This window comes from Capnocytophaga sp. oral taxon 329 str. F0087, from assembly GCF_000213295.2.
Lineage (GTDB): Bacteria > Bacteroidota > Bacteroidia > Flavobacteriales > Flavobacteriaceae > Capnocytophaga > Capnocytophaga leadbetteri_A.
Genome location: NZ_KN389991.1, coordinates 3,374 through 46,406 on the forward strand (window position 1 = coordinate 3,374; position 43,033 = coordinate 46,406).

A 43,033-nucleotide genomic window follows, 5' to 3' on the forward strand; every position below is an offset into this window, starting at 1 on the left:
TTTTAGTATTGGCAAATTGACTAATTGCCAAATCGACTAATTGAAATACTCGCTGTAGCCTACAGCTTTTCCGATGAGGGTAGTAGAAGTGCAATCAGTGATTTTTACCATTACGAAATCGCCGATTTTGTAGTCTTCCTTGGGGAATACAACCACAGTATTCTGACTGTTGCGCCCCATCCATTCTTGGTCTGACTTCTTAGAATTACCCTCTATGAGTACCTCTACGGTATTGCCTACCTGTGCTTGGGTGCGATAGAGGCTGTGTGCCTGCTGTAGGTCGATGATTTCGGTTAAACGACGTTTCTTCACTTCCTCAGGTACATCATCTACTATCTTGCGCGCCGCTAAAGTACCAGGTCGCTCGGAGTAGGCAAACATAAACCCAAAATCGTATTTTACATACTCCATTAGCGAAAGAGTATCGCGGTGGTCTTCTTCTGTTTCAGTAGGGAAACCGGTAATCATATCTTGAGAGATAGCACAATCCGGTATGCGCTGGCGTATGCCGTCTATTAGCGCGAAATACTCTTCGCGGGTATGCATACGGTTCATCGCCTTGAGTATGCGATTGCTGCCGCTCTGTACAGGCAGGTGTATGTATTTGCAGATGTTGTGATGCTTCGCCATAGTGTCAATAACCTCAAAAGTCATATCTTGAGGGTTAGAGGTAGAGAAGCGAATGCGCATCTTGGGATAAGCGGTGGCTACCATATCGAGTAGCTTGGCAAAGTTGATGGCTGTAGCCTGCTGCATTTCGGTAGCCTTGCTAAAATCTTTTTTCAGTCCGCCGCCATACCACAAGTAGCTATCTACGTTTTGCCCCAGTAGGGTAACTTCTTTAAAACCACGCGCTTGTAGGTCGCCTATTTCATTGATGATAGAGAAAGGGTCACGACTGCGCTCACGTCCGCGAGTGAAAGGCACGATGCAGAAAGTACACATATTATCGCAACCGCGTGTGATAGATACAAAGGCAGTAACCCCATTGCTGTTGAGGCGTATAGGAGCAATGTCGGCATAGGTTTCGTCTTTAGAGAGGATAACATTTACCGCCTCGCGACCGCCTTCTACTTCCTCCAAAAGGTTAGGCAGGTCTTTATAAGCATCGGGTCCTACGACCATATCTACTATTTTTTCTTCTTCGAGGAAAGCGTGTTTTACCCTTTCGGCCATACAACCCAACACGCCCACTTTCATAGCCGGTTTTTTGCGTTTATACACATTGAACTGCTCTAAACGCTTGCGGATAGTCTGCTCGGCTTTATCGCGAACTGAGCAGGTGTTGATAAGTACTAAGTCGGCATCATCTACGCTATCGGTGGTGTTGTAGCCCACTTTCGAAAGGATAGAAGCCACTATTTCGCTGTCAGAAAAGTTCATCTGGCAGCCATAGCTTTCGATATATAATTTCTTGGTATTGGTGCTGTCGGCGGTAAGTACAAGGCTTTGTCCTTGCTTGCTTTCGTCTATTTCTTTTGCCATAAAAGGTTTAGTTACTAATTTTGAGGGTGCAAAGATACAAAACTATTGATAATTAGCAATTAACAAATGTTACTTTAGAAAAGGGGTTCTCCGTTGAGGTCGGTGGTCAGGGCACCGGTCATAAAATCGAAGAAGGGACGCATAGCCTTTAGGCTGCTGATGGCTTTGGCTGTGAAGTCGGGGGAGAGGACTTCCGCAGGGGTGAAATCGTGTTTGAGGAGGAACTGCTTTTTGCGTAGATAGTCGAGCATTGGGTCGTCTTTCTCGAAGCCTTTAGGGGCAGTTTTTACCTCATCGCCCCATAGTTTGCCGCCAAATTGGGCTACTACCTCTGGGTGTTGCATTATTTGGGCAAAAGTGTCGCCATCTAATGAAATCTCTTGGCGGATACGCAGCAAGTCTTCTTTGTTAGGATTGAAGAAGCCTCCGCCTACAAAACTCTCTTCGGGACTGATATGGATGTAATAACCACCGCGGTAATGAGGTTGTTTGCGTTGGAAATAGCAACCGAAGTGGGTTTTGTAGGGAGTTTTGTCTTTAGAGAAACGCAAATCGCGGTAGATGCGGTATATTTTCATAGGCGAAAGCGTGTCGTGTAGGGCTATTTCGTTATAAATAGTCTCGCATACGGTATTAACGGCTGCTTTAGCTGCCTCGTAGTCGTTTTTGTGAGCGTCAAACCATTCTTTGTGGTTATTTTTAGCGAGCTCAGTAAGGAAGTTGAAAACAATATTATTCATATAAAGGTTTTTTGTTTTTGCAAAAATAGTAATATTTTGGAAAGGAGAGATGTTTTTTAGTAAGATAATTTGGTATTTATTTTTTTTGTAGTTATTGCATTATTCGTAATGTTTTGGTGTTTTTGTTGCTGATTTGATAATGCTATTTTTTGAGTCTTTCTATATTGTTCCTATATTCTTTCTGTATCCATTCTGTATTGAAGATATAATTGCATTATTTTCAATGTTAATCCGAGATTTAATAATTTTAGCAAAGATGCTATAAAAAAAATGATTGAGAGTGTTTTAGTTATAGATTTTTTTTATAAATCTATAGTTTTATTTGCAAAAGAGAGCGTTTTTATTTATTTTTGTCCTCTGAATAACGTAACTTGTTAATTATGAAATATTATATTCTATTTTTCTTTGGTAGTTTTTTGTGGGCTACCTATGCACAAGAATTGCCCTTGTTAGACCGTCTTTCAGCAATCAAGAACGGCGATAGAGAATTTTATGCTATCGATGGTTATATCATTACCAATGAGGATTTGAAACTTCCTTTTGATGAAAAAGGCTTTAAGAAAGCCTACCGAAAATTGAAAATTAATGCGCAAGACGCGCAGCCTAACCCTCGCATACACACTGATAACTATTTGGTTAATAGAGATAAAGAGGAGTATGTAGAGTCTCTTTATTTTGTGAAAAGTCCAGCGAATACTATTTCCCTTGTTTGGTTTTCAAAACTGAGAGACAGAGAGGTTGAGGTAGAAGAATCCTTAGTAAACCTCATTGTTGAAAATAAAATCCCTCAGGAATTATTTGCCCCTACCGATGCCAGAAGTATTGATTTTGCAGGACGAAAAATCTCAATTTTAGACGACTGTTATTTCACGGGTATCAACATAGTGCAATGTCCGTACAACGGCGAAATGAATTGGGGAGTATATCGCACTTTGGAAGACGCTCAACAAGCTGTAGCCGACCAGTTTGCAGCCAACAAACAACGCAAAATGTTGAAACCTATAGAAGAGGAAGAAGTTGAGGTACTTTTTGAAGAGGTACCCACCAAAGCTAAGAGAGTAGTGTTTGACATCAAGGGAGTTGCGTCAGCTTTAGCAGGGATGTCGGGCGCTAAAACACTTACGGTGTACTATGTAGCCCAAGTGGTGCGCAATCGCCCTATTGCTTGTGTGATGAGCTTTTGGAATAATGATAATATCAAAAATACAGGTTTACCTCTGCTTTTAAGTCGTGTAATGCAATTGAAATAAAGGTTAATTTGCTTATTTAAGTTTCGCAAGTTGTTCTAAGCAGCTTCAGATAAGGGATTCAAATTAATCCATTTCATAAGTTGCTTATTTTCAGATATTATTTTTGTTATTAGTTCTTCAAAAGGTATCTCAAGAATCTCTGCTAAATCAAGAACTAATTCTTTGATAATAAGTAATATACGTTCATCTAAGGTAGGCGTATCTTTTCAATATTCCTCCAATAGTCTGATATTCAAGCTCTTTTTTGGCTAACGAGAGTAAGCTGTATTCTAACATCACAATTGATGTAGAGGCTGTCTGAGCATCAAAGTCTACAGATTGACACTTACCTAAACCTAAGTATTGTTTGGCTTCTTTAAAAAAGATTTCTGTTGTCCAACGTATAGCATATATCTCAAAGGCTCTGTATCATACTGCGACAAGTATTTGGTTATGTGGAAAAAGTGTTGGAACTTTGCGGCGTAGAAGTAACAGAAACGTAACAGAAAAATAACGGAAAAAGTAATAGATACTATGGATACATCTTTAAAAGAGGAACAAAGACTGCTGAAGAAAGCTCAGCGCAAGCTGCGTATGGAGCAGAGTAGAAGCTATAGGGCTATGAAAACGGCTACTAAGGTGATGGACGACTATTATTTAGACCCTATACTGGGTTTGGTACCGGTGGTGGGCGACGTTGTGCCGCAGCTGTTTAATGCTTCGTTTTTCTATATTTCGATTTTTAAGATTAGATCGTATGCCCTTACAATGACGCTCTTGCGCAATGTGTTTATAGATATTTTTGTAGGGCTGATTCCTTATGCGGGGATTGTGCTTGATATATTCTATAAATCTTACCGAGAAAATACGATTTTGATAGAGGGCTTTGTGAATGATGACCCGAATATCGTTAAAAAAGTGAAGCGAAGGGCGGTCTCTACTACTATATGGCTCGTGGTTTTAGGAATGGCTATTTATTATCTGATTGTGTTCTTATGGTCGGTGGTAACCCATCTTTATCAGTGGATAATGAGTTATGTGTGATAACCTCTCTAATCGGGGAATTGCAGTTTTAGCTGTATATATTGTGGGGTAGGAGGGACGGTCTTGTCGGGGTCGTTGTTGAGGTGCGACAATGAAATACCCAATAGACGCACGGAGTCGGATAGGCGGTCTTGGTATAGCAATTCGCTGATGTACAGCATTATTTCTTCCTTTGAGCTGATATAATCCTTTAGGGTTTTGCTGCGCGTTTGTATGCTAAAATCGCTGTACTTTATCTTTATAGTGAGGGTTTTGCCGGCTACCTTTTGCTGTGCTAAACGCATCGCTACCTCGCTGGCTATGCTATCTAACTCTTTTAGCATATAGATTTCGCTGGTGAGGTTTTCGGCAAAAGTCTGTTCTGCCCCTACTGACTTGCGTATTCTGAAAGGCTGTACCTCGCCGTTGTGAATGCCGCGCGCCAGCTGGTAGTAATGCTTGCCGCTATTGCCGAAATTTCTTTCGAGGAATGCCAATGACTTCTGGCGTAGGTCTTTGCCTGTGAAAACACCTAAAGCATACATCTTTTCGGCTGTTACCTTGCCAATGCCATAAAACTTCTTGACATTAAGCGCGTCTAAAAAATCTTGTATTTCGTCTTGGGTGACGGTTTTCTGTCCGTTGGGCTTATTGACATCGCTGGCTATTTTGGCAATAAACTTATTGATGGAGATACCTGCGGAAGCAGTGAGTCCTGTTTCAGCAAAAATGGCTTGCCTTATCTCTTGGGCGATGAGAGTAGCTGAGGGGTTGCCCACTTTGTTATGGGTGACGTCTAAATACGCCTCGTCTAACGAAAGGGGCTCTACTAAGTCGGTATAACGATGGAAGATACTGCGAATGTGTCTTGATATTTCTTTGTACCGCTCGAAGCGTGGGGGTACAAAGATGAGGTGGGGACAGCGTTTGCGCGCTAATACACCGCTCATAGCGCTATGCACCCCATACTGACGCGCCTCGTAGCTGGCCGTTGCGACCACTCCGCGCGCTTCGCCTCCGCCTACCGCAATGGCTTTGCCACGCAAATAGGGGAAGTCGAGTTGCTCTACTGAAGCGTAGAAGGCGTCCATATCGATATGTATGATTTTTCGCGTCAAAAAAAAGAAAAGAAATTAGATTATCTCGAACATTTTGCCAGGTAGGGGGTGTACGTAGCCTTTGAGTTCCATTTGAAAAAGGAGGTTAGAGAGCTGGTACACGGGTATTTGGCAGGCAAGCGATAGACTGTCTAAAGACATCTTGCCGTTTTTCTTCAATTGCTCTATTACCGGCACTTCTTCGGGGGTGTAGGTAGGAAATAGTTCCTGTTGTACTTCCTTTGGCGGGGTGTTGTGCCAGCCCAAAGTATTGATGAGGTCTTGTGCTGATAGCAATATGTTGCCTTTGCCGCTGTGTATCAGTTCGTTGCAACCTATACTATAGGGGTCGGTTACCCTACCAGGGACGGCGAAGACCTCGCGCCCATAAGAAGAAGCTATATCGGTAGTGACTAAGCTGCCGCCTTTCTTACCCGACTCAATTACTATAGTAGCCTGCGATAGCCCTGCAATAATGCGGTTGCGGCTTAGGAAGTTCTTGCGGTCGAAAGCACTCAAATAGCCAAAGTCGGTGATGAAACCGCCGTTTTCGGTCATTGCCTCTACATACTTGCTGTGGGCAGGCGGATAGATGAAATTGAGTCCGTGTGCTAAACAAGCTACCGTTTGTAGGTGGTGCTTCATAGCTGCCTTGTGAGCAGTGATATCAATACCATAAGCAAAGCCGCTGACCACTACCACTCCTAAGGGAGCTAACTCTTCGATGAGCTTTTCGCAAAAAGCATTGCCATAAGGGGTGCTATTGCGAGTGCCTACGATACTGATGATGCGTTTGTTAGACAGCTGTATGTTTCCCTTTTGGTAAAAGAGAATAGGGCTGTCGGGGCATTGCTTCAGTAGGGTAGGGTACTGAGGGTCAGTATAGGCAATCACCTGTATGTGATGCTGCTCGGCAAAAGTGAGTTCAGCCTCAGCTTCGTGCAGATAAGTGGCACTATGCAGGACGTTATCAGCTATTTTAGAGCCTATGCCGATGAGTTTTTCGAGTTTTTCTCTGCTTTGAGCAAAGATGCGTTGAGCACTGCCAAAGTGCGTGAGTAGCTTTCGGGCAGTGATGTCGCCTACTAAAGGGATTTTCTTCAGCGCAATAAGATAGAGCAAATCGTCGTTCATAATGCAGTTTCAAAAAATGGTAATGCGATGCAAAAATACGAAAATAATTAGAAAATTAGCAAATTAGTAGATTAGTCAATTAGGAAATTAGCCAATGAGATGTTACAAATATAACATTTGTTTATTCCTTTGATACAATTGGGGTTATGGTTTTTGTTTCTTTGAAAAAAGGTACTATTTTTGCCCCTGTTTTTGAAATTACTAAACATTTTATCATAATGACAGCAAATAAAAAATCGTTATTGCAAACCCTCAAAACTTTTTCGCCTAACTTCTGGGTGGCGAGTTTCCTACAGCTGATGGAGCGTTGGGGCTTTTATGGTATTTTTACCCTTTTGCCTTTGTACTTGGTAGCTTCGACTGATGAGGGAGGTCTTGGACTTTCGCACTCTGAAAAAGGAAGTATCATAGGCAACGTGACGGCTATACAATACTTTTTGCCGCTGGTGTTTGGGGTGATTGCTGACCGTATAGGGTATAAACTTTCACTGACTATCTCGTGCCTTATTATGGCAGTAGGTTACTACCTAATGGGTGAGGTTAATACCTATTGGTCGATGTATATGGTTTTCCTTTTTGCCGCTATAGGAGGGGGCTTTTTTAAACCCGTTATCAACGGAACTGTAGCTCGGAATACAGATGATACTACCAGCACTTTGGGCTTTGGTATCTTCTATATGATGGTGAATATAGGAGGCTTTATAGGTCCGGCTATGTCGTCATCATTACGCACTATGTTAGGCTGGCGCATTATCTTTGTACAGGCAGCTGTGGTGATGATTATCAACCTATTGGTGGTGCTGTTCTTCTACAAAGAACCTAAAATGGCACAGCGCGATAGCAAGCCTCTTCTTACTGAAATAAAAGAATCGGTATTGCACATTATAGAAGCATTGCGCGATAGTCGTTTGACTATATTGCTTATACTAATGGTCGGCTTTTGGACGATGTTTAATCAGCTTTTCTACACCTTGCCTAACTTTATACAAGATTGGGTAGACTCTTCGGCAATGAGTCAGTGGATAAATCAGCACTTGCCATTTTTGGGCACTATGCTGACTGAAAACGGACAGGTAAAAGCTGAATGGTTTGTGAATATAGACTCGCTGATGATTATCTTCTTTCAGGTAGTGGTGTCTTACTTCGTGACTAAGATGACGCACGTGAGCGCAATGATACGCGGTACTATTATCGGTACTATAGGGGTTACGCTTACCTTTATGTTTAACAATGTGTGGTTTACTATTATCGGTACGATGATTTTCTCAGTAGGTGAGATGGCTGCAAGCCCTACGCTTTCGGCTTTTATCGCACAGATTACTCCTAAAGGCAAGGAAGCCCTTTACCAAGGTACCTATTTCCTTCCGGTAGCTATGGGTAACTATCTTGCAGGGCTTATTTCTGGTGATTTGTATGAGAAATGGTCGGATAAGTACGCTTTTCTACAAGCAGAAATGGCTAATAGACAAATAGCTATGCCTGAAGGATTGACCAGAAATGAATATTTTGCGCTTGCAGAACAGAAATTAGGGCTTTCGCAGTCGCAAATTACTGAAATGCTATGGCAGACCTATACTCCAGAAAAGATGTGGTACCTTATTTTCGGTATCGGAGTCTTTGCAGCCGTATCTTTATACTTATACAATAAAATAATGGTTAAGAAAATAACCAATTAGTAAATTAGTAGCTTATGATATTAGTAATTCTTGATATTCAAGGAAAACTATCGCAGATAGTGCAGCAATCGGAAGAGGTGCTACGCAATAGTCGCATTGTGATTGAAGGCTGCAAAACACTTGATATTCCGCTTATTTGGGTGGAACAAATGCCTGATAAATTAGGGGCTACTCATCCGCAGATAGCTGAGGTACTCGTAGGTGAAACCCCTATTACTAAGTCCTCTTTTTCGGCATATGGCGAAGAAGCATTCGTTAGTAGATTAGGGCAATATGATAGCAAGCACGTGGTGCTTATTGGTATAGAGACGCATATATGTATCTACCAAACCGCTATCGACCTATTGGCAGCAGGCTATAAAGTGACTGTTATCGCTGATGCGGTATCCTCTCGTACAGAGAGCAATAAGCAAATAGGCCTCGGTATGCTACGCGATGCTGGCGCACAACTGCTCAGCACTGAAGCGTTGCTCTTCTCGGTATTGCGTACTGCTGCTCACCCTAAATTTAAAGAAATAGCCAAGTTGGTGAAGTAGGCGATTTGACAATTTGTCGATTTGATAATTAGCCGATTAGTAAATGATATATTTTCATTTGCTAATCGGCTAATTTTTTTATTGATAAAATTGGTTAGTTTACTAATTGTAGAGAGTCTTTGGTCATTAGGTAGAGACCGTCTTCTTTGAGACGATAGGTAGCTTTGTTATAAGGACTATAGTAGCTTTTGGCATTCCTTATATACTTGCCAACAGGTAGGTACAGCTGGTAGTTTACGGTCTGACCACGATAGGTGTTGCCCTTAATGATTTCGTAATAGTCGGGTATGGCGATGTGGTTATCTTTAATTTCTAAGGGGATACGGATATTCTTAGCGTTTTGGGCGGCTTGACTACCTGTTCTGCCCCTAGCGGTTTGTCGGCACAGCAAGTAAGGTTCGGTTTCGTTAGTGGGCAAGATGTCGCGTAGGTAAGACTCGTATTGCACTAAGAGAGTGTCGGCATCGACAGTTAGGACTAAACTATTGTCGTACTTACTTTTGATGCTGATGTGTAGCGTGTCGGAAGTAGTAGGAACACTTATTTTGCGCTCGAAATTGTTCTCAATAAAAAACTCTTTAGCGGTACTGCCTACACTGATGCTTAAGCCTATAAGTGCTGCAATGAAGGCTATAAAAGTAAGGATAGCCCATACACGTGTGCCTCGGAAACGCTTGTAGCTGAGTCTGACTACTACGAGGATAAGCAATGAAAGCGGTACTAATAGCAGCAAGAATACGCTGCTATAGAGCGCAAAACGCTCGATAGGGCTACTTATCATAAAAGGTAGGTAATCGTCGAGGAGCAAGAGCGAGAGCCCACTGGCAGAGGTAAGCCCAAATATGCCCATAATTACTGCTATAAGGGAGAAAAGCAAAGGCAGGGCTAATATAACAAGGATAACGGTAAGCAGTAGCGAACCGCGTTTTGGGTTGCTCTTAGGTACAGCCGAAGTCGATGCTGCGGTAGGGTTGCTGTTGGGTTCGGCTGAAGGTGCTACCGTTTCAGGCTTGAGTAGGAGCGTTAGCACTAAGTAAGCTACAATGAGTGCAATACTTATCCCTACATAGACAGGAAGGCAAACGAGGATAAGCAATAGGTAGATAAGGCGCAACCAAGTGCTGCTGGCTGAGGTGTATTGCGCAAGTCCGCCGATAACCCCCCATAATATTTTGTCGCTATAACTCTTGTGCCATTCGGTAGAGGTGGTGCTACTACTCTTGTAGCTAGCAAGCGAATCGAGGGTAACAGCAGCCCCCTGCATCTCTAACTTCTGTGCGGTAGTAAGGGCAGCAGGTACAATTATCCAAAATAAAATATATAAGGCTAGCATAGCCCAACTGATGGAATTGAAAGGGAATAACCACCTGTTGCCAGTCATAGGGGAGAACCACCCCCAGTCGCCAAGCATAAAGAAAATGGTAAAAAGCACTGCAAAGGCGATGCGCAACATAGTAGGACTAATGTTGAAATAATGAGCCATACCAGATAGTACGCCTCCTATTTTGCAGTCGTCGATGTCGCGGTATAGCGGTTTGTTAGTTGAAAAGGCTTTTGCAGTGGCTTCAGTAGCTGCATTAGTAGCCTTGTCGGCTTCTTCATCTTCTACATATTGTTCGGGTTTTCCGAGTACTTCTATTAGGTATAGCACATCTTGGTGCATAATGACTTCGCGGTTGGCAGTGCGGTCTTTGAGGAGTTCGGCCATACGTTGTTCTACATCAAAGATGATTTCGTCGTGGTCAGAGTTGTGCTGTAAGTGTTGGCGCACCTCAGTGAGGTATTGGCTGAGTGCGGTATAGGCATTCTCTTCGATAAGGAAAGAAAAGCCGCCTAAGCTGATGTTTTTGGTTTTGTCCATAGTTTCTTAAATTATTTTGTCGATCATAGTTTGTAATTCGCGCCAAGCTTTTAGGGTTTCGCTTAAGAAAAGTTTGCCGCTGTCGGTTAGTACGTAGTATTTTCGGGGTGGCCCTGCAGAGGATTCTTTCCACTGGTAATCGAGCAATCCGCTGTTTTTCAGTCGGGTGAGCAGCGGGTAGAGGGTGCCTTCGACAACAATCATATCGGCGTTTTTCATCGTTTCGATAAGGTCGGAAACGTAGGCTTCTTTGCTTTTATCAATGACGGAAAGAATACACATTTCTAAGATGCCTTTTCGCATTTGGGTCTTAATCTTTTCGGTGTTGATTTCTTCCATAGTAAAAGTGATTAATAAATTCGGTGCAAATATAGGTAAAAAATAGTATTATGCAATACATAGTACTGTTAAAATTTTAGTTCTATGTAAAGGATATTTTGTAAGTATTTGGTAATTAGCGGAGTAGAGAGGTGAAAAGTTTAAAATAAAATACAGATGTCACGCCCTAAAATATGAAGAAGACTGAAGGATGACCGAAGGATGACCGAAGGAAAGTCGGCGAGCTGGCGCAGCCGAGTATGTGGCGAAGGAAAGTCGGCGAGCTGGCGCAGCCGAGTATGTGACGAAGGATAAGCGAACCTACTCGATAATTAGCAAATTTGTTAATTAACTAATTATTTAGTACCTTTGCGTCTTAAAAATAATGAAATTTATGGAACAAACATTAGCAGCGGGGCACCCTGTGCATACCTATATGCTTGAGGCTGAGCTTATTTACAGCCTGATGGACGAACTACTTAGCATCGACCCTCATACCGATTATCAGAAATTCTACAATGTGTTCAATCACTTGAGTACCGTAGAAAAACACTTTGCTCGCAAAGAAAATCAGCTTTTTCCTTTCTTGGAAATGCGCGGATGGACAAACCCTTCGCAAAATATGTGGTCTTTTCACGATACGATACGCGATATCTTCCGCTTAGTGCGTAAAAACTTGGAAGATAAGGATTTAGACGCCGCCCAAACTAACGTGCGCTATATAGAGGACAACCTTGGCAGATTGCTGAATGTGGAGGCGAACATTCTCTTCCCTAACGCACTGAACCTGCTGACAGAAGAGGATTGGATAAAGATGCGCGAGGGCGAAGAGGAAATCGGCTGGATGCTGAAAGAGACCCCCGCTCCTTATCCTAACAAAGAGCAAGAGGGCGAGGCTCCTGCCTACGTACACCCCTCGATGGATACTACTCGCCGTACCGACGTTACTTTTGACGAGAATGCCGCCCACTATGACGAGGGTTATATGACCATAGAACAGGTAAACTTATTGCTAAAAACACTGCCTGTCGATATTACTTTTGTAGATGAGCACGACCGTGTGATTTTCTACAATCGCGGTGAGGAACGGGTATTCCCTCGCAGTGCGGGTATCATAGGCAGAGAGGTGAAATTCTGTCACCCGCCCAAGAGCGTAGGTACAGTGCTTAAGATAGTAGAAAACTTCCGTGCAGGCACCCAGAATGAAGCAAATTTTTGGTTTAACTATCGCGGTAGGTTGATATACGTTCGTTATTTTGCGGTACGCGATAAGGATAAGAACTATAAGGGGGTGATAGAGATGTCGCAGGATATTACGGATATCAAGACGATAGAAGGAGAGAGAAGACTATTAGAATGGGATAAGTAATGAAAGATTTATTTGGTCAGGCGATATTAGATTATCAGCAAGGGGCGTATACCGAAGATATTAAAACAGAGACAACCCTTTCAGAAGAAGATGTGTTGCCGCTACCGTATCTTTTTAGGTCGTTTGCAGAGATGCCCCCGCTTGAACAACAGGCATTACAGTTGGCACGCGGTAGGGTGTTAGAGGTAGGTTGCGGTGCGGGTTCGCACGGGCTCTATCTACAAAACGAGCGCGGCTTAGAGGTGTGCAGTATAGACCTATCGGCTAAGGCTATAGAAGCGTGTAGATTGCGCGGCTTGCACAACGCCCAAGTGCAGAATGTGCTTGACCTGAAAGGGCAGTACGACACTATACTGCTGCTGATGAACGGAGCGGGTATGTGCGGTAGGCTGAAGAAAATGGGCGCTTTTTACGCTCACCTAAAAACACTCTTAGCCCCTAATGGGCAGATACTTACTGATTCGTCGGACATTATTTATATGTTTGACCAAAATCCTGATGGGAGCTATGATGTGCCCCTTTTGTTTGACTATTACGGCGAAGTGGATTACGTAGTGAAATACAAAGGAGAAAAAGAACCTCCGTTTGAGTGGCTATACGTAGATTATAACACGCTGCAAAATGTGGCGCACGCTGTAGGGCTGCAATGTGAGTTGGTAGCGGAAGGGGAGCATTTTGACTATTTGGCGAAATTGACTAATTAGCAAATTAGAGAATTATCAAATTTGCGAATTTGGCATATGATTTGTACTTTTGCCGCCTGAAATAAGAAACACTTTTAATTAAACAGTGATGAACAAGAAATCATTTTTATTGGTTGCCTTAGCAACCTCATTATTGGTAAGCTGTGGTTCTACTAAAGGTCTTGAGAAAGCACCTACCACTTTTACCCCTGTCGATACTAAATATACTGATGACCAGCTGAAAGGCTGGCCTCACCAAGGATTTAAGGCAGGATACCCAGGTATTAACCTTGACGAAGCTTATGCTTTGCTAAAAGGGCTTAAACCTACCCAAGTGACCGTTGGGATTATAGATTCGGGTGTTGATATCAATCACGAAGATTTGAAAGATATCATTTGGACTAACACCAAAGAAATACCTAACAATGGTATAGATGACGACAAAAACGGTTACGTAGATGACGTACACGGGTGGAACTTTTTGGGTAATATATCGCAAACGAATACTGAAATGACCCGTGTGTACCGCAGTAAAGACACTAAAAGCCCTGAGTATGCCGCTGCTAAAAAAGCCTACGAAAATGAAATGATAAAGGCTAAAAAGCTAAAAGAAGCCTATGAACAACTTATGGAAATGGTGGAAATAGCTGATGAACCTGTTAGAAAAATAGTAGGTAAAGAGGTATATAGCACAGAGGATATAGAAAAAGCTACTGAAGGAAAGACTTATGATGACCGCACTACCCAAATAATAGCCTTTATGAAGGATATTTTAAAAGGCGGTATTACTTCAGAAGAACTTAAGAAAGAACTACCTGAAGCATTAGAACATTTTGACACTCAGCTAAAATATCATCTTAACGAGAAATTTGACCCTAGAAAGGAAATACTTAAAGATGATGAGAACGATTTTAGTACTAAATATTACGGTAATAACAACGTAGTAGGACCTAATGTGAAAGATGCCCTACACGGAACACACGTAGCGGGTATAGTAGCTGCTGTACGCAACAATGGTATAGGTATGGACGGGGTAGCTAATAGCGTGCTTATTATGCCTGTACGCGCAGTACCTGAAGGCGATGAGTATGACAAAGATATCGCTCTTGCTATACGCTATGCGGTAGATAATGGTGCTAAAGTAATTAACACTAGCTTTGGTAAAGCTTTTTCGCCTCACAAAGAATGGGTGTATGACGCTATAAAATACGCGGCTTCTAAAGATGTGCTTATCGTAAATGCGGCTGGTAATGATTCGCAGGATATTGACGTGAAAGACACTTATCCTAATGACGAAGTGAACAAGAAAGAGTTTGCTAACAACTTCTTAACCGTAGGGGCTCTTAACTACGAGTACAACAAGGATTTGGTAGCCTCATTCTCTAACTACGGCAAACACAATGTAGACGTGTTTGCACCAGGGGTGAAGATTTATTCGACTGTACCTGAAAGCAAGTATAAGTTTTTGCAAGGTACCTCAATGGCATCGCCAGAGGTAGCAGGTGTAGCTGCTTTATTGCGTTCGTACTTCCCTACACTTACCGCTGCACAAGTGAAGAAAATATTGATGCAATCAGGTGTGAAAGTAGATATGAACGTATGGGTAGGTGAGGAGAACGAGAAAGGCAAACGCAAAGAGATGAAATTCTCTAACCTATCGACTACAGGTACTATTGTAAATGCTAAGAATGCGGTGATTCTTGCAGCTAAAGCAGCAAAGGTTAAATTAGCCAATTAGTAGATTTGGCGATTTGTCGATTAGTAGAATAATATAAAACCGAACGAGGAGACTTGTTCGGTTTTTTTGTTTTTCAAGTAAGTTATTTTGTATAATTCAAAATAATATTATACTTTTGTGCGCTGAAAACTTAAGTGTAATTTTTATGAAAAGATTCATTTTACCTGTTATGGTATTATATGCTGCGATTAGTATGGCACAGAATGAGTATCCTACTTCGGAAAAGGATACTATATCACTCGATGAAATAGTGATTACGGCTAACCGCATCAAAGAAAAGAAAACAGATGCAGTGGCTAATGTAACTGTTATCGACAAGAAAAAACTACAGCAGTTTATCAAAATAGCCCCTGATATGTCGCACTTGATAGGGATGGTAGAGCCTGCTATGTCGCTTTCGAGTAATACGACTAATAACCGCTATCAGAACCTACGTGGTCGGGCATTGCTTGTGCTTATTGATGGGATACCTCAGTCTACCCCACTGCGTGCTACTGACCGCGATATTCGTTCGATAGACCCTGCAGCCGTAGAACGTATTGAGATAATAAAAGGTGCTACTTCTATCTATGGCAATGGTGCTATAGGAGGTATAATGAATATTGTAACTAAAAAAACGCCTGAAAATACTACTTTTGGCGGACAAACTTCAGTAGGAGCTTCAGCAAGAGATTCTTTTAAAGAAAACAGAGGATTTGGTTATCGCTTCAATCAGCAGTTTTATGGCAATTACAAAGGATTTTCGTATTTATTAGATGGTGCATTAAACCAAACAGGGTCGGCTATTGATGGTACAGGTGAATATATTTCGCCTCGCTATGGTTTAGGAGATGTGCGTACCTATAACGGACTGCTAAAACTCGGTTATCAGTTTGATAAAGACAATAAAGTAGAAGCGATGTATAACTTCTATCAGAGTTTGCAACATACCCCTTTGGTAGCTTCAGGAGGTAAATATTTACAACGCCCACGTATAGGGGTGTATGGGGCTAAAGACCCAGCGGCAGAAGATGAGGGAATGCGTTATAACCACAATGCTTATGTGAAATTCAACTCTAACAATATCTTCAAACACACTGATTTAGAGCTGAGCGCTTTTACCCAACACCAATATACTGTTTTTGATTTTCGCAAGCACAACCCTAGTGCGCCTGCACGTTGGGAAGAAACTAGCGGGCAAGCAACTGTAAAAGGGGCGAAATACGGTATTCGCACTCAGCTGATTTCTAAGGTTCTTTTTAGTAATGATATTTTTACCCAATTACTCTACGGAGCCGATATGCTAATTGATAAAACGAGTCAGCCGCTAGTAGATGGGCGTTATTGGTTGCCAGAGCTTACCTCGTATAACTCAGCTCCTTTCTTGCAAACCAAAACTACTTTTTATCGTTATTACGTGCTTAAAGCAGGGGTACGCTATGATTATATAGATGTATCAGTACCTAACTACGAGGTGCTTAGAGGGCGTAGAACAGACCCTCGTGTATATGTAAAAGGGGGTGATCTCACTTATAACAACCTTTCGCCTAACATAGGGCTTGCTTATAATCAGTACAAGTATTTTCAACCATTTATTTCTTACTCGCAAGGGTTTTCTATTTTTGATTTAGGTCGCACACTGCGTGCAGCCAAAGCTAATGTACTGTCTAAAATCAATACTGAGCCTGTTAAGACAGATAATTATGAAGTAGGTGCTTATGCAGAGCTGACTAAATACGTACACCTAAGTGGGTCTTATTTTTATACTTACTCGAAACTCGGTAGTGACCTGAAAGAGGAAGGAGGTTTTTGGGTAGTAGATAGAAGTCCGCAAAAAGTATATGGTTTTGAAGTAAATGCAGATATTTACCCTACAAAGTGGCTTACCCTTGGAGGAAGTTTTATTTCTTTTGAAGGGAAGAAAAAAACTACTGAAGACGGAGATTGGGACGGCTATATGAGCGGTATCTCTATTCCTGCCCCTAAAGCAAGTGCTTATGTGCGAGTAACCCCTACAGAGAGCAGTTACCTGCAAGTGAATTACCTACATACGGGCAGTAGAGACCGTTTTGCCCCTAATAATAGGGGAGTGTATACCGAAGGAGAGGGTATTGTTTTTCCTATAGATTTATTCTCGTTTAGTGCAGGCTATACTTTTAATAAGCACTTTTCCTTAGGCTTAGGAGTTGAAAACCTTGCTGATAAAGTGTATTACACTCCCGCTTCGATGTTAGTAGCTCGCGATGCTGAATATGCAAGAGGAAACGGTAGGTACTTTAATCTGAATCTTACCTATCGCTATTAAAAAAAAGTCCGAAAAGCAATTTAAAGCTTTTCGGACTTTTTTCTTATTAACCCTTTTTAAAAATCATTATTTGCCAGCAGCGTATAGGGCTGCTACTTTTTCCCAGTTGATAACGTTGAAAAACGCTTCGATATAGTCGGGACGGCGGTTTTGATAGTGTAGGTAATAGGCGTGTTCCCATACGTCTAAGCCTAATATTGGCTGTCCGCTGCAGCCTGTACCAGGCATTAGCGGATTGTCTTGATTAGGTGTAGAGCATACCTCTACTTTGCCGCCTTTATGCACACATAGCCAAGCCCAGCCAGAACCGAAACGAGTAGCTGCAGCCTTGCTGAAAGCCTCTTTGAAACCCTCGAAACTACCAAAAGCCTCGTCGATAGCCTTAGCTAACTCGCCTGTAGGTTTGCCACCCCCATTAGAACTCATTACTTCCCAGAAAAGGTTGTGGTTATAGTACCCGCCCGCATTGTTGCGTAGGGCTGCGTTATTCATATCGAGGTTTTGTAGTATTTCTTCTATAGATTTTCCTTCAACCCCAGCAGGCGCAAGGGCTGCGTTGAGGTTAGTAGTATAAGCATTATGGTGCTTAGTATGGTGTATTTCCATAGTACGAGCATCGATATAAGGCTCAAGCGCCTGATAAGCATACGGTAATTTAGGTAATGTAAATGCCATAATTTTATTGGATTTTGTTTAATAATATGCAAAGATAGTTTATGTCTTCTTATTTAGCAAGGGTTTATCATTGTTTTTATCTATAAATAAATAATTATCGCTTATGAATACTTGCTGCTAAAAAAATATTTTTTATTTTTGCCGAGAAAACCAAACATTCATTTTTATGAAAAAATACGTATTGACATTCTTATGTCCGTTATGGCTTTTTGCTCAAACTCCGAAACCTGCAGCAACGGCTGAAAAACCCAATGTAATTATAGTTATCGCTGATGATTTGGGCTATGGCGACCTGAGTTGCTATGGCGAGAAGACCATTCATACCCCTGCGGTAGATGCGCTGGCTAAGCAAGGCTTGCGCTTCACTAACGCTCATACCACAGCGGCTACTTGTACCCCTTCGCGCTATTCGTTGCTGACAGGGCTTTACAACTGGCGACGTAACGATACGGGTATAGCCGATGGCGATGCTGCTATGGTGATACGCCCTGAGCAGACTACTATAGCAGACCTGTTTAAAACAGCGGGCTACACCACGGGGGCTATCGGCAAATGGCACTTAGGTTTAGGTGCTGAAAAAGGAGGGCAAGACTGGAATGGGTTTATCACCCCAGGGGCATCGGATATAGGTTTTGACTACTCTTACCTGATGGCTGCCACTGCTGACCGCGTACCTTGTGTGTGGATAGAAAATCAGCGGGTAGCGAATTATGACCCTTCAGCACCTATCAGCGTGAGCTATCGCGCGCCTTTTGAGGGAGAACCTACTGGTAAGAATAACCCTGAACTACTCACTAAACTGAAACCATCGCCCAATCACGGACACAATCAGGCTATTGTAAATGGAATTTCGCGTATAGGCTATATGAAAGGAGGCGGTAAAGCCCTCTGGACTGATGAGTTTATAGCCGATACTATAGTAGCTAAAACAGTGCAATACATAAACAAACACAAGAAAGAACCTTTCTTTTTGTACGTAGGTACTAACGATGTGCACGTACCGCGCTACCCTAATCGGCGTTTTGCTGGCAAAAGTGGTATGGGCTATAGAGGCGATGTGATTTTGCAATTCGATTGGACAATAGGCGAGATAGTCAAAGCCCTTAAAGATAATAAGATTTTTGACAATACACTCCTTATCGTTTGCAGCGATAATGGCCCAGTGATAGATGACGGCTATCAAGACCAAGCAGAAGCGCTTTTAGGCAAGCATCGCCCTTGGGGTAAATTTCACAATCACGGGGGTAAGTACAGCAATTACGAAGCGGGTACACGTGTGCCTTTTATCGTTAGTTATCCTAAAAAAGTGAAGCGTGGGGTTAGCGATGCGGCTTTCTCGCAAATAGACCTCTTTGCTTCGCTGGCTGCTTTTATAGGCAAGCCTGTGCCGGCAGGAGCCGCAACCGACAGCGCTGACTACCTCAATACCTTATTAGGTAAAGACAAAAAAGGACGCCTTTACATAGTAGCATCAGGAGGCTCTCTTTCTATCACCGTAGGGCGTTGGAAATACGTAGCGCCTAACAACTACAATGCTTATCACCCACTGACCCGCACTGATTTGGGCAACTACCCCGAAGAGCGTTTGTACGACCTACAAGAAGACCCTATGGAGCTTGCCAATGTGGCTAAAGACTACCCAGATGTAGTAGCAACCCTTAAAGCCTTGCTAGACAAAGAGAAAAACAAATAATATCAACCTTATATGAAAAGAATTATTACCGCACTTGCGCTACTGCTTGCTGTTCCGCTAATGGCACAGACCAAGCACCCTAATGTGATATTTGTGCTTGCTGATGATTTGGGCTATGGAGACATAGAACCCTACGGGCAGCAGATTATCAAAACCCCTCATCTTAGTCAGTTAGCTAATGAGGGAATGAAGTTTACTCAGTTTTACACCGGTACGGCTGTGTGTGCCCCTTCGCGCGCTTCGTTTATGACGGGGCAAACCACAGGGGAAACCCATATTAGGGGAAACAGAGAGGTAAGAGAGCCTATAGATGGGCAAGCACCTATCTTAGCTGGCGCTCCCTCTATTGCCCAACTTTTTAAACAAGCGGGTTATCGCACGGGTTGTTTTGGTAAGTGGGGCTTAGGTACGCCCGACTCTGAAGGCAATCCGCTAAAACAAGGGTTTGATACTTTCTTTGGCTACAACTCGCAGTTTCGCGCTCATCGCCGTTATCCTGCTTATCTGTGGCACGACAATGAGAAGGTGATGATACCCGAAAATGGCAATTACGAGCGCCAAGAGGTTTATGCTGAAGACCTTATACAAGAGAAGATATTGGATTATATAGGTAAGCAAAATGCACAAAAGCCATTTTTTATGTGGCTTACGTACACTCTACCGCATGCTGAGTTGGTAGTGCCTAATGATAGTATCTATCAGCAGTATCAACATTTGCCTAAACGCCCCTATAAAGGGCAAGATTATAGCGGTATCACAGATAAGCCTTTTGGATGGGCAGGCTATATGTCGCAACCCGATACTTATGGTACTTATGCCGCAATGGTAAGCCGTTTGGATTGGTATGTAGGGCAAATACGCAAAGCATTAAAAGCTAAAGGATTGGAAGACGATACTATCATCATCTTTGCCAGCGATAATGGGGCGCATCGCGAAGGAGGTGCAGACCCTAAGTTCTTTAACTCATCGGCAGGCTTGCGTGGTATTAAGCGCGACCTATACGAGGGTGGTATTCGCACTCCGTATATAGTGTATTGGAAAGGCAAGGTGAAAGCCGGTAGCGTGTCTGACCACGTAGGGGCTTTTTGGGATATGATGCCTACCTTTGCTGAAATTACAGGGCAAAAACTTGCTACTACCCCTCACCAAGTGTCATTTTTGCCTACGCTTTTGGGCAAAAAGCAGAAAGCCCATAAATATCTTTATTGGGAGTTTCACGAAGAGGGCGGCAAGCAAGCGGTGCGCTATAAGCACTGGAAAGGCGTGCGACTACAAGCTAGCAAGAACCCTGATGCCCCTATAGAACTATATGACCTGCGCACTGACCCTGCTGAGCAGCATAACCTTGCAGAGCAATACCCTAAGATAGTGAAGAAAATGAAGAAAATAATGAGCGAGGCGCATACTCGTTCTGATCTTTTCCCTTTTCAGTGGGAGAGAAAATAATGTATTTTTAAGTAATTAACAATTAAATAATATGAAAAAAGTAATCCTCTTAATTGCCCTATTGTGGGGCGGTGCGCTGTGCGCTCAGAATCCTTTTGAAAAGGAAATTTTGCAATCGAAGTACGCTATTGACTCTATAGTGATGAGTGAAAGAGCTCTCTTTAGAACTAAGCACAATGTTATAGACAGTCTGCTGAAAGAGAAGAAGATAGACAAGACGGTCTATAACAAGCTCTATAAAGAACTCTCTACCACTCGTGAGCGCAATATCAAGCTTAAAACTTATGCTGAAGGGCAACGCTTAGCCGAGCTTATCCGTCAGAAAGCCCCAACTATCAATATTGATAGCATTGCGGCTATCCCTACGGATACTTTTGCCACTAAACACCTCTCTCAAGAGATGCTACAGAAGATGAGTACCCTTGATACGATAGCTAATAAGCCTAAAACGGAGAAAGCCTCTGAAGATGATAAAGACAGTGCTAAAATTAATGTTTATGGCGCTATGGGCTTTTATATTCCTTCGGATAACAAACCCTATTCTTTTTTAGGCTCGCGTACGATAGAGTTCGGTATCTATAACACAATGTACTTGCAAAAAAATAATGAACACCTACGGCTGCGCTTTGGGCTTTCGTGGGTGCACCATAAGTTGCGGATGAAAGACAATCAGTACTACGTGCTTAATGAGGGGAAGCCTACCCTTACGCCTTTCCCCAGTGAGACCTCGAAGCTGTTGTTGCGCACTCAATACCTTATGTTGCCATTAGACTTGTACTGGGATAGCGAACCTAAGACTGCTAATAAGAAAGGGTTTCATTTCTCGAAAGAGCGATTTTTTAGAGGTAGTATAGGACTATACGCAGGTTACTTGCTTGATAGCAATCAGAAAGTGCTGTATAAAGCTAATGACATTCGCTATCGCAGCGTAATGCGCACTGACCTGAATATTAACCCTTGGATTTATGGGCTTTCAGCTTCTGTAGGTTATAATAAAATCTACTCGTTTTACTTCCGCTACCAGCTTTCGCCTCTCTTTAAAAGCGGAAACGACGGCGCTTTCACTGTAGGGATTCAAATATTAAAATAGTCGTTAGTGTTTAGTCGTTAGTGTTTAGTCGTTAGTGTTTAGTCGTTAGAAAGTGACTGACTAATGACTAATGATTAATAACTAGAGACTAACGACTAATTACTAACGACTAACGACTAATAACAAAATGAAACATATATTTTTAATTTTCTTTATAACTGTTGTGCTGCCAATAGGGGCGCAGCAGCGTGTGGTATCGGAGCATCACACTCCTATAGAATATGTTAATATCGGGGTTGTAGGTACTAATAAAGGCATTATCAGCGATGAAAACGGCAACTTCTCTTTAGATAAGCTACGCGCTGCCCCTACTGATAGCATCTACTTTTCGCATATCAGCTATAAACATAAGGTAGTAGCCTATAAGGATATCAAGCAGCAAGTAGTGCTGAAAGAGGCTAACATACAGCTGCCGACCACCACCCTAAAGGTTAAAAAACCGCGTATTCGCAACATAAAAGACAAAGGTACGTCGATGCCTATAGATCTTTATGGCGGTATGAATACCTACTTCTCACCTTATGGTAGTAAAGGAATTAATAGCGAATTAGGCGATTTTATCACCCTAAAGAAAGACGCCCAGCTGACCGAGTTTAACCTTGAAGTAAGTAAATCGTCTTTCTACTTAGTAACGGTGCGGGTAGTGGTCTATCAGTATAAAAAAGAGAAAGATAAACACATTTTCACCCCCTTGCTTGAAAAACCTATTTATATAGAAATATACCCTTCGGAAAAGAAACAGACGTTTACTGAAAAGCTATCGGTATTTGCCCCCAAAGGCGATATATGGGTAGGTTATCAGTTTGTAGAAGTACGCGGCAAAGACGATGCAGCCATCTACTTTAATGCTACTACCGACAAATGCTACATACGCTTTGCTGATAACAAAATTCAACAAGTCAATCTCGGAGCAGGTATGCCTTTTACCGTTAAAGGTTACGACTACGAAGTGATTAGCAAATGAGTCGGTTAGCCAATTAACCAATTAGCAAATGAGTCATTTGCTAATTTTTTTTGCCCCAATTACAACCTTTTTATTTTTTCTTCGTTTATAAGAGTGAATTAGCAAATCAATTTATGCATCTTCTAATACAAAAAGCAAAACAACAAGATCGCTTGGCACAGAAGCAGTTGTACGACCAGTACGCTGCTTCGCTGCTCAGCGTATGCAGACTGTATATTAGCGATGCCCATTTTGCTGAAGATGTGTTGCTAAGAGCCTTTTTTAAGATACTCACCCATATTGATAGCTATCAAGAGCAAGAGCATTTTTATGCTTGGATGCGCCACATCACTGTAAATGAGTGTATTGACTTTTTGCGCAGCAAAACCCAAAAAGTAGCCCTTGCCGATTGGAACGACACTTACGACAGTATAGACGACACCGATTTAGACTCGTACGCTTTTGAAGAAAGCCAAATACAACAATTTATAGACCAGTTGCCCGCTGCCAGTCGTGCTGTTTTTAACCTTTACGTGTTTGAAGACTATTCGCATAAGCAAATAGCTGCTGAATTAGGTATCAGTGAGGGAACTTCGAAATCGCAATTGGCTTATGCTAAGAAAAGACTAAAACAAATGGTAAATGAATAATAAAAAAATAGAGATTATGTGGAAAAATAAAATAAAAAACCTGTTTCAAACCCGCGAAATTCCGCCTGAGCGTGACCTTTGGGCTGCCTTAGAGGCGCAATTAGACCAAAGAGAGGCAAAAGCGGTTCGTCCTAAGGCTTATTTTCGCATTTGGCATTATGCTGTAGCTGCCAGTGTACTATTGGCTGTAGCTGTAGGAGTGTTTTATGAGCGCATAAGCCTGCCAACGGCTCAAGAAGTCCGTACAACAACTGTAGCCACTGAAGATAAGACACCTAATACCCCTCTTGATACCACCCCTAATGTAGTAGCACCTGCCCCAGCGGTAGTACTACCCCCTACAGTAGCCGATAAGGTAGCTAATACTACTATTGTCCCTCAGAAAAAAAGTGATAAAGCGTTAGACGAAGAGGTAGAGGCTCTCTTAGCTGATGTTTCTACCGAAGCCCTTTTGGCAGAAGTGATGCAGCAGGTTGAAAAAGAGCAACACTTGTTTAAAACTCGTGAAGAGCAACGCGCCTTACAACGGCTTAAAAACCTATCGCCCCAAGAGCTTTTGCTGATGGCTACCACCGAAGAGATGCTCGATAACTACGTAGCAGCCAATTACCCTACTGACAAACTGCTTTCTGAGGTAGAACGCGACCTTATGAAAGAAAAAGTACAAAGATTCCTAAACAAAATAGTAGCACAGTGGAACGAAATGAGATACGCGCTACAGTAACTGAATAATTCACTTTAAATAAATTGTCAAAACTATGAAACCCTTACAACTTCTATGTATGTTCCTCATTGTAGCTTTTGGGGGCATCACCGCACAAGATTTTAAGGACAAAATCGCCCAAACTAAACGCAGTATCGACTCTATTGTTACTGCTGAAAAAGCCCAGCTAAAAGAGCGGCTACGTACTATTGAGTATCGGTTAGACCGCAAAGAAATAACCGAAATTGAAAGCCGAGACCTAAAGAGAGAGGCTTCAAAAGAGGCTGCTGAAGCTATTAGAATTAAGACCCGTGAGCAGTCAGAAAAACTCTCAGCTTTATTGCATCAGCGTATAGCCGAAAAACACTTGAGCGACAGTATCACCTATAAAAAAGAGATGCAAAAGGTTATTGACTCTGTTGATATAGAAAGCCGTCCTACGAAAACTGAAAGAACGGAGGTATATGTTGATAGGAACTATGTTCATATTGGCCATAACGGTATTTATATAGGTCAGGTGCCCTATAGGGAAGAGGACTATTACGAGTCCGACTACAAGCGTACTCAAGGAGGAGGCTACTTTGCTCTCGCCTTTCATAACCTTAATAGTAGCGAGCATTTTAGCAATAATCACTTTAGGCTATGGGGGTCAAAATCAGTAGAGATAGGCTATATTCGCAACACCCGTCTGCTTAAGAACAACAATCTGTTGCACCTTAACTACGGACTGTCGTGGATGATGGACAAACTCAAAATGAAAGAAGATGAGCACTTCGTGAAAAACGGCAATATCACCGAGATAGTGCCTTACCCTAAGGAGACCATCAAATCAAAATTTAAAACGATGTACCTTATCTTGCCTATCAGCCTTGAATTTGATTTTACTGAGCCTGTTCAATACAAAGGCAAGACCTACTATCCAGCTCAGATGGGCTTTCACGCAGGAGTGGGTGCTTATGTAGGAGCACTGCTCGCTACCAAACAGAAAGTAAAATACACCGAAAACGGCAGTACCCACAAGGATATGAACCGCAAGTACTATAACGTAAACGAATGGACATATGGTGTATCAGCCAATATAGGCTACGGCTGGTTTTCCTTTTACGCCCGCTACAGTCTGGTACCCCTATTCACTAACAACCCTATAAACGAATATCCTTTCTCTGTAGGAATAAGATTAGGACATTAATACTCTAAATAAAAAAGGCGAGAGATGAAATACAAAATTCATCTCTCGCCTTTTTTATAGGGAGAAAACGTTACTATATCTTAGTATAAACGACCGCTAATTTTAAAAAAAATAAAAAATATTCTTTATCGTTTGTTAATTATTAATTATTTTGTACCTTTGTCGCAAAATTACAACAATTATTATCCTACCACTGAGAAACTAACGTAATAAACGGTAATATAATATGAGCATCACAAAGAAACTAAATCCTGACTATGTATTTGAAACCAGTTGGGAAGTTTGTAATAAAGTGGGGGGCATTCATACAGTCATTGCCACCAAAGCAGCCAGCATTGTAAAGCAATTCAGGAGTAAATATATACTTATAGGTCCTGATATTTGGCAGCATAATGAAAACAAGGAATTTGTAGAAAATCCTGAACTTTTTAAATCTTGGCGAGCTAAAGCCGCTTCTGAAGGCTTGAGAGTACGTGTGGGGAATTGGAAAATAGAAGGTAACCCTATCGTTATACTTGTAGATTTCTCTCACTATGTTAGCAGCAAAAATGATGTGCTGCGTTTTTATTGGGACACCTATCACTTAGACTCTTTCAATAGCCCTTGGGACTATGTAGAGTCGGTGCTTTTCGGTTATGCCGTAGGGAAGGTAATTGAGAGCTTTACCAAGTTTAACACCGCTTCGCGCGAAAATGTAATTTGCCATTTCCATGAGTGGATGACAGGTAGCGGTCTGCTATATATAGAAGAGAGAATGCCTAAGATAGGTTCGGTATTTACTACCCACGCTACTGTAGTAGGGCGTGCTATTGCTGGTAACGGACTGCCGCTCTACAATACAATGAAGGACTACAATCCTGAAGAAATGGCATACAAATTCGGTGTGCAACACAAACATTTCCTCGAAAAAGAAACCGCCAAAGTAGCTGACTGTTTTACTACCGTTAGTGAAATCACTGCACAAGAAGCGTTACACTTCTTAGCGCGCCAAACCGACATCATCACTCCTAACGGTTTTGAAGATAAGATTATACCTGCTGAAAAAACTTTTGCTAAAAAACGCTCTGACGCGAGAAAAACGCTGATAAACGTAGCACAAGCACTTACCAATCAGCCTATTAGCGAAGATACTAAAATAGTAGCTATCAGCGGAAGATATGAGTTTCGCAACAAAGGTATCGATGCCTTTATCGATGCACTCGGGGCACTAAACCGAAATGCTAAAAACAAGAAAGAATTAGTAGCTTATATACTAATCCCTACAGCCCACGATGCTCCTAATCAGGGCTTGCTAAACAACCTAAAAAATCCCAAACAATCGGCTGATAATGAGCAGAAACACCTCACCCACATCTTGCCTGATGTGTACCACGATGTAATAATGAAGCGCATTTATGAGCAAGAGCTTTTCAACCGCAAAGAAGACAAGGTGAAGGTTATTTTCTGTCCGAGCTATCTTAATGGTAACGACGGTGTGTTTAACCTTAGCTATTACGACCTACTCATAGGGCTTGACGGCACTGCATTCCCATCGTACTACGAGCCTTGGGGCTATACACCACTTGAAAGTTTAGCGTTTAAAGTGCCTACCATTACCACTACTTTGGCAGGATTTGGCAAGTGGGTGAATGATTTTTACCCTGAAAAACAAAAAGCTATAGAAGTAGTAACGCGCACTGATAGCAACTATGGCGATGTAGTAGCTTCTATAGTGAAAAACTTTGTTACCCTATTAGATAGTAAAGAAGAAGACCTAAAAGCCCGCCGCGATACTGCTGCAAAAGTATCGGAGATAGCTTTGTGGAAGAATTTAGTGAAGTATTATATTAAATGTTACGAATTGACCTTGGAACATATAGAAGATAGAGTAGAAAAACTGCCACCTGTAGAAACAGAAGGAGTGGCCTATTTAGAAAAATCAAAAGTAGTAACGCCCCCTAATTGGCGCAGTGTAATTATACACCGTGCTATACCCGAAGCCCTTCAACCATTAGAAGAGTTATCTAAAAACCTATGGTGGTGCTGGAATGATGAGGCTTACGAAGTGTTTAAATACGTAGACAAAGAAAAATGGATAGAGGTACGCAAAAACCCTATTGCACTGTTAGACAGTATCTCGCTAAAACGCTATAAAGAGTTAGAGCAAGACAATGTGTTTATGCGCAATCTATCAAAAGTATATGCTGATTTCCAAGCCTATATGGCTAAAAAAGCTGAAATGATTTCGCCATCAGTTTCTTACTTCAGTATGGAATACGGCTTGCACTCATCGCTTAAAATTTATTCAGGCGGTTTGGGTATTTTGGCTGGTGACTATCTGAAAGAAGCGAGTGATAAGGCTACCAAAATAACAGGGGTGGGACTTTTATACCGCTATGGTTATTTCACCCAAAAACTATCATCAGCAGGTAACCAAGAAGCTGATTATGAGGCACAAGACTTTTCGAAAATACCAGTAAGCCCCGTAACTGACGAAACAGGCAAATGGGTAATCGTATCAATAGACCTACCAGGTCGTACTCTTTACGCCCGCGTATGGCGTGTAGATGTAGGGCGCATAGAGCTCTATCTACTTGATACCGACTTTGAAAACAACCGCGAAGACGACCGCTCAATCACTCACCACTTATATGGTGGCGACTGGGAAAATCGTCTGAAACAAGAGATGTTACTCGGTTTAGGAGGTATTAAGATGTTGCGCAAACTCGGTATAGACAGCGATATTTACCACTGCAACGAAGGGCACGCAGCCTTTATAGGTCTTGAGCGCCTAAGCGAGTATATTCAGAATGACAATCTTGCTTTCTCAGAAGCGTTAGAGGTAGTACGTGCCTCATCGCTCTTTACTACTCACACCCCAGTACCTGCAGGTCACGATGCTTTTGAAGAAGGTCTGTTGCACGCTTATTTAGCAAAATACGCTGATAAGCTACACGTTAACTGGGAGCAAATCTTAGCCCTTGGTAAGATAAGGTTAGAAGATCCGTATGAGAAATTCTCGATGAGTAACTTGGCGGCTAACCTATCGCAAGAGGTGAATGGTGTGAGCTGGCTACACGGCGAGGTGAGCAAGGATATACTTAAAGACCTATGGCCTGGCTATATGCCTGAAGAGCTACACATTAGCTACGTGACTAACGGGGTACACCAACCTACTTGGACGGCAGGGCTGTGGAAAGAAGTAGAAAACGAAGTATTTGGCAAGGACTACAAAACTCACCACTATGACCCTAAGAGTTTTGAAGGTATCTATAAGGTGTCTGACCAACGTGTGTGGGAAATAAAAACCGCTTTGCGTTCAAAACTATTGCGCCGCGTAGAACAAAAATTGCGTTTAGAAAAGAATACACCTTATTTCTCACCACGCCAATTGGTAGAAATTAAAGAAAACCTACGCGAAGATATCTTAACTATAGGTTTTGCAAGACGTTTTGCTACCTACAAACGCGCCCACTTGCTCTTTACTAATATAGAGCGTTTAGACCGCATCGTGAACAATCCTGACCGCCCTGTACAGTTTATCTTTGCAGGTAAAGCACACCCTGCCGATAAAGCGGGGCAAGATTTGATAAAAAATATCGTGGAAATCTCTAAGCTACCGCAATTCTTAGGCAAAATCATCTTCATACCTAACTACGATATGGAGTTGGCACGCCATATGGTACAAGGGGTAGACGTATGGATGAACACCCCTACACGACCTTTAGAAGCCTCTGGAACCAGTGGCGAAAAGGCAGCGATGAACGGTACTATGCACTTTAGCGTGTTAGATGGTTGGTGGGTAGAAGGCTATCGCGAAGATGCCGGCTGGGCACTGCCAATGGAGCGCGCTTACGAAAATCAACAGTATCAAGACGAGATGGACGCTGAAATGATTTACAACATCATTGAAGACGAAATTGCGCCTATATTCTACGATAAGAACAAAGATGGCATATCATCTCGTTGGTGTGCCCTTATCAAGAATACGATAGCCAAAGTAGCGGTAAACTTTACCACTACACGTATGCTTACCGACTACGAAAACCAATATTATTTCCCAATGACTGAGCGCGTTACTAAGCTAAAAGATAATCGTTTCAATCTAGCGATACAGCTTTCTGATTGGAAACGCCGCGTAACTCAAGAATGGGATAATATAAAAGTAGTTGACTTTAAAGTGCCTAACCGCAATGAGCAAATCATCTCGATAGGTAAGACTTACAAAGGAGAGATAACCTTAGACGTTTCAGAACTCGACCCTAAAGATGTAGGGGTAGAGGTAGTAGTAGCAGAACAGAAAGATGAAAAGATAAAAGTATTATCAACATCAGAGTTCAATTTGGTGTCTCACGAGGGCAGCAGGGCTACTTATCAGATAGAAATAGCATCAGAATACCCAGGAGCATTGCATCTTGCGATACGCATTTTCCCTAAAAATGAGCACTTGCCACATCGTCAAGACTTTGCTTTAGTAAAATGGTTATAATGTTAAATTATTGATTGTTAGTATTTTATGAGTATTGTTTTCTTATGGAATGTTAAATTTCACAAAAAAAATGCTTGTAAAATACTAACATATTAAAATAATACTTATATTTGCAGCAAATTTTTAAATAGTAATCAAATTCATTTTTAAGTATGAAGAAAATCAAAGTAACTTTATTTGCTTTAGCTGCTGCTTTCTCAGTAGGGGCTCAAGCACAAGATGAAAACAATCCTTGGCAAATAGGATTTGGAGTAAACTCCGTTGATATCCGTACTCCTAAAGATTTTGGGGATGTATTAAAAGACTGGGCAGGACCAAGCGATTTGAACATTCTTCCTGCAGTATCGCGTCTTTCAGTAGGTAGATACATCGGAAAGGGCTTTTCTGCAGAACTTTCAGGGTCTCTAAACAAAATTGAGAAAGGTTATGGTTATAACAAAGACCTTGATAACAAAGTAGATCAGTCATTCTGGGCTGTAAACTTAGCAGCTCAATACCACTTGAACACTTTGTGGAGTGGTGCAAGATGGTTTGACCCATACGCTCAAGTAGGGGGAGGTTATGCAGCTATCGACAACGAAGGTAAATTCCGTACTTTAGTAGGTGCTGGTGCTAACTTCTGGTTTACTGATAATATCGGTCTTAACCTACAAACTGCTTATCACCCAACAATGAAGTCTGAGTCAACAGAAAACTATTTCCAACACGCTTTGGGAATCACTATCAAATTTGGTAAACAAGACCGCGATAACGATGGTGTAGCTGATAAAGACGATAAATGTCCAGATGTAGCTGGTAAACCAGAACTTAACGGATGTCCAGATGCTGACGGTGACGGAATTACTGATGCTGAAGACTCTTGCCCAGATGTGTTCGGTCTTAAAGAATTCAACGGTTGCCCTGATACAGATGGTGACGGTATCGCTGATAAAGACGATGAGTGCCCTGAAGTAGCTGGTAAACCAGAACTTAAAGGTTGCCCAGATGCTGATAACGATGGTATCGCTGATAAAGACGATAAATGCCCACAACAAGCAGGTCCTAAAGAAAATAACGGTTGCCCTTGGCCAGATAGAGATGGTGATGGTGTACTTGACAAAGATGACGAATGTCCAGAAGAAGCTGGGCCAGCTTCTAACAAAGGTTGTCCTGAAGTGACTCAAGAAGTACAAACTCAATTGAATAGCTTTGCAAAAACTATCCTATTTGATGTTGGTAAATCTACTATCCGTCCTGAGTCTGCTACTGTATTGAATAATATCGTTAACGTATTGAATAAATACAAAAACTCTAAATTCTCAGTAGAAGGTTATACCGATACCTCTGGTAACAAGGATAAAAATCAAAGACTTTCTGAAGATAGAGCTTACTCAGTTAAGGCTTACTTAGTAGACAAAGGTATTAATCCTGCTCGTCTTTCTGCTAAAGGTTTCGGCCCTGAAAAACCTATCGCTTCTAACAAAACTAAGAAAGGTAGAGAACTTAATCGCCGCGTTGAAATCAACTTGGTAAAATAATTTGTATCAATCTTTTTACTCCAATAAAATAAAAGACGCTGCTAATGGCAGCGTCTTTTTTAATTATTAATTATTCATTAAATTGTAAGCTGTTAATTGTCTATTGAATTACAACTCCAGACCCTACCAACCTCCCCCGGTATTTATCAGTTCTACGATGATACCGATATACTTATCTATGTAGGTAAGGCTATCAATCTAAAAAAAAGAGTATCGTCATACTTTCAGAAGACACACGACAATGCCAAGACTCGAGTATTGGTAAAGAAAATAGTGCGCATAGAACACATAGTAGTAGCTACTGAAAGCGATGCGTTGCTATTAGAGAATAACCTTATTAAGAAATATCAACCTCGCTATAATGTGTTGCTTAAAGACGATAAGAGCTACCCGTGGATATGTGTGAAGAAAGAACGATTTCCGAGAGTGTTTTCCACTCGCCGAATTGTTAAAGATGGTTCTCTCTATTTTGGTCCTTATACGAGTATGAAAACCGTTCACACTCTTTTAGATTTGATAAAAGAGCTCTTTCCATTGCGCAACTGTACTTACGACTTATCTCCTCAAAATATTGCCAATCACAAGTTTAAGGTATGCTTAGAATACCATTTAAAAAACTGTAAAGGGCCTTGCGAAGGGCTACAGACAGAAGAGGACTACAATAACAATATTCAGCAGATAGTAGAGATACTCAAAGGAAATTTTAAAGAAGCCCTTACCCGATTTAAAGAAGAGATGAATGTGTTGGCTACAGAGATGCGCTTTGAAGAAGCACACCTTATCAAGCAAAAGATTACTTCTCTTGAAAACTATCAGGCAAAATCGACTATAGTCAGCAGTAAGATTAGCAATGTAGATGTGTTTTCTATTGTTTCAGATGAAGAATATGGCTATGTGAACTTTTTGCAGGTAGCATATGGGGCTATCGTGAGGGCTCATACCCTCGAAATTAAGAAAAAGTTAGAGGAGACGGATAGAGAGTTATTAGAATATGCTATTATAGACATCAGAGAGCGCTTTTATTCTACTTCTAAAGAGATTATTACGCCTTTTGAAGTAACCCTTTCAGAAGGACTGCAGCTTACTATCCCCAAAGCAGGTGAGAAAAAACAGCTATTAGAGCTATCGGTGCGCAATGCTAAACACTTCAGACAAGAACGCTTCAAACAAGAGAAAATAGTAGACCCAGAGCGCCATACCAATCGTATTCTTACCCAAATGCAGCGCGACCTGCACCTATCAGTGCCACCGGTGCATATAGAGTGTTTTGACAACTCTAATATACAAGGTACCAATCCGGTTTCGGCTTGTGTAGTATTCAAAAATGCTAAGCCGAGTAAGAAAGATTACCGTCATTTCAATGTAAAAACAGTAGAAGGACCTAATGACTTTGCTTCTATGGAAGAGGCTGTCTATCGCCGTTATAGGCGTTTGCTTGATGAAGGGCAGTCTCTGCCGCAGCTCATCATCATTGATGGGGGCAAAGGGCAACTATCATCAGCTCTCAAAGCCCTTGAACAGTTAGAATTAAGGGGTAAAATAGCGATTATCGGTATTGCTAAACGATTAGAAGAAATCTACTTCCCAGAAGATAGTGTACCGCTGTATTTAGACAAGCGGTCAGAAACACTGCGCGTAATTCAGCAGCTACGCGATGAGGCGCACCGCTTTGGTATTACTTTTCACCGCCAAAAACGCAGCAAATCGGCTATAGTGTCAGAATTAGACAGTATAGAGGGAATAGGAGAAAAGACGCAAAAACTACTGCTACAGCACTTTAAGTCAGTGAAGCGCATACAAGAAGCCTCATTAGAAGATCTCACCAAAGTAATAGGTCACAGAGCCAAAAAAGTATACGAACACTTCTCTAATGGCTAATTATCAACTTTAATGTATCGTTCAAAAGTGAAGGGGTATAGGTGCTTTTCGTCAGCAGCTACGTGTTCCTTACTTACTAAAGTAAAGTGGGTAGGAGGAATAGGAGGAAAGAAGACGTCAGCTTCAGCAAAAGTGTGATGTACGCGGGTCAGCTCGATAGCATCAGCCAAGGGGAGGGCTTGTGCGTAGATTTCGCCCCCCCCAATGATATAAGGGCAAGGGTCTATTAGCAAAGCCTCGCGGATAGCTTCCTGTAGAGAGCCTACTATTATTACCCCCTCGGGGGTGTAATCTCTTTGGCGGGTGATAACTATGTGGGTGCGTTGGGGCAGCAGCTTCGGGAAAGTCTCGAAAGTCTTGCGCCCCATAATAATACAATGCCCCGTAGTAAGGTTTTTGAAATGTTTGAAGTCTTTAGGCAAATGCCATAGTAGGTTGCTGCCCTTGCCGATAGCATTGTCATCAGCGGCAGCAGCTATTAGGGTAATCATACGGTGCGGGTGTTAGAAGTGTCGGCAGCGTCTAATTCTTTTTTAGCTTGCTCTTTCTGCAATTCAAATTCTCTTTCTACAGCTGCTTCCATTTTTATAAGTTTCTTCTGTTGGGCAGCAATAAGCTGTTCGCGTTGTTTCTCTTGCCATTTTTTTCCTAGAAAACGATTGAAGACAAACACATTCATAGCGTGCCACAACCATAAAAAAAGCCAGATAAGAGAGAGCCACAAGTACCAGTTGTACTCCACTCCGTAATCTAAGATTTTATTAGCAACAAAAAAGAAAACGCATCCTAATACAAACACGAAAAAGTGAATGTATAAGAGGCGTTTTTGTTTTAGGTAAGTTTCAGCATTTTTAAACAATTCGTATTGTTCGGGTGTCAATTGAGTATTAGACATTTGTGTTAATTTTAAAATTTGCCGCAAAAATAAAAAAAATATATTATCTTTGCAAATACGAAACACTAAATGTAAAAAAAACAGAGAGACAGATGATTATACAGATACATTCTCAGAATCCGCAGCTATTAGACGTGCTAAACAAAAATCCAGAAACTGACTTTGGTATCTATGCCAAAGCCTTGCGCAATGGTCAGTTAGTGGGCAATGCGGTAAGCGCTCATCAGTATGATGTGGTTTTTCAGGATACCCGTTATAGCTATCTGCCCGAGGAAAGCAACCAAATTGACTTTCAGAGCTACTGTTCTCCCTTAGTGATATTGCACTGCTGCAATGAGTTTTTCAAAGACCAATTGCAAGAGAAAGAAGCCTATTTTCAGCAATCAATAAAATGGTTAGGGCAGCCGCGCAAAGAGGTAGATACAATGCCCTGCACTATAGAGGTTAAAAATCTGTATATCAATTCGTCTTGGTATAAAAATGGTGAATTCTTATTGGCTCGTTACTTCAAAAATTGCCATATCACTCCCCTTATTGGCAACAATGTAGCCCTTAAGGTCGAGGGTAAGACTATTTTTGAAGCTATTAACCTACTCAGTTTTATAGCTGTGATTACCCATATCACTAATGAGTACGGCGAATACACTTATATAGACGACTCATTTGCGCAGAAATACGCTCGTATCCTCACTAATATAGACGATGTGCCGTATTTTGTATTCTACTTATTTATTAAGCGTGCTGTGAAGAGCGAACGCCAATTAAGTGAGATAAAAGGGGCGTTTGAAGCCTATTTCAGCACTAAAGGGCTTAATATCGACTTCCAGTTTACCGATACTCACGGCAGCCGTATGGCGTTTGTTATTAATGAATTTGGTTTTGAAACCCCTGTATTAGATATTGGTTGTGGCGAACTCAAATATTACCGCCGCTTTATGCGCAAGAATTACAACTATAAGCAGCCGTATTTTGCTACAGATATAGACCCTGAGGTAGCGGCATACGTTCAAACGCTTAGAGAGAAGATGGAGGCTGATAACCTCGTATTCCTAAAGAGCTTAGACGATTTTGCCTATACTAAACCGGTGAATATACTGCTGACGGAGGTAATAGAACACAATACCCCCGAAGAGGCGAAAGCCTTAGTAACGCGCTGCTTGCAAATACCTTTCCACAAAATGATTATCACCACCCCTGATAGCCGCTTCAATGTACATTACTTTGAAGACCCCGACAGCGCTTTGCGGCATTCAGACCACCATTTTGAGTGGGACGATACCCAATTCAGGGCTTTCATCAGCGAAGTAACAGCTGCCTTTCCGCAATACCAAGTGCGCTACGAAGGGATAGGCGACCGTATAAACGGCGTATGCCCAACTCAAGCCGCTGTAATAGAAAATGTCAAATCATAAAACCCCTATATTATGCTTAAATCTCTTTTTTTAACCGCTGCCGTAGTGTGCTCTTCTTTTGCCTTTTCTCAAGCCTCAGGCAATGTAAATTATAAAGACAGAAGCCGTAATAGCTGGAATAATGATGATACTACTATTGATTTTCCTCTTAATTACGAAATGGTAGTAACAGCCAAAGGTTTGGCGAATGTAAAAGCCGATGCCTTTGTGGCTATTTTTAGTGTAGTGCAAGTAGGCAAAACTGCTGAAGAAGCTACGCAACTGATGAACCAGCGCCTTTCGTCTGCTCTATCGGCTCTTAAAGCTAAAAACTTTGAAACTTTTGTAGATATGATTTCGTTCGTGCCTATGTACGAATACGAAACTGAGAAAAAAGTGTTTAGCAAGCGTACTTACAACGAACTGCCCGTAGGCTTCGAACTCAAACAAAATCTTCATATCAAAATAAAAGAAGCTTCTCAGCTGAATGAACTCATCATCTTGCTCTCTAACAGCGAGATTTACGATTTGGTGCGAATGGATTACTACGCCAGCAATCTTGAGGCGGTAAAAAAAGAACTGATGACCAAAGTAAAAGCTGCTTTTACCGAAAAACAAAAGCTTTATGAAACCACCCTTGGCGAGAGCTTTGCCACTGCTGAAAAGAAAATAACCGATGGCTTTGCACAGACATCACCCTCTCAGCAATACAAGAGCTACGAAGCCTATAACAGCGCTTCATTGCAAGGCAAACGCGCAGGCAATATACTGCAAGCTAATAAATCTACAACGCAGTACTACCAGCCTATCGCTGATAAAGATTTTGATGTAGTGCTTAACCCTATCATCGTAGAGCCTGTTATACAACTCATTTACGAGATGAAGATGAGTATCAATCGTACTGAAAAAAACAAGAACAAAGAAGTGATGTTCTTAACACCTGCCGGCGAACTTAAAAAAATAAATCTTCCTTAAAATATTAAAGTAAAAACGTATTAAATAGTTATGAAAAACAGCTTAAAACTCCTTTGTTTGTTCCTCCTATTGCTTTGCGTAGGGTGTGCTTCTCCTAAGAAAATTATAGCCCCTGAGGATTATTGCGTTCCTCCCGCATATACCATAACTTCGGATAAAGAAGCGCCTATCGAAATAGATGCTGAAGAATTTGCATTGAATAAGACGCTTTTTAAAGGAAAGTTATCTGACAGAAACATTCTTATCGCATACGCTTCTCATATTGATAAACCTTTGTTGGCACTAATAGCCTTAGACGACAACCCTTCTAGTGAAGCCCAACAAAAGCGCAACACGCTGCAATTAGAAATCCATAGTAAGATTACAGCTATTTTCTCGCAGATGAATGCCGTAACTGCAGAATTAGATTGCGAAGAAGAACGGATAGACCAAATAGCGACTACCATTAGCAACCTCAATGATAAAAATATCAGCAGGCTTACGGTTGCTTCCATTCTTATTGGGGCTGCCGTTTCGGTAGCAGGAGCTTATATAGCAGACGATGGCTGGGATAAAGGTATTGCTGCAGGAGGAGGTGTGATCGGCGCAGGACTGAGTTTCCTCACCCTTAATCCAAAAGGGAAAAAGGTAATGCTAAAACACCCGCGCAACTTGTTGCGCTGCTTTATGACCGAAAAGAATAATGGCGAGTTTCCTCCTTTTGTGTGGTATATGATTAACGAACACCGCTTTACCAATTCAGGAGAAGGTTCTATTTTGCAGCATATGCAGCAAAGGTGGGTAAAGAATCTTTTTGATAATGACAAAGAAAAGGCTCTAAAAGCAGTGCTTTTCAGCGATGGGGGTATCTATTATGCAGGCGATTTGCATACCCGTGCCGAGATGTTCGACCAAATGCAGTCGGTAATACATTCACTCCATCAAAATATAGACTTTTTTATACAAGAAGTTAATATACTGATGCTAAAAAAATAACAGCTTGATGAGAAAACTTTTTTTACTTCTATTGATAGGGGCTACACTTCCTGCTGTAGCCCAAACTTCTAAAGAGCTTCTATTCGTAATAGACGCTAGTTACCTCAAACAAGGGTCTACCTATGGGCAATTAGGCTTGCATTTCAATTGCTATGATAGCTATAATATAGCACTATCAGCGGGTATTGCTGGTAACTTCCGCTCAGAGAACAAACAACTTATCGCTATCCCCGAAGCACAACTCTCGGCTTGGATAAGAGCAGATAATGAGCGTGGAGGCTTTGTTGATATTCCAGTCTTATTATTGCGCCCCCAGCTCAATTTTTCGCCTTACTACTTCGCCCCTGAAGCGGGTATACAAATCCTCATACTCTATGTAAAAGCAGGTTACGCTTTCCCTTGGGGCAAAACAAATGATAACTACCCTTTTCAGACGGGAAAATTCCGTTTTTCAGTAGGAATAAGTATACCGATAAAATAAAAGAAAGAAAAACTTGTTTTGTCGCAAAAAAAGTGTATTTTTGCGACAAAACAATAGCTTATATAGTATGGAAAGTACTGATGATAAAATACTTAGAAAGTTGTCAAAATGCGGAAGGGGAAATATATTTTTTCCTACTGATTTTGTCTCCTTAGCAGAAATGAAAACCATACTCAAATCATTAGAACGGCTTACCCATATAGGCAAGCTCATTCGTATAGCTCGTGGTATTTATTATTATCCTAAGTACGATAAAACTTTAGGCTTAGGGCTGCTTTATCCTTCTTATGAGCAGATTGCTCAAAGTATTGCCAAGCGTGATAAAACTCGTATTGCTCCTGCAGGTGCCTATGCGATGAATATACTGGGGCTAACCACACAAGTACCAATGAATATAGTGTTTATGACCGATGGTACTGCTCGCAAAATTCAGCTGTTTGACGGACGTCAGCTCAGCTTTAAACACACCACCCCTAAAAACCTTTCTTTTCAGAATAAAACAGCCCAACTAATAGTTTTTGCCTTGAAAGAGATAGGAACACCACATATTACACAAGAACATATTGAAGCCTTAAAAAAAGTACTCTTGAATATTCCAGAAAGTAAAATATCTGTAGATTATAAACTGATGCCCTCTTGGATAAGAACCCTTATAAAGCAACTATATGAATTACTTTAACCTCACACCAGAACAACAGAAAACGGTGATTACCCAAACCGCTGCACGTGTAGGACTCCCTATGCAAGCTGTAGAAAAAGATTTATGGGTAACAACTCTTTTACAGCTTTTATTTACATTGCCTTTTGCAAGCCAACTTCTTTTCAAAGGAGGTACTTCTCTTAGTAAATCTTATGGGTTAATTCATCGTTTTTCAGAGGATATAGATTTGGTCATTGACCGCAACTATTTTGGTTATAAGGGAGATTTGACGAAGAAACAAATCAAACAACTTAGGAAACAATCATCTTTGTTTGTTGAAAAAGACTTTACTATAGCACTCAAACAAGCTATAGAAAATTTCGGATTACAGAAGTATTGTACTATTGTAGCGCAACCTAATGGAGAAGGCGACAGCACCTATCCTGAACCCAGAAAAATAGAAGTCTTTTACCAATCATTATTTGCTAATATAGGCTATTTACAGCCAAAGGTAGTTTTAGAAGTGGGTACTCGTTCGCTTTTTGAACCTACAGAGCCTACACAAGTTAAGAGCTTAATAACCTCTACTTTTCAACAAATTGAAACAGATATAGTTTCTGTAATTATTACAACAGCCTCTCCTGCTAAGACTTTTTTAGAAAAAGCCTTTCTATTACACGAATTATTTACTACTCACAAAGGAGATAAGGCAGAGAGAAAATCACGACACTTGTATGATTTAGAGAAAATGATGGACGAACTTTTTGCGATAGAAGCTATCAGTAACAATGAATTGTGGGAGACTATTACGCACCATAGAAAACTCTTTACTAGTGTTTTAGGAGTAGATTATACGCCTGATATACGAAAAAGAATACAATTAATACCTCCCTCTAATGTAGTAGCTATATGGGAAAAAGACTATCGAGAAATGCAGGATTCAATGATATATGGAAATTCATTGCCTTTTAATACACTTTTAGAGAGAATACATATTTTACAGAATAGATTTCATAATATAGCAAACTTATGACCCTACAACAGCACTTTGCTAAAGATATTCCACTACGAAACATCTATCTTATTCGCCCCCTATAATATTAATTAACTTCCCATTTTTCTTCTTCTAAGTTCAACTGTCGGTGGAAATTGCGTATTTGCTCCTCATCAATACGTGGGTTCTTATTCAGTTGGTGCAATATTTCCCGCTGATGATGCAAAATAGCAATGTATTTCTTTCGCTCTTCAGGAGTAGTATTGCTCTTCGACAAATCGAGTTGGTATTGCCATATATCTTTCTGATTCTGTAATAGAAGACTATCGTTTATTCCTTCTTTGTAATGCTTTTGCATATAATCTAAAGCCGCTTGCGCTAATGATTTACGAATAAGACTTTCGGCTTCAGCTTCAGGAATATGGTCTTCATAATCAGGGAATTTAGCCCATCGGATAAGCGCTGGCAAACTAAGTCCTTGTGCCAGTAGGGTTGCCAATATCACTATAAAAGTAATGTAGAGAATCAGGCTGCGATGCGGAAAAGGCTCACCGTTCTCTAAAGTTAGAGGAATAGAAAGGGCTACCGCTAGTGAAAGCACCCCGCGCATTCCTGCCCAACCAAGTACCAAAGGTAACCGAAAGCCAAGGTTCCGCCTGTCGGCTACTGTGATAAAGTGTTTCATTACTTGAGTAATGAGTAAAGCCCCGTATGACGATAGCAGTCGTACCCCTACTACTACCCCTGTGATGAGCAACCCATAATTTGTAGCTGTAGCAAGACTCATACCTTCGGCTTCTATACTCTCGAGTACATCAGGCAAAGCAAGACCTATCAGCATAAAGGCAAGACCATTGAGTACAAAGCCTAAAATATCCCATACCGCTACCGCTTTGTTGTATGTAGAGGCAGCAAGAATACTAGTAATGTGGAACGACATATACATACCCCCAGCCACTACTGCCAACACTCCCGACACTCCCATTTCGTTAGCTACAATATACATTATATAAGGAGCAATAAAGGTAAGGATAATATCCATATTAGCATCGGTAGGGAAAAATTTGTTTAGCTTGCGCATCACCCACGCTACTGCCAAGCCTATAAGCGTTCCGCCAATAACTACCCAAAGGAAATTTAGCGCTATATCCGTCCATACCAGCTGACCGGTAGTTACTACCAAAGCCGCAAACCTAAACACAATCAGGGATGAAGCATCGTTCAGCAAACTTTCACTTTCTATGATGGTTGAAATGCGTTTGGGTACCTTTACAAACTTCATTATCGTTGAAGCACTCACCGCATCGGTAGAGCCTATCACGCCCCCTAAAAGAAATCCTAAAGCCAATGAAAACCCAGGGAATACCATATTGGCTACCCACGCCACCGCAGCAGCCGTAATAAAAACTACAATAAAGGCAAAGCTAAAGATAATGCGGCGCCACTTCCACATCTCTTTCAGTGATAGCGAAAAAACATCGGCATACAGAAGAGGCGGTAAGAAAATGATGAGTACCAAATCAGGATTCAGTGTAATGGTTGGGACATTGGGAATAAAGCTAATTGCCAATCCTCCTAACACCAAAAGAATAGGGTACGCTACCTTGAGCCGGTTTGCAAACATTATCAGTAGCATAATAGCCACCATCAAAAGTAATAAGTAAGGGAAATATTGTACCATAGTTTATAAGTTATGAGGCGGCAAAAATAGTAAAAAATACTTTTTAATCATAATTGATGACTATTTTTTATATCTTTGCACTAATAAATCAATTATTATGAAAGCACTTATCATCGGCGCTACGGGCGCTACCGGAAAAGATTTATTGTCGCAACTTTTAGCTGACGACACTTATGCTGAAGTACATTGCTTTGTGCGTAAACCCTTAGCCCTCACCCACCCCAAGCTACACGCTCACGTGGTTGATTTTGATACCCCTGAGGCGTGGGCAGATTTGCTGCACGGCGATGTGGCTTTTTCTTGCTTGGGAACTACCTTAGCCGTGGCAGGTAGCAAAGATGCTCAATGGCGGGTGGATTATGACTATCAGTACGCTTTTGCTGAGCATTGCAAGAATAACGGAGTACCTACCTTCGTATTGGTGTCGGCAGCTGGAGCTAAGGCGCAATCTAAACTGTTCTACAACCGTATGAAAGGGGCTTTAGAAGAGGCAGTTAAAAAACTTAACTTTCCGCGCTTGCTTATCTTTCAACCCTCTATACTCATTCGCTCTAACAACGATAGGGGAGGGGAAAATTCTACTGTGAAAGCAATTAATTTCCTTAATAAATTAGGATTATTTAGACGTTATCGCCCTATGCCTACGGCTGTCTTAGCCGCAAGAATGCAGCACGAGGTAGGTGTGGCAACTAAGGGCATACATACTTTTACCCTCGATAAAATATTTTTCTGATTTTAGGGCGATTAGTAGATGATTGTACTTCGGTAAATTTCTGCTTTTCCTATAGTCTTCCTATATCCTTTCTATATCGTTTGTATAGGGTAGGTGGCTTTAGAAAAAAAATCTATGAAAAGGCTAATCGGATGAGGTGTCTATAAAATCATCATCGCTAAAACCTACTAAATAAGCCTTGCGTTTAGCGCGGGTCAGCGCAGTGTAAAGCCAGCGGTAATAACTCTCATCAATTACATAATCAGGGGGGAGGTAAGGTTTTTCTATAAAGACAATATCCCATTGCCCCCCCTGACTTTTATGGCAGGTTAGAGCATAGGCAAACTTCACCTGTAAAGCGTTGTAATAAGGGTTTTGCTTCAGTTGCTGGTACTGCTGATGGGTAGAGGGAGCCTCGGCGTATTCGCTTAGCACCTCCTCATACAGCGATTGGCTTTGGGCAGGACTAAGGGCAGCCGAGTCAGAAGTGAGGGTGTCGAGCAGGACAACCGTATCAAAAGGCGGTTGGTCGGGGTAGTCGATGAGCTGAGCGGTAATCTCGGCAAAACGAAATCCGTAGTTTTCGTAAAAACCGAGTATCTCTACTACCTCTATAGTGTCGCCGTTGGCAATAAAACTGATTTTAGGGTTGTCTTTGCACCAAAAATAATTGTTTTTAACTACCATTAGCAGGTCGCCAACCTCTATTTCGTCTTCAGCCTCTAGGATAACGCGTCGCACTTGTTGATTCCAATCCACAGCGCGCTTATTAGCGCGCACTATAATAGTCGTTTCATCAGAACCATAATTATCATAAGCCTCGATAAGGGCTTCTTGTATTTCCTCGCCATTGTAGAGGCGTAT

36 protein-coding genes are annotated in these 43,033 nt (G+C 41.5%); 25 read left to right on the forward strand and 11 right to left on the reverse strand.

The window, feature by feature from the left end; translation table 11 throughout:
• Nucleotides 1–36 precede the first annotated feature (36 nt).
• Together miaB and HMPREF9074_RS03210 are read right to left on the reverse strand one after the other, a co-directional pair.
• Complete coding sequence (miaB, locus tag HMPREF9074_RS03205) at nucleotides 37–1,485, reverse strand: tRNA (N6-isopentenyl adenosine(37)-C2)-methylthiotransferase MiaB (protein ID WP_009390557.1); 1,449 nt, start codon at nucleotides 1,483–1,485, stop codon at nucleotides 37–39.
• Nucleotides 1,486–1,559: 74 nt separating this feature from the next.
• The gene (locus HMPREF9074_RS03210) at nucleotides 1,560–2,216 is read right to left on the reverse strand and encodes a DUF2461 domain-containing protein (RefSeq protein WP_034539683.1); all 657 of its coding nucleotides are present in this window, start codon (nucleotides 2,214–2,216) and stop codon (nucleotides 1,560–1,562) included.
• A 389-nt stretch (nucleotides 2,217–2,605) separates the two neighbouring features.
• On the opposite strand from HMPREF9074_RS03210, the gene HMPREF9074_RS03215 reads away from it, so the two are divergent.
• The gene (locus HMPREF9074_RS03215) at nucleotides 2,606–3,475 is read left to right on the forward strand and encodes a hypothetical protein (protein ID WP_009390554.1); all 870 of its coding nucleotides are present in this window, start codon (nucleotides 2,606–2,608) and stop codon (nucleotides 3,473–3,475) included.
• Between the two features lie 513 nt (nucleotides 3,476–3,988).
• Nucleotides 3,989–4,498 carry a DUF4112 domain-containing protein gene (locus HMPREF9074_RS03220; RefSeq protein WP_009390552.1) on the forward strand — a complete coding sequence of 170 codons (510 nt, stop codon included), beginning with the start codon at nucleotides 3,989–3,991 and terminating at the stop codon, nucleotides 4,496–4,498.
• Nucleotides 4,499–4,506: 8 nt separating this feature from the next.
• Here HMPREF9074_RS03220 and dinB read toward each other — a convergent pair whose 3' ends face one another.
• On the reverse strand, nucleotides 4,507–5,595 hold the full coding sequence (dinB, locus tag HMPREF9074_RS03225) for a DNA polymerase IV (RefSeq protein WP_084063415.1): 1,089 nt from the start codon (nucleotides 5,593–5,595) through the stop codon (nucleotides 4,507–4,509).
• Between the two features lie 15 nt (nucleotides 5,596–5,610).
• On the reverse strand, nucleotides 5,611–6,708 hold the full coding sequence (gene dprA / locus HMPREF9074_RS03230; protein ID WP_009390549.1) for a DNA-processing protein DprA: 1,098 nt from the start codon (nucleotides 6,706–6,708) through the stop codon (nucleotides 5,611–5,613).
• Nucleotides 6,709–6,926: 218 nt separating this feature from the next.
• On the opposite strand from dprA, the gene HMPREF9074_RS03235 reads away from it, so the two are divergent.
• Nucleotides 6,927–8,384: an MFS transporter gene (locus HMPREF9074_RS03235; protein WP_034539685.1), complete on the forward strand. Its 1,458-nt coding sequence runs from the start codon at nucleotides 6,927–6,929 to the stop codon at nucleotides 8,382–8,384.
• 14 nt (nucleotides 8,385–8,398) lie between these two features.
• On the forward strand, nucleotides 8,399–8,920 hold the full coding sequence (locus tag HMPREF9074_RS03240) for an isochorismatase family protein (RefSeq protein WP_009390547.1): 522 nt from the start codon (nucleotides 8,399–8,401) through the stop codon (nucleotides 8,918–8,920).
• A 94-nt stretch (nucleotides 8,921–9,014) separates the two neighbouring features.
• On the opposite strand, the gene HMPREF9074_RS03245 is transcribed toward HMPREF9074_RS03240, so the two are convergent.
• Together HMPREF9074_RS03245 and HMPREF9074_RS03250 are read right to left on the reverse strand one after the other, a co-directional pair.
• Nucleotides 9,015–10,781 (reverse strand): PspC domain-containing protein, encoded by a 1,767-nt coding sequence (locus tag HMPREF9074_RS03245; protein WP_009390545.1) that lies wholly within the window; start codon nucleotides 10,779–10,781, stop codon nucleotides 9,015–9,017.
• Between the two features lie 6 nt (nucleotides 10,782–10,787).
• Nucleotides 10,788–11,120 carry a PadR family transcriptional regulator gene (locus HMPREF9074_RS03250; RefSeq protein WP_009390543.1) on the reverse strand — a complete coding sequence of 111 codons (333 nt, stop codon included), beginning with the start codon at nucleotides 11,118–11,120 and terminating at the stop codon, nucleotides 10,788–10,790.
• 373 nt (nucleotides 11,121–11,493) lie between these two features.
• Here HMPREF9074_RS03250 and HMPREF9074_RS03255 point away from each other — a divergent pair, with 373 nt between their 5' ends.
• The 4 genes from HMPREF9074_RS03255 (at nucleotide 11,494) to HMPREF9074_RS03270 (ending at nucleotide 17,173) form a co-directional block, all read left to right on the forward strand.
• Nucleotides 11,494–12,468, forward strand: a complete 975-nt coding sequence (locus tag HMPREF9074_RS03255; protein WP_034539670.1) for a DUF438 domain-containing protein — start codon at nucleotides 11,494–11,496, stop codon at nucleotides 12,466–12,468.
• Nucleotides 12,468–13,172: a class I SAM-dependent methyltransferase gene (locus HMPREF9074_RS03260; RefSeq protein ID WP_009390539.1), complete on the forward strand. Its 705-nt coding sequence runs from the start codon at nucleotides 12,468–12,470 to the stop codon at nucleotides 13,170–13,172. Before HMPREF9074_RS03255 ends, HMPREF9074_RS03260 begins: the two co-directional genes overlap by 1 nt.
• 88 nt (nucleotides 13,173–13,260) lie before the next feature.
• Complete coding sequence (locus tag HMPREF9074_RS03265; RefSeq protein ID WP_009390535.1) at nucleotides 13,261–14,889, forward strand: S8 family peptidase; 1,629 nt, start codon at nucleotides 13,261–13,263, stop codon at nucleotides 14,887–14,889.
• A gap of 145 nt (nucleotides 14,890–15,034) precedes the next feature.
• On the forward strand, nucleotides 15,035–17,173 hold the full coding sequence (locus HMPREF9074_RS03270) for a TonB-dependent receptor (RefSeq protein WP_009390534.1): 2,139 nt from the start codon (nucleotides 15,035–15,037) through the stop codon (nucleotides 17,171–17,173).
• A gap of 66 nt (nucleotides 17,174–17,239) precedes the next feature.
• Here HMPREF9074_RS03270 and HMPREF9074_RS03275 read toward each other — a convergent pair whose 3' ends face one another.
• A complete protein-coding gene (locus HMPREF9074_RS03275; protein ID WP_009390533.1) occupies nucleotides 17,240–17,848 on the reverse strand; it encodes a superoxide dismutase in 609 nt (202 codons plus the stop codon).
• Between the two features lie 166 nt (nucleotides 17,849–18,014).
• Here HMPREF9074_RS03275 and HMPREF9074_RS03280 point away from each other — a divergent pair, with 166 nt between their 5' ends.
• From HMPREF9074_RS03280 to uvrC, 10 genes are all read left to right on the forward strand, one after another.
• Nucleotides 18,015–19,541 carry a sulfatase-like hydrolase/transferase gene (locus HMPREF9074_RS03280; RefSeq protein WP_009390532.1) on the forward strand — a complete coding sequence of 509 codons (1,527 nt, stop codon included), beginning with the start codon at nucleotides 18,015–18,017 and terminating at the stop codon, nucleotides 19,539–19,541.
• 12 nt (nucleotides 19,542–19,553) lie between these two features.
• Entirely contained in the window at nucleotides 19,554–20,987 is a 1,434-nt protein-coding gene (locus HMPREF9074_RS03285) for an arylsulfatase (RefSeq protein ID WP_009390531.1), read from the forward strand.
• A gap of 31 nt (nucleotides 20,988–21,018) precedes the next feature.
• On the forward strand, nucleotides 21,019–22,077 hold the full coding sequence (locus HMPREF9074_RS03290) for a porin family protein (protein ID WP_009390530.1): 1,059 nt from the start codon (nucleotides 21,019–21,021) through the stop codon (nucleotides 22,075–22,077).
• Nucleotides 22,078–22,204: 127 nt separating this feature from the next.
• A complete protein-coding gene (locus HMPREF9074_RS03295) occupies nucleotides 22,205–23,041 on the forward strand; it encodes a carboxypeptidase-like regulatory domain-containing protein (protein WP_009390529.1) in 837 nt (278 codons plus the stop codon).
• A gap of 113 nt (nucleotides 23,042–23,154) precedes the next feature.
• A complete protein-coding gene (locus tag HMPREF9074_RS03300) occupies nucleotides 23,155–23,670 on the forward strand; it encodes an RNA polymerase sigma factor (protein ID WP_009390528.1) in 516 nt (171 codons plus the stop codon).
• Nucleotides 23,663–24,394 carry a hypothetical protein gene (locus HMPREF9074_RS03305; protein ID WP_009390527.1) on the forward strand — a complete coding sequence of 244 codons (732 nt, stop codon included), beginning with the start codon at nucleotides 23,663–23,665 and terminating at the stop codon, nucleotides 24,392–24,394. Before HMPREF9074_RS03300 ends, HMPREF9074_RS03305 begins: the two co-directional genes overlap by 8 nt.
• Nucleotides 24,395–24,428: 34 nt before the next feature.
• Entirely contained in the window at nucleotides 24,429–25,562 is a 1,134-nt protein-coding gene (locus tag HMPREF9074_RS03310) for a hypothetical protein (protein ID WP_009390520.1), read from the forward strand.
• A gap of 226 nt (nucleotides 25,563–25,788) precedes the next feature.
• Nucleotides 25,789–30,030 (forward strand): alpha-glucan family phosphorylase, encoded by a 4,242-nt coding sequence (glgP, locus tag HMPREF9074_RS03315; RefSeq protein WP_009390518.1) that lies wholly within the window; start codon nucleotides 25,789–25,791, stop codon nucleotides 30,028–30,030.
• 152 nt (nucleotides 30,031–30,182) lie between these two features.
• Nucleotides 30,183–31,547: an OmpA family protein gene (locus HMPREF9074_RS03320; RefSeq protein ID WP_009390516.1), complete on the forward strand. Its 1,365-nt coding sequence runs from the start codon at nucleotides 30,183–30,185 to the stop codon at nucleotides 31,545–31,547.
• Nucleotides 31,548–31,643: 96 nt separating this feature from the next.
• Nucleotides 31,644–33,425, forward strand: a complete 1,782-nt coding sequence (gene uvrC / locus HMPREF9074_RS03325; RefSeq protein WP_009390513.1) for an excinuclease ABC subunit UvrC — start codon at nucleotides 31,644–31,646, stop codon at nucleotides 33,423–33,425.
• On the opposite strand, the gene HMPREF9074_RS03330 is transcribed toward uvrC, so the two are convergent.
• The gene (locus HMPREF9074_RS03330) at nucleotides 33,422–33,916 is read right to left on the reverse strand and encodes a dihydrofolate reductase (RefSeq protein ID WP_009390512.1); all 495 of its coding nucleotides are present in this window, start codon (nucleotides 33,914–33,916) and stop codon (nucleotides 33,422–33,424) included. The two genes, uvrC and HMPREF9074_RS03330, sit on opposite strands and share 4 nt — an antisense overlap.
• Nucleotides 33,913–34,320, reverse strand: coding sequence for a 2TM domain-containing protein (locus HMPREF9074_RS03335; protein WP_009390510.1), 408 nt, complete (start codon nucleotides 34,318–34,320; stop codon nucleotides 33,913–33,915). The genes HMPREF9074_RS03330 and HMPREF9074_RS03335 overlap by 4 nt, the downstream gene beginning before the upstream one ends.
• 92 nt (nucleotides 34,321–34,412) lie before the next feature.
• On the opposite strand from HMPREF9074_RS03335, the gene HMPREF9074_RS03340 reads away from it, so the two are divergent.
• The 6 genes from HMPREF9074_RS03340 to HMPREF9074_RS03365 all read left to right on the forward strand — a co-directional run bounded on the left by HMPREF9074_RS03340 (nucleotide 34,413) and on the right by HMPREF9074_RS03365 (nucleotide 39,815).
• Entirely contained in the window at nucleotides 34,413–35,732 is a 1,320-nt protein-coding gene (locus tag HMPREF9074_RS03340; RefSeq protein ID WP_034539687.1) for a methyltransferase domain-containing protein, read from the forward strand.
• Between the two features lie 12 nt (nucleotides 35,733–35,744).
• Complete coding sequence (locus HMPREF9074_RS03345) at nucleotides 35,745–36,686, forward strand: SIMPL domain-containing protein (protein WP_009390508.1); 942 nt, start codon at nucleotides 35,745–35,747, stop codon at nucleotides 36,684–36,686.
• A 30-nt stretch (nucleotides 36,687–36,716) separates the two neighbouring features.
• Nucleotides 36,717–37,661, forward strand: a complete 945-nt coding sequence (locus HMPREF9074_RS03350; protein ID WP_009390505.1) for a hypothetical protein — start codon at nucleotides 36,717–36,719, stop codon at nucleotides 37,659–37,661.
• Between the two features lie 7 nt (nucleotides 37,662–37,668).
• Nucleotides 37,669–38,142: a hypothetical protein gene (locus tag HMPREF9074_RS03355; RefSeq protein WP_009390502.1), complete on the forward strand. Its 474-nt coding sequence runs from the start codon at nucleotides 37,669–37,671 to the stop codon at nucleotides 38,140–38,142.
• Nucleotides 38,143–38,209: 67 nt separating this feature from the next.
• Nucleotides 38,210–38,821: a DUF6088 family protein gene (locus HMPREF9074_RS03360; RefSeq protein WP_009390500.1), complete on the forward strand. Its 612-nt coding sequence runs from the start codon at nucleotides 38,210–38,212 to the stop codon at nucleotides 38,819–38,821.
• Nucleotides 38,808–39,815 (forward strand): nucleotidyl transferase AbiEii/AbiGii toxin family protein, encoded by a 1,008-nt coding sequence (locus tag HMPREF9074_RS03365; protein WP_009390499.1) that lies wholly within the window; start codon nucleotides 38,808–38,810, stop codon nucleotides 39,813–39,815. The genes HMPREF9074_RS03360 and HMPREF9074_RS03365 overlap by 14 nt, the downstream gene beginning before the upstream one ends.
• 67 nt (nucleotides 39,816–39,882) lie before the next feature.
• Here HMPREF9074_RS03365 and HMPREF9074_RS03370 read toward each other — a convergent pair whose 3' ends face one another.
• Nucleotides 39,883–41,457: a Na+/H+ antiporter gene (locus HMPREF9074_RS03370; RefSeq protein WP_009390495.1), complete on the reverse strand. Its 1,575-nt coding sequence runs from the start codon at nucleotides 41,455–41,457 to the stop codon at nucleotides 39,883–39,885.
• A 97-nt stretch (nucleotides 41,458–41,554) separates the two neighbouring features.
• Between HMPREF9074_RS03370 and HMPREF9074_RS03375 the strand changes: the two genes are divergently transcribed.
• A complete protein-coding gene (locus tag HMPREF9074_RS03375) occupies nucleotides 41,555–42,190 on the forward strand; it encodes an NAD(P)H-binding protein (RefSeq protein ID WP_009390493.1) in 636 nt (211 codons plus the stop codon).
• 123 nt (nucleotides 42,191–42,313) lie between these two features.
• Here HMPREF9074_RS03375 and HMPREF9074_RS12630 read toward each other — a convergent pair.
• On the reverse strand, nucleotides 42,314–43,033 hold a 720-nt coding region (locus HMPREF9074_RS12630; protein WP_034539674.1), incomplete at its 5' end, for an ATP-binding domain-containing protein.

Coding starts and splice junctions, on each gene's coding strand:
- HMPREF9074_RS03270 (WP_009390534.1), top strand. CDS start 15,035: ATGAAAAGATTCATTTTACCTGTTATGGTATTATATGCTGCGATTAGT.
- HMPREF9074_RS03365 (WP_009390499.1), top strand. CDS start 38,808: ATGAATTACTTTAACCTCACACCAGAACAACAGAAAACGGTGATTACC.
- HMPREF9074_RS03370 (WP_009390495.1), bottom strand. CDS start 41,457: ATGGTACAATATTTCCCTTACTTATTACTTTTGATGGTGGCTATTATG.
- HMPREF9074_RS03285 (WP_009390531.1), top strand. CDS start 19,554: ATGAAAAGAATTATTACCGCACTTGCGCTACTGCTTGCTGTTCCGCTA.
- HMPREF9074_RS03310 (WP_009390520.1), top strand. CDS start 24,429: ATGAAACCCTTACAACTTCTATGTATGTTCCTCATTGTAGCTTTTGGG.
- HMPREF9074_RS03255 (WP_034539670.1), top strand. CDS start 11,494: ATGGAACAAACATTAGCAGCGGGGCACCCTGTGCATACCTATATGCTT.
- HMPREF9074_RS03375 (WP_009390493.1), top strand. CDS start 41,555: ATGAAAGCACTTATCATCGGCGCTACGGGCGCTACCGGAAAAGATTTA.
- HMPREF9074_RS03240 (WP_009390547.1), top strand. CDS start 8,399: ATGATATTAGTAATTCTTGATATTCAAGGAAAACTATCGCAGATAGTG.
- HMPREF9074_RS03235 (WP_034539685.1), top strand. CDS start 6,927: ATGACAGCAAATAAAAAATCGTTATTGCAAACCCTCAAAACTTTTTCG.
- glgP (WP_009390518.1), top strand. CDS start 25,789: ATGAGCATCACAAAGAAACTAAATCCTGACTATGTATTTGAAACCAGT.
- miaB (WP_009390557.1), bottom strand. CDS start 1,485: ATGGCAAAAGAAATAGACGAAAGCAAGCAAGGACAAAGCCTTGTACTT.
- HMPREF9074_RS03320 (WP_009390516.1), top strand. CDS start 30,183: ATGAAGAAAATCAAAGTAACTTTATTTGCTTTAGCTGCTGCTTTCTCA.
- HMPREF9074_RS03295 (WP_009390529.1), top strand. CDS start 22,205: ATGAAACATATATTTTTAATTTTCTTTATAACTGTTGTGCTGCCAATA.
- HMPREF9074_RS03260 (WP_009390539.1), top strand. CDS start 12,468: ATGAAAGATTTATTTGGTCAGGCGATATTAGATTATCAGCAAGGGGCG.
- HMPREF9074_RS03360 (WP_009390500.1), top strand. CDS start 38,210: ATGGAAAGTACTGATGATAAAATACTTAGAAAGTTGTCAAAATGCGGA.
- HMPREF9074_RS03280 (WP_009390532.1), top strand. CDS start 18,015: ATGAAAAAATACGTATTGACATTCTTATGTCCGTTATGGCTTTTTGCT.
- HMPREF9074_RS03215 (WP_009390554.1), top strand. CDS start 2,606: ATGAAATATTATATTCTATTTTTCTTTGGTAGTTTTTTGTGGGCTACC.
- HMPREF9074_RS03220 (WP_009390552.1), top strand. CDS start 3,989: ATGGATACATCTTTAAAAGAGGAACAAAGACTGCTGAAGAAAGCTCAG.
- HMPREF9074_RS03290 (WP_009390530.1), top strand. CDS start 21,019: ATGAAAAAAGTAATCCTCTTAATTGCCCTATTGTGGGGCGGTGCGCTG.
- HMPREF9074_RS03245 (WP_009390545.1), bottom strand. CDS start 10,781: ATGGACAAAACCAAAAACATCAGCTTAGGCGGCTTTTCTTTCCTTATC.
- HMPREF9074_RS03355 (WP_009390502.1), top strand. CDS start 37,669: ATGAGAAAACTTTTTTTACTTCTATTGATAGGGGCTACACTTCCTGCT.
- HMPREF9074_RS03265 (WP_009390535.1), top strand. CDS start 13,261: ATGAACAAGAAATCATTTTTATTGGTTGCCTTAGCAACCTCATTATTG.
- HMPREF9074_RS03330 (WP_009390512.1), bottom strand. CDS start 33,916: ATGATTACCCTAATAGCTGCTGCCGCTGATGACAATGCTATCGGCAAG.
- HMPREF9074_RS03340 (WP_034539687.1), top strand. CDS start 34,413: ATGATTATACAGATACATTCTCAGAATCCGCAGCTATTAGACGTGCTA.
- HMPREF9074_RS03275 (WP_009390533.1), bottom strand. CDS start 17,848: ATGGCATTTACATTACCTAAATTACCGTATGCTTATCAGGCGCTTGAG.
- HMPREF9074_RS03350 (WP_009390505.1), top strand. CDS start 36,717: ATGAAAAACAGCTTAAAACTCCTTTGTTTGTTCCTCCTATTGCTTTGC.
- HMPREF9074_RS03250 (WP_009390543.1), bottom strand. CDS start 11,120: ATGGAAGAAATCAACACCGAAAAGATTAAGACCCAAATGCGAAAAGGC.
- HMPREF9074_RS03300 (WP_009390528.1), top strand. CDS start 23,155: ATGCATCTTCTAATACAAAAAGCAAAACAACAAGATCGCTTGGCACAG.
- HMPREF9074_RS03345 (WP_009390508.1), top strand. CDS start 35,745: ATGCTTAAATCTCTTTTTTTAACCGCTGCCGTAGTGTGCTCTTCTTTT.
- dprA (WP_009390549.1), bottom strand. CDS start 6,708: ATGAACGACGATTTGCTCTATCTTATTGCGCTGAAGAAAATCCCTTTA.
- HMPREF9074_RS03305 (WP_009390527.1), top strand. CDS start 23,663: ATGAATAATAAAAAAATAGAGATTATGTGGAAAAATAAAATAAAAAAC.
- HMPREF9074_RS03335 (WP_009390510.1), bottom strand. CDS start 34,320: ATGTCTAATACTCAATTGACACCCGAACAATACGAATTGTTTAAAAAT.